Origin of the sequence: Sphingomonas sp., from assembly GCF_042096255.1 — a bacterium.
Classification (GTDB): domain Bacteria; phylum Pseudomonadota; class Alphaproteobacteria; order Sphingomonadales; family Sphingomonadaceae; genus Sphingomonas.
Genome location: NZ_JBELLZ010000012.1, coordinates 1 through 56,924 on the forward strand (window position 1 = coordinate 1; position 56,924 = coordinate 56,924).

Annotated in this window: 41 protein-coding genes and 8 pseudogenes; 36 read left to right on the forward strand and 13 right to left on the reverse strand. The window is 65.9% G+C overall.

All coding sequences use genetic code 11. The annotated features are described in order from the left end of the window. The first annotated feature begins 48 nt into the window (after positions 1–48). From ACFDTH_RS03995 to ACFDTH_RS04015, 5 genes and pseudogenes are all read left to right on the forward strand, one after another. Positions 49–2,475, forward strand: a complete 2,427-nt coding sequence (locus tag ACFDTH_RS03995) for a TonB-dependent receptor domain-containing protein (RefSeq protein WP_375286215.1) — start codon at positions 49–51, stop codon at positions 2,473–2,475. 10 nt (positions 2,476–2,485) lie between these two features. Continuing rightward, entirely contained in the window at positions 2,486–3,694 is a 1,209-nt protein-coding gene (locus ACFDTH_RS04000; RefSeq protein WP_375286251.1) for a CaiB/BaiF CoA transferase family protein, read from the forward strand. Continuing rightward, positions 3,691–5,475 (forward strand): acyclic terpene utilization AtuA family protein, encoded by a 1,785-nt coding sequence (locus tag ACFDTH_RS04005; protein ID WP_375286216.1) that lies wholly within the window; start codon positions 3,691–3,693, stop codon positions 5,473–5,475. Before ACFDTH_RS04000 ends, ACFDTH_RS04005 begins: the two co-directional genes overlap by 4 nt. Before the next feature lie 147 nt (positions 5,476–5,622). Continuing rightward, positions 5,623–5,782, forward strand: a pseudogene (locus tag ACFDTH_RS04010) (transposase); the annotation flags it as partial. Between the two features lie 168 nt (positions 5,783–5,950). After that, a pseudogene (locus tag ACFDTH_RS04015) lies at positions 5,951–6,367 on the forward strand (IS3 family transposase); the annotation flags it as partial. 366 nt (positions 6,368–6,733) lie between these two features. On the opposite strand, the gene ACFDTH_RS04020 reads toward ACFDTH_RS04015, so the two are convergent. Together ACFDTH_RS04020 and ACFDTH_RS04025 are read right to left on the reverse strand one after the other, a co-directional pair. After that, entirely contained in the window at positions 6,734–7,042 is a 309-nt protein-coding gene (locus ACFDTH_RS04020; RefSeq protein ID WP_375286252.1) for an AMP-binding protein, read from the reverse strand. Between the two features lie 920 nt (positions 7,043–7,962). Next, positions 7,963–8,820 (reverse strand): MipA/OmpV family protein, encoded by an 858-nt coding sequence (locus tag ACFDTH_RS04025; RefSeq protein WP_375286217.1) that lies wholly within the window; start codon positions 8,818–8,820, stop codon positions 7,963–7,965. 110 nt (positions 8,821–8,930) lie between these two features. Here ACFDTH_RS04025 and ACFDTH_RS04030 point away from each other — a divergent pair, with 110 nt between their 5' ends. From ACFDTH_RS04030 to ACFDTH_RS04040, 3 genes are all read left to right on the forward strand, one after another. Then, a complete protein-coding gene (locus ACFDTH_RS04030) occupies positions 8,931–10,169 on the forward strand; it encodes an HlyD family secretion protein (RefSeq protein ID WP_375286218.1) in 1,239 nt (412 codons plus the stop codon). Beyond that, positions 10,169–12,862 carry an efflux transporter outer membrane subunit gene (locus tag ACFDTH_RS04035; protein ID WP_375286219.1) on the forward strand — a complete coding sequence of 898 codons (2,694 nt, stop codon included), beginning with the start codon at positions 10,169–10,171 and terminating at the stop codon, positions 12,860–12,862. Before ACFDTH_RS04030 ends, ACFDTH_RS04035 begins: the two co-directional genes overlap by 1 nt. A 108-nt stretch (positions 12,863–12,970) precedes the next feature. Further along, positions 12,971–13,303 carry a MarR family winged helix-turn-helix transcriptional regulator gene (locus tag ACFDTH_RS04040; RefSeq protein ID WP_375286220.1) on the forward strand — a complete coding sequence of 111 codons (333 nt, stop codon included), beginning with the start codon at positions 12,971–12,973 and terminating at the stop codon, positions 13,301–13,303. Positions 13,304–13,460: 157 nt separating this feature from the next. Here ACFDTH_RS04040 and ACFDTH_RS04045 read toward each other — a convergent pair whose 3' ends face one another. Further along, entirely contained in the window at positions 13,461–14,030 is a 570-nt protein-coding gene (locus tag ACFDTH_RS04045) for a DUF4142 domain-containing protein (protein ID WP_375286221.1), read from the reverse strand. A 350-nt stretch (positions 14,031–14,380) separates the two neighbouring features. Between ACFDTH_RS04045 and ACFDTH_RS04050 the strand changes: the two genes are divergently transcribed. From ACFDTH_RS04050 to ACFDTH_RS04125, 16 genes and pseudogenes are all read left to right on the forward strand, one after another. Continuing rightward, positions 14,381–15,754, forward strand: a complete 1,374-nt coding sequence (locus ACFDTH_RS04050; RefSeq protein ID WP_375286222.1) for a DUF4403 family protein — start codon at positions 14,381–14,383, stop codon at positions 15,752–15,754. A 21-nt stretch (positions 15,755–15,775) separates the two neighbouring features. After that, positions 15,776–15,925 carry a hypothetical protein gene (locus ACFDTH_RS04055; protein ID WP_375286223.1) on the forward strand — a complete coding sequence of 50 codons (150 nt, stop codon included), beginning with the start codon at positions 15,776–15,778 and terminating at the stop codon, positions 15,923–15,925. 29 nt (positions 15,926–15,954) lie between these two features. Next, positions 15,955–16,734, forward strand: coding sequence for an SDR family NAD(P)-dependent oxidoreductase (locus tag ACFDTH_RS04060; protein WP_375286253.1), 780 nt, complete (start codon positions 15,955–15,957; stop codon positions 16,732–16,734). A 756-nt stretch (positions 16,735–17,490) separates the two neighbouring features. Then, positions 17,491–17,637: a hypothetical protein gene (locus tag ACFDTH_RS04065; protein ID WP_375286224.1), complete on the forward strand. Its 147-nt coding sequence runs from the start codon at positions 17,491–17,493 to the stop codon at positions 17,635–17,637. A 75-nt stretch (positions 17,638–17,712) separates the two neighbouring features. After that, entirely contained in the window at positions 17,713–18,027 is a 315-nt protein-coding gene (locus ACFDTH_RS04070; protein WP_375286225.1) for a transposase, read from the forward strand. Then, positions 17,946–18,206: pseudogene (locus ACFDTH_RS04075) on the forward strand (transposase); the annotation flags it as partial. The gene ACFDTH_RS04070 and the pseudogene ACFDTH_RS04075, both read left to right, overlap by 82 nt. 710 nt (positions 18,207–18,916) lie before the next feature. Further along, positions 18,917–19,489, forward strand: coding sequence for an RNA polymerase sigma factor (locus ACFDTH_RS04080; RefSeq protein WP_375286226.1), 573 nt, complete (start codon positions 18,917–18,919; stop codon positions 19,487–19,489). Beyond that, positions 19,486–20,445: a FecR domain-containing protein gene (locus ACFDTH_RS04085; RefSeq protein WP_375286227.1), complete on the forward strand. Its 960-nt coding sequence runs from the start codon at positions 19,486–19,488 to the stop codon at positions 20,443–20,445. The genes ACFDTH_RS04080 and ACFDTH_RS04085 overlap by 4 nt, the downstream gene beginning before the upstream one ends. A 115-nt stretch (positions 20,446–20,560) precedes the next feature. Further along, positions 20,561–23,305 (forward strand): TonB-dependent receptor domain-containing protein, encoded by a 2,745-nt coding sequence (locus tag ACFDTH_RS04090; RefSeq protein WP_375286228.1) that lies wholly within the window; start codon positions 20,561–20,563, stop codon positions 23,303–23,305. Next, positions 23,305–24,639, forward strand: a complete 1,335-nt coding sequence (locus tag ACFDTH_RS04095; RefSeq protein WP_375286229.1) for a hypothetical protein — start codon at positions 23,305–23,307, stop codon at positions 24,637–24,639. The genes ACFDTH_RS04090 and ACFDTH_RS04095 overlap by 1 nt, the downstream gene beginning before the upstream one ends. After that, positions 24,639–25,928, forward strand: a complete 1,290-nt coding sequence (locus tag ACFDTH_RS04100) for a glycoside hydrolase family 1 protein (RefSeq protein WP_375286230.1) — start codon at positions 24,639–24,641, stop codon at positions 25,926–25,928. The genes ACFDTH_RS04095 and ACFDTH_RS04100 overlap by 1 nt, the downstream gene beginning before the upstream one ends. Continuing rightward, positions 25,925–27,133 (forward strand): family 1 glycosylhydrolase, encoded by a 1,209-nt coding sequence (locus tag ACFDTH_RS04105; RefSeq protein ID WP_375286231.1) that lies wholly within the window; start codon positions 25,925–25,927, stop codon positions 27,131–27,133. The genes ACFDTH_RS04100 and ACFDTH_RS04105 overlap by 4 nt, the downstream gene beginning before the upstream one ends. Further along, positions 27,130–28,065, forward strand: coding sequence for an alpha/beta hydrolase (locus tag ACFDTH_RS04110; protein WP_375286232.1), 936 nt, complete (start codon positions 27,130–27,132; stop codon positions 28,063–28,065). The genes ACFDTH_RS04105 and ACFDTH_RS04110 overlap by 4 nt, the downstream gene beginning before the upstream one ends. Beyond that, positions 28,062–29,099 carry an alpha/beta hydrolase gene (locus ACFDTH_RS04115; RefSeq protein WP_375286233.1) on the forward strand — a complete coding sequence of 346 codons (1,038 nt, stop codon included), beginning with the start codon at positions 28,062–28,064 and terminating at the stop codon, positions 29,097–29,099. Before ACFDTH_RS04110 ends, ACFDTH_RS04115 begins: the two co-directional genes overlap by 4 nt. 22 nt (positions 29,100–29,121) lie before the next feature. Then, positions 29,122–30,456, forward strand: a complete 1,335-nt coding sequence (locus tag ACFDTH_RS04120; protein WP_375286234.1) for an alpha/beta hydrolase family protein — start codon at positions 29,122–29,124, stop codon at positions 30,454–30,456. Between the two features lies 1 nt (position 30,457). Then, positions 30,458–32,506, forward strand: coding sequence for a beta-galactosidase (locus ACFDTH_RS04125; RefSeq protein ID WP_375286235.1), 2,049 nt, complete (start codon positions 30,458–30,460; stop codon positions 32,504–32,506). A gap of 386 nt (positions 32,507–32,892) precedes the next feature. Here ACFDTH_RS04125 and ACFDTH_RS04130 read toward each other — a convergent pair. After that, positions 32,893–33,719 (reverse strand): annotated as a pseudogene (locus ACFDTH_RS04130) (IS3 family transposase); the annotation flags it as partial. A 72-nt stretch (positions 33,720–33,791) separates the two neighbouring features. Between ACFDTH_RS04130 and ACFDTH_RS04135 the strand changes: the two are divergent. Next, positions 33,792–34,820 carry an IS110 family transposase gene (locus ACFDTH_RS04135; RefSeq protein WP_375286236.1) on the forward strand — a complete coding sequence of 343 codons (1,029 nt, stop codon included), beginning with the start codon at positions 33,792–33,794 and terminating at the stop codon, positions 34,818–34,820. 272 nt (positions 34,821–35,092) lie between these two features. Here ACFDTH_RS04135 and ACFDTH_RS04140 read toward each other — a convergent pair. Beyond that, a pseudogene (locus tag ACFDTH_RS04140) lies at positions 35,093–35,218 on the reverse strand (transposase); the annotation flags it as partial. Positions 35,219–35,396: 178 nt separating this feature from the next. Between ACFDTH_RS04140 and ACFDTH_RS04145 the strand changes: the two are divergent. Beyond that, positions 35,397–36,063, forward strand: a pseudogene (locus ACFDTH_RS04145) (IS21 family transposase); the annotation flags it as partial. A gap of 130 nt (positions 36,064–36,193) precedes the next feature. On the opposite strand, the gene trbC reads toward ACFDTH_RS04145, so the two are convergent. Continuing rightward, positions 36,194–36,850, reverse strand: a complete 657-nt coding sequence (gene trbC / locus ACFDTH_RS04150) for a type-F conjugative transfer system pilin assembly protein TrbC (protein WP_375286237.1) — start codon at positions 36,848–36,850, stop codon at positions 36,194–36,196. A gap of 10 nt (positions 36,851–36,860) precedes the next feature. Continuing rightward, on the reverse strand, positions 36,861–37,406 hold the full coding sequence (locus tag ACFDTH_RS04155; RefSeq protein WP_375286255.1) for a hypothetical protein: 546 nt from the start codon (positions 37,404–37,406) through the stop codon (positions 36,861–36,863). A 53-nt stretch (positions 37,407–37,459) separates the two neighbouring features. Here ACFDTH_RS04155 and ACFDTH_RS04160 point away from each other — a divergent pair. Then, positions 37,460–38,371: pseudogene (locus ACFDTH_RS04160) on the forward strand (hypothetical protein); the annotation flags it as partial. Positions 38,372–38,443: 72 nt separating this feature from the next. On the opposite strand, the pseudogene ACFDTH_RS04165 reads toward ACFDTH_RS04160, so the two are convergent. The 3 genes and pseudogenes from ACFDTH_RS04165 to ACFDTH_RS04175 form a co-directional block, all read right to left on the reverse strand. Continuing rightward, a pseudogene (locus tag ACFDTH_RS04165) lies at positions 38,444–38,941 on the reverse strand (GSU2403 family nucleotidyltransferase fold protein); the annotation flags it as partial. A 289-nt stretch (positions 38,942–39,230) separates the two neighbouring features. After that, a complete protein-coding gene (locus ACFDTH_RS04170; protein WP_375286238.1) occupies positions 39,231–40,343 on the reverse strand; it encodes a tyrosine-type recombinase/integrase in 1,113 nt (370 codons plus the stop codon). A 7-nt stretch (positions 40,344–40,350) separates the two neighbouring features. Then, a complete protein-coding gene (locus tag ACFDTH_RS04175) occupies positions 40,351–42,192 on the reverse strand; it encodes a Swt1 family HEPN domain-containing protein (RefSeq protein WP_375286239.1) in 1,842 nt (613 codons plus the stop codon). A 20-nt stretch (positions 42,193–42,212) separates the two neighbouring features. Here ACFDTH_RS04175 and ACFDTH_RS04180 point away from each other — a divergent pair, with 20 nt between their 5' ends. Continuing rightward, positions 42,213–43,205, forward strand: a complete 993-nt coding sequence (locus tag ACFDTH_RS04180) for a hypothetical protein (protein WP_375286240.1) — start codon at positions 42,213–42,215, stop codon at positions 43,203–43,205. Here ACFDTH_RS04180 and ACFDTH_RS04185 read toward each other — a convergent pair. From ACFDTH_RS04185 to ACFDTH_RS04195, 3 genes are all read right to left on the reverse strand, one after another. Then, positions 43,190–44,203 (reverse strand): ParB/RepB/Spo0J family partition protein, encoded by a 1,014-nt coding sequence (locus ACFDTH_RS04185; protein ID WP_375286241.1) that lies wholly within the window; start codon positions 44,201–44,203, stop codon positions 43,190–43,192. The two genes, ACFDTH_RS04180 and ACFDTH_RS04185, sit on opposite strands and share 16 nt — an antisense overlap. Positions 44,204–44,282: 79 nt before the next feature. Continuing rightward, positions 44,283–45,485: an AAA family ATPase gene (locus tag ACFDTH_RS04190; protein ID WP_375286242.1), complete on the reverse strand. Its 1,203-nt coding sequence runs from the start codon at positions 45,483–45,485 to the stop codon at positions 44,283–44,285. 164 nt (positions 45,486–45,649) lie between these two features. Continuing rightward, the gene (locus ACFDTH_RS04195) at positions 45,650–46,732 is read right to left on the reverse strand and encodes a replication initiation protein (RefSeq protein WP_375286254.1); all 1,083 of its coding nucleotides are present in this window, start codon (positions 46,730–46,732) and stop codon (positions 45,650–45,652) included. 651 nt (positions 46,733–47,383) lie between these two features. Here ACFDTH_RS04195 and ACFDTH_RS04200 point away from each other — a divergent pair. The 8 genes from ACFDTH_RS04200 (at position 47,384) to ACFDTH_RS04235 (ending at position 56,398) form a co-directional block, all read left to right on the forward strand. Beyond that, positions 47,384–48,250 (forward strand): toprim domain-containing protein, encoded by an 867-nt coding sequence (locus tag ACFDTH_RS04200; protein ID WP_375286243.1) that lies wholly within the window; start codon positions 47,384–47,386, stop codon positions 48,248–48,250. Positions 48,251–48,285: 35 nt separating this feature from the next. Next, positions 48,286–52,572: a strawberry notch-like NTP hydrolase domain-containing protein gene (locus tag ACFDTH_RS04205; RefSeq protein WP_375286244.1), complete on the forward strand. Its 4,287-nt coding sequence runs from the start codon at positions 48,286–48,288 to the stop codon at positions 52,570–52,572. A 518-nt stretch (positions 52,573–53,090) separates the two neighbouring features. Next, positions 53,091–53,846, forward strand: coding sequence for a DUF2726 domain-containing protein (locus ACFDTH_RS04210; RefSeq protein ID WP_375286245.1), 756 nt, complete (start codon positions 53,091–53,093; stop codon positions 53,844–53,846). A 97-nt stretch (positions 53,847–53,943) separates the two neighbouring features. Beyond that, a complete protein-coding gene (locus tag ACFDTH_RS04215) occupies positions 53,944–54,510 on the forward strand; it encodes a TniQ family protein (RefSeq protein WP_375286246.1) in 567 nt (188 codons plus the stop codon). Positions 54,511–54,528: 18 nt separating this feature from the next. Further along, positions 54,529–55,143, forward strand: coding sequence for a hypothetical protein (locus tag ACFDTH_RS04220; RefSeq protein WP_375286247.1), 615 nt, complete (start codon positions 54,529–54,531; stop codon positions 55,141–55,143). 102 nt (positions 55,144–55,245) lie between these two features. Continuing rightward, on the forward strand, positions 55,246–55,644 hold the full coding sequence (locus ACFDTH_RS04225) for a hypothetical protein (protein ID WP_375286248.1): 399 nt from the start codon (positions 55,246–55,248) through the stop codon (positions 55,642–55,644). 2 nt (positions 55,645–55,646) lie between these two features. After that, positions 55,647–56,180 (forward strand): RES family NAD+ phosphorylase, encoded by a 534-nt coding sequence (locus ACFDTH_RS04230; RefSeq protein WP_375286249.1) that lies wholly within the window; start codon positions 55,647–55,649, stop codon positions 56,178–56,180. Between the two features lie 17 nt (positions 56,181–56,197). Then, positions 56,198–56,398: a hypothetical protein gene (locus tag ACFDTH_RS04235; RefSeq protein WP_375286250.1), complete on the forward strand. Its 201-nt coding sequence runs from the start codon at positions 56,198–56,200 to the stop codon at positions 56,396–56,398. The last annotated feature ends 526 nt before the right edge of the window (positions 56,399–56,924 follow it).

Consider the following 56,924-nt stretch of genomic DNA (forward strand, 5'->3'; position numbering starts at 1 on the left):
GGATGCGGTGCCCGCCGCCATGCTCGCGCTGCTCGCCGATCAGATCGGGTGCGTACCCTGCTGGATGGCCGACGCGTCGTGGCCGCGAGTGCCGCGGGCTCACCCGACGTGAACCTGTTCCCACAAGACCTGATCTCGCGAGTCGAGGTCGTCACCGGCGGCGCCTCCGCCGCCTACGGCTCGGACGCAGTGGCCGGCGTCGTCAACTTCATCCTGGACAAGGATTTCACTGGATTGAGGGCACGGGTGCAGGCCGGCGTGTCCGATTTGGGCGATGGTCCTTCCCAGCAGGCCGCGCTCACCTTCGGTTCCTCCTTGTTCAACGACTCGGCCCATCTGCTGCTAAGCGCCGAATATCGCCGCACAGGAGAAATTCACGCGCCCGGGCAGCGCCCTTGGGCCGACGCCGCCTACGCCATCATCGTCAATCCAACGGGTTCACCCGCGCGCCTTATCGCACCCAGCGTGGCCTCAAACGCGTCGTTCGGTGGGTTGATCGTCGGAGGCCCGCTCAACAATACGCAGTTCCTGCCCGGCGGCGTCAGTACGCCGTTCCGGCTCGGGACCGCGGTCACCGCGACGACCATGATCGGCGGCGATGGTGCACCGACGCAGTTCGGCTTCACGGCCGGGCTGGAGAGCTACAACATTTTCGGACGCCTGACCGGCGAACTGGCGAGCGGCCTGAGCGTCTTCGCAGAAGGGTCGGCGGCGCGGTCCACCTCAAGCTACGATCTGGCCCGCCCTTCGCAGACGGCGGGGACGGCGTACACGATCTTCAACGACAACGCGTTCCTGCCCAACGACATTCGTACACGACTGGCGGCCGCGGGCGCCACGTCGTTCCGGCTCGCCCGTGTCAATCGCGACTTCGGCTATGCGCGCGTGGACGGACGGAGCGACACATGGCGGGTGACCGCCGGTTTCGAATGGAAGATCAACGGCAATTGGGAAGCGGAGGGCTATTACGCTCACGGCTCCAACGATTATCGAGTAGAGACCTACAACAACACCATCTACCGGCGGCTGTTCGCGGCCGCTGATGCCGTCGTGAACCCTGCCAACAATCAGATCGTCTGCCGCTCTACGCTGCAAGGGTTCGATCCGGGGTGTGTGCCCATCAACCTGTTCGGCGAAGGCTCTCCCTCGCAGGCGGCACTCTCCTGGATCAACGGTTCGGCGGTTCAGCTGCTCAAGCTGAAGCAGGACGTCGCTTCGCTGACGCTGCGCGGCGGGCTCTTCGATGTGCCTTCTGGCCGCGTGCAGCTGGCCGCCGGTGTCGAGTATCGCCGCGAGAGTGCGAACCAGACATCCGACGAACTGTCGCAGACGGTGATCTCGAACGTCGGCATCCGCGGCCTGCCCGCGTCCTTCGTCGGCCAACGCGGCTCCTTCTACCTCTCGAACCCTCAGCCTCTGCAGGGCAGCTATGACGTCAAAGAAGGCTTCATTGAGCTGGAAGCGCCGTTGCTGAAGGACTCGCCGATCGCGCATTCGCTGACGGTCAACGGCGCGATCCGGGCGATCGACTACAGTACGGTCGGGACGCTCACCGCCTGGAAGGTCGGAGGATCGTACGAGCCGTTCGAATCTCTCCGGTTCCGCGCGACGCGCTCACGCGACATCCGCGCGGCGAACGTGTCCGAGCTGTTCACCGGACCGGTGAGCATCCAGGGCACCGTGCTGTACAACAATGCGAGCACGGCCTTTATCGGCCGTCGCAGTGGCAATCCCAATTTGCAGCCCGAGCGCGCGGACACCATCACCGCAGGTGCGGTCTTCCGACCGACCTTCCTTCGCGGTTTTAACCTATCGGTCGACTATTATGACATCAAGCTGAGCGGCGCGATCGCGCAGCTCACGCCCCAGCAGACGATCGACCAGTGCAACAGCGGCTTCACCCCCGCTTGTGCGCAGATCACCAATCCAGGGCAACTCACGCTCCAGATCCCGACCCTCAACCTGTCGTCGATTAAGACCCGGGGTGTCGATCTAGAAGCGCTCTACGGCTTCGACCTAGGCGGCGGCAACGTTCGGCTGCGCACGATTCTTACCTATCTCGACAAGTACGAGACCACCTTGCCCGGCACCGCGCCGATCGACCGGGCGGGCGACATCGGCACCCAAGGCACGCCGCGGTGGAGCGGGACCTTGTCGATCAACTATGTCGCCCAGCCGTTCGACCTGTTTGTCCAGCAACGCTATATCGGTAGCGGCAAGATCGACACCACCGCGGCGCCCGGCACCTTCGCGAGCAACCATGTCGATCCGGTCTGGTATACTGACGTCACCGCGCGCTTCAATATTCCGGGAGCGAACGGAAACGCGCAGTTCTTCGCGACCGTGAACAACCTCTTCGATCGCGATCCGCCGATCGTCCCGACGATCCCCTACGGCGGCTACCGGAGCACGAACTTCGCGCTCTACGATGTCATCGGGCGGTACTTCACGGCTGGGTTTCAGGCGAAGTTCTGACGTGAACCTGATGAACAAGGCGGCATTCAGCGGCATCCGCGTCCTCGATATGGGTCAGATCTACAACGGCCCTTATTGCGGTCTCCTCCTGGCGCTGCTCGGTGCCGACGTGATCAAGGTCGAACCGCCAGGGGGCGAGCGGCTGCGTTACCGGTCGACCGATCGGATCGAAACGCATGAGTTCATGATGCTGAACTCGAACAAGCGCAGCATCGTCGTCGATCTGAAATCCGAAGCGGGGCGGAGCCTGTTCCGCGATCTCGTCTGCGAAGTCGACGTCGTGATCGAGAATTTCGCCCCGGGGGCGATGGAGCGCATGGGTCTGCCGCCCGCGAGCCTGCTCGATCTCAATGCGCGGCTGATCTACGCCTCGGGCAAGGGCTACGGCAACTCGGGGCCATATGCGCACATGTCGGCGATGGACATCACCGTCCAGGCGATGGCGGGCGTGATCGCCTCGACCGGTTTCCCGGACGGCCCCCCGACGAAGACCGGGCCGGCGTTTGCGGACATAATGGGCGGCGTCCACCTCTTCGGCGGGGTCGCTGCCGCGCTGTACCAGCGCGAGAAGACGGGTCGCGGGCAGATCGTTGAAGTGTCGATGCACGACACCATCTATCCCGCCCTGGCGTCACCGCTGGGCGCGATCTTCAATAATCCATCGAGTACGATTCCCGAGCGCACGGGCAACCGGCACAGCGGGCTCGCCGTCGCGCCGTATAATGTCTACCGCGCTAGCGACGGCCATATCGCCATCATGTCGGTCAGCGAACGTCATGCGAGCGGTGTCCTCATGGCAGTCGGGGGCGAGTCTCTCGCGAACGATCCCCGCTTCGCCGATCGGGCGAGTCGGATTGCGAACATCGATGCGCTAGATGCTGCCGTGGAGGAATGGACGGCCACGCTGGACCGATGGACGCTCGTGGAGCGGCTGGCGGAGCACGGCGTGCCCTCGGCTCCCGTGCTGACGGTGCGAGAGGTCGCCGACGACCGCCATCTTCGCGAGCGGGGCATGGTCCGCGACGTCGAGCATCCGGTTCGCGGCACGATTCCCGTCCCCGGTTCGGCCATTCGGCTCGAGGACTCGCCGGTGGACGCCATTTGCGCAGCGCCCCGCCTCGGGGCCGATGCCGCAGCCGTTCTGCAAGACCTGCTGCGAGCCGACGACGACCGCATCGCCGCGCTAATCGCGAGCGGCGCCTTGGGAGCACGCACATGACGACACCCACACCGTCACGCCGCCCCGTCAGGATCGCGAACTGTTCGGGCTTCTACGGCGATCGCCTCAGCGCCATGGCGGAAGTCCTGCGCGGGGGGGAGGTCGACGTGATCACCGGCGACTATCTCGCCGAGGTCACGATGCTGGTCCTGGCCAAGAACCGCCTCAAGGATCCCTCCTCGGGCTATGCCAAGACCTTCCTGACGCAGATCGATCCGCTGCTCGAGGAGATCGCCGCCCAGGGCGTTAAGGTTGTCGTCAACGCAGGTGGGCTCAACCCGGCAGGTCTCGCCTCGGCAGTGCGCGATCTCTGTGCCAAACGGCAGGTCACCCTGAATGTCGCGCATGTCGAAGGCGATGATCTTCTCGGTCGTCTGGATGATCTTCAAGCCGCCGGGCATCGGCTAGAGCATCTTGACACGGGCAAACCGCTTTCCGAGTGGGGCCACTCGCCGCTGACCGCCAATGCCTATCTCGGCGCCTGGGGAATTGTGGCAGCGCTTAGGGCAGGTGCCGACATCGTCATCTGTCCCCGCGTTACTGATGCGTCGGTCATCGTAGGTCCAGCGATCTGGTGGCATGACTGGATGGCCAGTGACTGGGACAGGCTCGCCGGGGCCGTGGTCGCGGGGCACATCATCGAATGCGGAACGCAGGCGACAGGCGGCAATTACTCGGGTTTCGCGAAGATTCCCGACATGATCCGCCCCGGCTTCCCTCTCGCCGAGATCGACGCCGCCGGGTCATGCGTGATCACCAAGCATGCGGGCACGGGTGGCGCGGTGACGACCGGGACCGTGACCGCACAGCTGCTCTACGAGATACAGGGATTGGATTACCTCAATCCGGACGTCACGGTTCAGCTCGACACGATCCGGCTCGAAGAATGCGGTGCGGACCGCGTGCTTGTGACGGGAACCCGAGGCGCGCCGCCGCCTGCCACGACCAAGGTCGCGCTGACGGCGCTTGGCGGGTTCGAGAACAGCATGATTTTCGTGCTGACCGGGCTCGATCGGGAGAAGAAAGGCAAGCTTATCGAGGACGGCTTTCGCGCGCTCCTTCAAGGCGCGGCCATCGATGAGCTCCGCTTCGATCACATCGGGGGAGGCGGCGACGCCACAGGCGATCAACTGGGCGTTACATCCTTCCTGCGGGTCTCGGTCAAAGGCGAGGAGAGGGCTGTAGGGCGCGCCTTCTTCGACGCATCCGTGGAGCTGGGACTGGCTAGCTATCCCGGGCTATTTTCCGTGCGGACGGGGTCGCGGTCCGCGAACGCCTATGGGGTCTACTGGCCCGGTCTGCTCCCGCAGAACGCCTTGACCCATGAAGCGGTCCTGGCGAACGGTAGCCGAATTCCTGCCCTACTCCCCTCCGTGACCTCGTTGCCGCGGGAAGCTCTCGCCGAAAGGCCGGTCGAAGCAGAGCTCGGGGCCTCCCGGCCAGCGCCTCTTGGCGAGCTGTTCGATGCTCGTTCTGGCGACAAGGGCGGGAACGGCAACGTCGGCATCTGGGCTCGCGACGATGCGGGATACCGCTGGCTCAAGGCCAAGTTGACGCCCGATGTCATTCGCGATCTACTTCCCGAAACTCGGGACCTGCTCGTAGAGCGCCATGATCTTCCCAACCTTCGCGCGTTGAACTTCGTCATTCACGGATTTCTCGATGGCGGTGCCACGGAAACCTTGCGATTTGACCCCCAAGCTAAGGCGCTCGGTGAGTACATCAGGTCAAAAGTAGTGGATCTACCAATAGCATTGCTCTCGAGCAATTCAAGCGGCTAGCAGTTAGAATGTCAGGTAGCGGAAGCTAGAAGCCGTGGACAAAGGTTGACGGCTGATTCGTTGCTTGATTCAAGGCTGGCTTTTGAAGGCCGGCTTGGGCGAGCGGATGGGGGTTCCGACGACGAGTGGGCGCTGATCCGGCCGTTGTTGCCGGCCGAGGGTGGGCCCGGTTGCCGCCCGGCGCAGGACAATCGGCGGTACTGCGAAGGCATGATGTGGGTGGCGCGCACAGGTGCCCAATGGCGGCACCTGCCCGACGATTATGGGAAGTGGAACAGCGTGTTTCGCCGCTACCGCCGCTGGGCGGTGACGCGCGTGTTCGACCCGCTACTCGAAGCGCTGTCGGAGTTGATCGAACGGGACCGCTCCGCCGACATGATCGACAGCACAGTCGTCCGGGTGACGTCCTCCCTGTTTTTCATCCAGTTTGAGCGAGAGTTTCCGCCTGTAGAGCCTTTGGGCGAGGAGCTTGGACATGAAGAAGACGAGGCATGCGGAGGAGCAGATCGCGTTCGCGCTGAAGCAGGCGGAGGCGGGTATGTCGGTGGCGGAGGTGATCCGCCGAAGGGGGATCCCGGAGCAGACATTCTACCGCTGAAAGAAGGTGTACGAGGCGCCGCTGATGCTCCGCATCCGTGATCTGGCGGCGACGCGGACGCGGTATGGCTACTCTAGGATCTACATCCTGCTGCGCAGGGAAGGCTGGGCCGTGAACCATAAGAGGGTCTAACGGCTTTACCGGGATGATGGACTGAGCCTTCGGCTCAAGAAACCCCGCCGCAACGTCAGCGCTGCCAACCGCGACCGGCAACCTGTGGCTTCGGCGGCCAACGAGATGTGTTCGATGGGCTTCGTCTCCGACGCGCTGTTCGATGGCCGGCGGTTGCGGGCTGACCGTCGGGCGGGTTGCCCTCCGCCGTGGCGATGCTGAGCATCATCAATGCCTGTGACAGAAAACCGAACGTTCCCTGCACCACCGCGCGATGATCCTAAGCGCACCCTTGGACTGCCCGGTTGATCCGGACGTAAACAGAATGGTGGCGTGGTCGTCAGCGCCGATTGTCGGCGATGGCGTGTCGTGTTGACTGCTCGTTGTTACCCCGGCCAGCGCCTCGCCGATCGGGCGGGTATCGTCCACGCTGACGATGGGGCGAAAAGGCGGGATACAGCGCGCAGCCGGGCTACTCGCGGGGCATCGGCGAAGACCAGGGTGCATCCAAACCTCGTTTATTGCCGCCGCGAACTCCTCGGATTACCATCAGCCGTTGAGCAGCGTCGTAACGTCGCCTGCCACTACAATGCCCATGTAAGGCACGATCCATGCCGGCGAATTGCGCATGGCGATGCCGACGCGGTCACCCTTGATGATACCCTCAACCATAAGCGCGAGTGCTACAGTTTTGGACGCGGCATGCGTTCCGGTGAAAGTGAGCCGTTCATCGCCGGCGACCAGAAATGTCGAGCCGCCATGCCGGTCACAGAATATGCGAATGAGGTGGCCACCTAAATAACCCGACAGGCTCTCGCTCTTGATAAGAGTGAGGCATATGACTGACGGTACGACCAGGCGTTACGATGATGGCGAGGTTCTTTCCGGTGTGCAGCGCCGGAGGCGGTGGGCACCGGAGGAGAAGGTCCGGATCGTCGAGGAGACGTATCTGCCGGGTGTCGTTGCCCCCTAAAAGGCCTGACGGGGACAACAACAGCGGAGTAGTCGGGAAGCGTGGGCGGCGCTCCGGCGACGATCGGCAGCAGGCGACCGAAGCGCTCGGCGCTGCCCAGCGTCAGCATACCCCCGTGGCTAGCCAGAGCGACGCTATCGTGGCGTTACTGCTGCTCGAACGAGGAAAAAATGTGCGCCGGAGAGGGCGCACGATCTCGGCCAAACCAATCATCATTGAGTGCCACCCCAAGTAGCCGAGTGGCGGACGCGCAACACTGAAATGAAAAAACGTTTATTGAGCCGAATGTCCCGGTGTTTTATGCCTGCGGCTCGCTATAGCTTACCAATGGCACGATTTCCGGGGAGCAGGTCACCAGCGAGCGCACTATAAAGCGGCACCTTCGCGATGGACGCACGAGGCTTCGCCAGCTCTCCGCCGAGTTCCGTTACGACCTTGCAAAGAGATGCTGAGCGATGGCACGCTCAACATCACCGTCATCGTCGCGCCTGACCTGTCTCTGATCGACTACGCCGCCGACGGTGAGATCCCCGACTCGTTAATACCGAGGATCAGGTCAGACGCATTTGCCCGGCTTGCGCCGCCTTGCTGGAGGCTGCGTTCTTCTGGGACACTCGTCCGACTACCCGGATTCCTTCTCGCCGCGTAGCCAACGCTTTAACCAAATCCGCTCACCCACAGCTACAAGGTTCGGGACTTTGCAATCGCTGGTCGCCCGGTCAACCAGCAGGGAGCAAGCCGGGTGGCATTCCCACCTCCCCAGCTTCGCATCCCACATTATCCCAAACCACGCGCCGATAACGGCCTAGAAGGTGTAAGTAAGTCCGACCGCCGCGGCGAGCTGATCGGCGTCGCCCACACCGCTGACAACAGGGCTGCGCTTGTACTTGCCCAGCATGCGGCCATAAAGCACGCCGGCGCCGAGACCGAAGCCGCGGCGAAGGTCGCCGCTCAGGCTCTGTAAAACGAATGCTGACAGGTTATACCGCTTCCAACCGCTGTCGTTGATCGCATAGGTCCGCAAGCCGCTGGCGAGTGACCCCGCTGGCGTGACCGCAAAATATGTGCTTCCATAGCCCTTCCCCACATAATCCGCCGATGCTCCGATGGATATGAGCGTACGGGTAGACAATGGCGTCGCGTAGTTGATCTGCGGCGTCACGACGTAGCTGTCGTGCACATTGGACAGGTCGTGAACATAGGCAACCCGGGCAGTAAGCGTGTCATAGTCGCTGGTGATGACCCCCGTTCGGCTGATCCCGACATAGCCGCCCGCTTCCCACGCGGTGTCGATCTCACCCAAAGCGCGCACCTGGAGATTGTCGACCTTGTTGGTCCGGTCGAGCCGCGCCGCTCCGATCACTCCGAGTTCGAAATTGGTACCGGGTCCCGAACGGCTCGGGACCAGATTGACATACAACTGAGTGCCGCGCGTGAAGAAATCATGGTTGGCGACCTTGCCGGTAAGAACGGCCCCAGGCGTTATATTGTTCTTGTCGGCTCCTTCGTAGTCAGGCAGCGTGGCTGCGCCAACGCCGATCGTCAGACGGGATCGGTCTGGAGGGGGCGCATCGCTCGATTGGGCACCTGCAGCCGATGCGGCAACCAGACCTAGCGACGCGGTGGCTAGTCCGCACAGGCCCCTTAAATCTGCCAGTCTCATCTGAAAAGTCGGCCTCCCAGCCTCTGGTTGGTTCTTCGAGAGAACACGGTAGAAACATTTCTGCTCAACGAGTATGATACGGAACGGTTTACATATCACAAGGTTGCAGAGTGGCTGACACCCAGACCGAGTCCGGCGAGCACGAGTCCGAAAAGCGCGATCTAGACGAGCAAGGTTCGCCCGACCGGCCTGCAGCCGATCGGCAGGCGGCCGAGAAGAAGGACGACAAGCCCGGGCTTCTCGAGCGCTATCCGATCATCCGCTATGTCCTGATTGCCGCGCTTGTCGCCGGGATTATCGTGGCGATCTTCTGGTACATGAACCACCGCGAGCGCGGTCAGTACCTCCAGTCGACCAACAACGCCTATGTGCGTGCGGATTTCGTGACCGTCTCGCCGAAGGTCGGCGGCTATGTCGAGCGCGTCCTCGTGGCCGATAACCAGCCCGTCCGCCGTGGTCAGTTGCTGGCGGTGCTCGATCCTCGTGACTACCGCGCGAATGTAGAGCAGGCGCAGGCGCAGATCGCTGCGGCCGCGGCCAACATCACAACCGCTCGCCGCACCCTCGACGAGCAGCAGGCTGGGGTCGCGCAGGCGGCCGCCCAGGTGGCTAGCGCCGAGGCTGCGGCTGCGGCGGCGGAGAACGAGGTCGGGCGTTACGAGCCGCTTGCGCGCACAGGCGCGGAGTCGCGCGAGCGGCTGGCCAACCTCGTCCTTCAGCGGGACCGCGCCGCGGCGGAGCTGCGCGCTCAGCGCGCGGCCTACCTCGCCGCGCGACGCGGCGTCGCGACGCAGGCGGCGCGCATCGGCCAGGCGGAAGCTCAACGCGGCACGGCGGAGGCGCAGCTTGCCCGCGCATCGACGGATCTCGGCGCGGTCGAGCTCCGCAGCAGCATCGACGGCGTGGTCGCAGACAAGGCGGTCAGGACGGGCCAGTTTGTTCAACCGGCGACCCGGCTCATGTCGGTCGTGCCGACGGACCAGCTCTATATCGAGGCGAATTTCAAGGAGACACAGGTCGCGCTGATGCGGGTGGGCCAGCCGGTATCCATCAAGGTGGACGCGCTCGACAGCGCCGAGCTGCGCGGAAGCGTAGAGAGCTTCTCACCGGGCACTGGCGCGCAATTTTCCCTTATCCCGCCCGAGAACGCAACCGGCAACTTCACCAAGATCGTCCAGCGAGTGCCCGTGCGCATCAGCATCGAGGCGGGTCCGGAAGCGCGCCGGGTGCTGCGGCCAGGCCTGTCGGTCGAGGTCACGGTGGACACGACCGGCGCCAAGGGCAGCCGGGAGCGAATCGAGCAGGAAACCGAGCGTCTGACGCGCGGCGAGACGCAGGGCAGGCGCTGATGGCTGCCGAACGCGCCGGCCTGCGCGACTGGCTCGCCGTTGCGGCGGGCACGATTGGGTCCTTCATGGCGCTGCTCGACATCTCGATCGTGAATGCCGCGCTCCCCACCATTCAGGGCGAAATCGGCGCAAGCGGAACCGAGGGAACCTGGGTCGCGACTGCCTACCTCGTGGCGGAGATCGTCATGATTCCGCTGAGCCCCTTTCTTGTGCGGCTGTTCGGACTGCGTAACTTCCTCCTGGGTGCAGCGGTCAGCTTCACCGGCTTCTCCGTCGTTTGCGGCCTCTCGACGACGCTGCCGATGATGATCGCCGGACGCGTCGGGCAAGGCTTCACCGGCGGCGCACTGATTCCGACCGCGATGACGATCATCGCGACACGGCTGCCGCCGTCGCAGCAGCCGATCGGCACCGCGGCCTTCGGTGGCACCGCCATCCTCGGCCCTGTGCTCGGGCCAATTATCGGGGGCTGGCTCACCGACAATTACAGTTGGCATTACGCCTTCTTCCTCAACGTGCCCGTCTGTGCCGGGCTCGTCCTCCTGCTTCTGCTCGGGCTCAAGCACGAGCGTCTGCGGCTCGACCAGCTGCGTCATGCCGACTGGTTCGGGATTGCGGGGCTCGCGATCGGTCTGGGCGCGCTCACCGTGATGCTCGAGGAAGGTCAGCGGGAGATGTGGTTCGAATCCGCCATGATCGTGAAGCTCGCGCTGGCAACCGTGTTCGGCTTCGCCCTCATTTCTATCGGGCAGGTGCGTTCCTCGCACCCCGTCCTGAAGCTGTCGCTGATCTTCAGCCGCTCATTCGGCAGTGTCTTCGTTTTAAGCCTCGTCATCGGCGTTGTGCTCTACGGAGTCACCTTCTTGATCCCGCAGTTTCTCTCCGCGATGGCCGACTACAGTGCCCTGCAATCGGGCAAGGTTGTCTTCGTTTCGGGCATTCCCGCCCTCATGCTGATGCCCTTCCTGCCGCTCGCGTTCAAATATCTCGACGTCCGGTTGGCCGTAGTCATCGGCATGACGCTGATCGGGATCAGCTGCGCCATGGACTGGCACCTCACCGCGCAGTCGGCCGGTGGAGAGCTGACGGACTCGCAGTTGGTTCGCGGTGCCGGCCAGATACCGCCAGCTCGCCGGTCAACTGCTCGAGCAATCCACGGTGATGGCCTACAACGACCTGTTTTTCGCACTCGGGATCGCGATCGCGATCACGACGCCATTGGCGCTCTTTCTTCGCCCGATCTCCTCCAGCACGCAGATGGCGATGCACTGATGAAGAAGCGACTTACCTGGACTCTTCTCCCCGCACTGCTCTCCGGATGCGTTGTCGGCCCGAACTACGGAGGCCCTCCGAGCGTCGCAAGCGGTGAGCGGGCGGGATCAGGGTTTCGCCGCGCCGACCCGGCAGTGACCTTGCCTCAAGCCCCGATCGCACGTTGGTGGGAGAGCATGGCCGACCCTCAGCTTACGGCACTGATCGATCGCGCGCTTGCCGCTAATCCGGACGTCGCCATTGCGGAGGCGCGGATACGAAAGGCGCGGGCGAGCTTACGCGAACAGCGCGCCAACCAGCTGCCGACGGTGTCCGCGTCGGGTACGGCGATCGTCGCCGATCTCCCGGCGGGCTCGCTCGCCTTGCCGCCCGAGGGCGAACAATCCGACCGCATCAGGGCCGAATTCTACAACGCAGGCCTCGATGCGTCGTGGGAGATCGATCTGTTCGGCGGCCGCCGACGCGCCGCGGAGGGCGCGCAGGCTCAGGCGCAGGCAGCCGAGGCCAACCGCGCGGATGCGCAGGTGCGCCTGGCCGCTGAGGTGGCCCAGAACTACGTGACCCTGCGCGAACTTCAGCAGCGCCTTGTTCTGGCTCGCCGCTCCGCACAGCTCCAGCAACAGTCGCTGACCCTCCTGCAACAGCGTGAACAGCGCGGCGCAGCCTCGCGCGACGAGGTGGTTCGGCTGAGGACGGAGCTCACCCGAACGGAAGCCGGGCTGCTTCCGCTCGAGGGTCAGATCGCCACGACATTGGATCAACTGGCTCTACTCACCGGCGACGAGCCTGGCGTGCATGATGCAGCGCTCTCCGCTCCCGCACCAATACCTTCGATACCGGCGACAGTCGCGATTGGCGACCCTGCCGCGATGTTGCGACGGCGCCCGGACATCCGCGCGGCCGAGCGACAGCTGGCGGCCTCGAATGCCCAGATCGGCCTCAACGTCGCCCGGCAGTTCCCCTCGGTCAGCATCATGGGGATCATCGGCCTCGGAGGCCCTGACATCGGCGACGTGGTCGATCCTGATAACGTGTCGAGCCTGCTGCTGCCGCGCATCAACTGGAGTTTCCTTGACTTTGGCCGGAATCGTGCCCGCGTCGATCAGGCAAGGGCCGATCGCCACGAAGCCGAGGTACAGTATCGCAAGATCGTCCTCTCTGCCCTGGCGGACGCAGAGACGAGCCTGACCCGCTTCGGCAATCAGCGCAGGAACCTGTTCTCGAGCATCGAGAGCCGCAATGGGGCGAGACAGTCGGCCGCGTACGCGGCGCAGCGGTTCAGACAGGGGGCCGTCCCCTTGACCACCTCCCTGGAGGCAGAACGCGCTGCGCTGGGGGCGGAACAGTCGGTACTGGAGGCCACCGGTGAGCTTGATCGTTCCTTCATCGCCTTGCAGAAATCGATCGGGTTGGGATGGTAGTGACGGTGAGCAAAGGGCGATTATTCAATGCACTAAGCAGCTCGCGTGAAGGCGCCGCTTCGTCCTCCGCCTGCTCAGTACCTGCGTGATGACGTGGTCAGAGGCGGAATGGACCTGCTGTTCTTCGCTCACCGGTCCCACCTTGCGCATGCGGATGCAGAGCTTGCAGCGCGCAAGTTGGGTCGCGCTCATCACCGCGTATTGTACTTCGTCGGTAGATACCCGGACCTGTCCGTGAGTGACCTGTTGAAGATTCTCGGAGTTACCAAGCAGTCTCTGGGGCGCGTGACGAAGGACTTGAGCGAGCGGGGATTGATCGATGCTCGGCCCGGAACGCGCGACAGGCGTCAACGCCTATTGACGCTCACAAGGGAGGGTCAAGATCTGGAGACAGGCCTTTTCGAGGACCTCCGACGGAACATGGCACGGGCATATCATTAGGCCGGCGAAGGGGCGGTGGCGGGCTATTGGATGTTGATGCAGCACCTGATGCATGATGATGCCCGTGACTAGTTCAGCAGGCTCCAGAGCGGAAGCTAGAACAAAGGTGCCGGACCAGGCCGACGGGAGTGAACGGCCTAGTCCGACGAAGGTCACCTCATCCGGCAAGCCCGGAGGGAGTGAGGGACTTGCCGGTGGTGAGCTCGTTTTCCAGTACCGGGACGGCAGTGCCGGCGACCTGCTTCAAAGCCGGATCGGTTCCGTCCTGTGCATAGCCCTTGTGGACAGCCCAGGCGGCCTGCTGCACCTGCGCAGACTGTGTCAGGTACAGGTTGTCGAAAGCGCTCTTCGGGGCCTTCTGCAACACCTTCAGCAACGCGGCACGGTCGGCAGATAGATTCGAAGACGGCGCCTTGATCGTACGCTGATCGTTCTTCAGCGCCGCCAGCAGTGCCTTGTGGCTGCTCTGCGCTTCCGCCATCACCCGCCGCGCATAGGCCTTCACGTCATCCCTCTGCGCACGTGTCACGGCGAGTTGCGCCGCCTTGATCTGGAACAGGTTCGCATCCGCCGCGGCGAGGACGTAATTGGGCCCGCTCTGGCTGGCAATCGGGGAGACGCCGACGTCGGCGCTCGTCATCGTCCCCGAAGTGGCCGGTGAAACGGCTTGGGCGAGCACCGGAACTGGCGCGAGAGAAAGCAGGGCAGCAAATATCGCAGTCTTCATCGAAACCCTCCGTTGGTGTTGACTGGCATTGGGCAAAATCAGCTCACGGAACGACAAGGAAACGAAACAGTTCCTTTTTCTGGATGTTGGTGGTCAGTGTTCCTGGGCGGGTCGCTGCCCGCGCAGACGGGAGAAGTGCATGGCGCCTGTTATGAAGAAGGCTGTTGGCAGGGGCTGTTCCGATGCGGAATGAACTCCTGGCTGCTGCGCCAGTTCACACTTGCCGGCCGGGTGCGCCGGCGAGCGTCTGCAGGGTCACGGCTCGGATTGTCCTGATCGCTTCGGTCCTCATGTACGCCGCTTGTCTGGCGGGGTGCGATCGGACACCGCGTCGGGCACCACAGCGGGCGATGGATGCGATCAGCGTGCCACCGCAAACATCGGTGATCGACGTGCCGATCGCCGCGGATCTCGACGAACTCGCCGCCACCCTCGAGCAGGCGGTCCCACGTCGTCTCTGGGCGATCGACAAACCGGGCCAGACCTGCGTGCCGCCGCGGAAGGTGAAAATCCTTTTCGCAAAGATAAACACTCCGACGGTGCGGTGCCGCATCACCGGCACCGTCGTCCGCGGCTCCTTGACGCTCGGTGGTTCAGGGAAGGCCATCGTTGTCACGATGCCGCTCCATGCTACGATCAGCGCGCGAGACGTGGGAGGCGTGGTCAGCCGGGAAACGGCCGAGGCAGACGCACGCGTCAGGGCGGTAGTGCAACTCGACGTTGCCCGCGACTGGTCTCCGCGCGGAAAGGTGTCGATTTCCTATGACTGGACCGATGAGCCGCACGTCGATTTCCTCGGCCAGCGGATCGAATTCACCAGCAAGGCCGATGCCAAGCTCGCCAGCGTCGTCGCGCGCCTGGAGCGCACGCTTCCGCAAGAGCTCGCCAAGCTGAGGGTGCGTGAGCAGATCGCCCATGTCTGGAGGACGGCGTTCACCTCTATCGAACTCAACAAGGCGAACCCGCCGGTGTGGATGCGGATCACGCCCCAGCGGCTGAGCGTTGGAGGCTACACGATTTCGGCAAGACGGCTGAACCTGTCGCTTAGGCTCACGGCGACAACGGAAACCTTTGTCGGCGATCGACCGCCTGATCCGCAACGCCAGCCGCTCCCCGACCTCGCCCGCAAGCAGCCCGGACCGAGCGGGATCCTGTTCGCCGTCCCCGTGATCGCGGACTATCGTCAGCTGGAGCCGGTCCTAGCCAAGGCGTTGGTGAAGCGGTCCAAGCGCCCCTTCCACTTGCCCGGGATCGGGGCCGTCCGGGCCCAGTTCCACCAGGTGACCATCTACGGCACGACTGGCGGCAAGATTGCGGTGGGGCTTCGCTTCAGCGCGACAGGCCAAGTTGGGAAGCCCTCCAAGGGAACGGTCTGGCTGACCGCCACGCCGCGTAACGCCGTCAATGACCGGCATGTCTCGTTCGAGGACCTCGCGGTAGTCGGAGCAACCGACTCCGTCAGGGCCAGCCTGCTCCTGAAGCTCGTCAATGCGCCTGGCATCTCCGGAACCGTCTCGAGCGCGCTGACCCAGAACTTCGAGAAGGACTTCGACAAGCTGCTCGCCAAGATCACCCGTGCGATCGACACAAAGCGGATTGACGACCTGATCGTGCGCGCTCACATTACGGACGTTCGCACGGGGCGCCTGAAGGCGACTGGGCAAGGCGTCTACCTGCCGGTCTGGGGAAGCGGTACCGCGACGATCACACTTGCCGGGAGATAGGATGGTATGACATCGCTGCGGATGCACTTGCTGACATCCCCGATGGTCCTAGGCGACGGCGTGGTGATCGCCCGCCAGGAACGGCGCAATGAACGCGGAAAATTACTCCCGCCGAGCGCGGCTGCGGGAACCCGGTACGCCGCGCCGCAATTGCAGGCGCTCGGCCGCTGAGCGCCGGGCAACTTGACGGCCGGGTCGCGATCGTCACCGGCGGCGGGCGCGGGCTGGGCCGCGCCATGGTGCTCGGCCTTGCGGCGGCGGGAGCGCGCGTGATCGCGACCGCCGCCCGCGAAACGGCGGAGATCGAAGCGCTGGCGGCCGAGAGCCCGGACGGACGCATCATTCCGATGATCGCCGATGTCCGACGCGAGGAAGACTGCGCTCGCGTCGTGGCGACGGCGCACCACCGGTTCGGTCGGCTCGACATGCTCGTAAACAACGCCGGTCGGGGCATGAAGTATGTCAGCCAGCGCTTTCTGAAGGAGCCCACGCGGTTCTGGGAGACCGACCCGGAGGTCTGGCGCATGGTCATCGACACCAACGTCAACGGCCCGTTCCTGATGGCGTGGGCGGCGGTGCCGGGAATGATCGCCGCCGGCCGCGGGCGGATCGTCAACATCAGCATGAACTACGCCACGATGCGGCGGCGCGGCTTCTCGCCCTACGGACCGTCCAAGGCGGCGCTGGAATCGGAGACGATCATCTGGGCACAGGATCTGGAGGGCACCGGCGTCACGGTGAACGCCCTGCTGCCCGGCGGCGCAACGGCGACCGGCATGATCCCGGACGGCTTGCCCCAGGAGGAGCGCACCGGGCTGCTCGATCCAGCGATCGTCGTCCCACCACTTCTCTGGCTCGCCTCCGACGCCTCCGACGGGGTCACGGGCCGGCGGCTCGACGCCTCCCGCTGGAGGCAGGACATCTCGGAAGCCCAGGCCGCCGCCGCTGCAATGGACCATGCCGGCTGGACCGCGGCCTGACGATTGCTGATCAGCCCCGCGACGAGCGGCACACCGCAGGCCTGACGATGAGCGACCAGATCGTACGGTGATGGATCGGAGCAGCCGAGTGTCAATCGGCGGAACCACCGAAGGCAGGCGATCGCTTCTCGAAAAGCTGCGCCGCTTGGCGCGACCAGAACAGGTGATTACGCCTCCCCTCGCGCGGCCGCAGCTTCTCGCGGCCGAGCTGTAGGCAGAAGCGCTAGGTGCAATTGCAAAGCTACTGTCCGTCGGAGTCGCGCGATGACGAGAACGCGCTTCTAGCCTTGTGCAGCGCCGTGACACGCTTGACCTGGGCAGTGCAGCACGGCGTGAGTTCGGCCGTCTTCGCGACGCTCATGCGCGCCTCGCGCAGATCCACCATACGGCGGTGCTGCGCATGGTCCGCCTTGCGGCTGGTGTACCGCCCTTTCCGCTTCGCGATGTCAATGCCCCGACGCTGCCGCTCGCGCCTGTCCTCGTAGTCGTCGCGCGCAGCTTACGGCGCCACCCGCAACAGCGTCTCCTGCACCGCCTCGAGCACGATGCGCGCCACGCCCGCGCTGCCGGCCACCAGTAGGGCAAGTCAATGATGCCCGGCACGGCTAGCCTCGGCGCCCTTACCCCTCATCGCCGCGACCAAGCACTCGGTTCCGCCAGCGGTAGGCGGCTGATCCGGTCGATCTTCTCCGCCACGACCACCCTCGCCCGACTGATTTCTCTGCGGCGATCACCAGCGCGCTCGGATGGGAGGTGATGGAGATCAGTGTCGCGGTCGTCTTGAGTCTCGTTCATCCCGACCAGCACGACGAGTTCGAGGAGCCGGTCGATCGGCAGAGATCGTTGCGTGCCGTCGCCAGGCTCGTGTTCGCCTCATTAATGGCCGGACGACAGCCCATTTGACGTCGCCCCTGTTTTTTCATCCATATTGAGCGAGAGTTTTCCAGCCCTTTGAAGCCTGCGGGCAAGGAGCTGGGCATGAAGAAGACGAGGCACACCGAGGAGCAGATCGCGTTTGCGCTAAAGCAGGCGGAGACGGGCACGGCGGTGTCGGCGGTGATCCGCCGGATGGGGGGGATCTCGGAGCAGACGTTCTACCGCTGGAAGAAGGTGTACAGCGGCCTCGGCGTAGGCGAATTGCGGCGCCTGAAGCTGCTCGAGGAGGAAAACCGCAATCTCACGCAGCTGGTCGCGGATTTGAGCCTCGACCGCTGGACTTCAGCCGGCCGCGTAAGCCGACGGACAATTCCTTCGTGGAGTCGTTCAACGGGCGGCTGCGGGACGAGTGCCTGAACACGCACTGGTTCCTGTCCCTGGACGACGCGCGGGGCAAGATCGAGGCGTGGCGGCGAGACTACAATGAGAGCCGTCCTCACACATCGCTTGGCTGGCTGACACCGGTCGAATATACTGCTGCCGCTGCCAAGATCGTGGCCGAATGGATGCCGGAAACTCACCCTCGACTTGGATGAGAAACCGGGGGAGCCTCACTTAACCAACGCCCGTTCTCATCTGGGATGGTTGATTGAGAAAGCGCCAGTTCTCCCTATTGCCACTTTTGCTGGTAAATAATGTCGGGATCCTTGTGATGAATCCCCCAACCGGCGAACAATTCCATGGAACGATGACGGGGTTGTGAACGGTGGCGGGCGGGGGGATTAAAGATAGCGAGCGGTTCGCGGGGTTGATCCAAGATCATACTGGTATCGTCCGGAATGTCGCGGGCAGTTATGCCCGCGATCCTCATAATAGCGCCGGTCTGATGCAGGGAATCTTGGTCAGTCTATGGGCGTAATGGCTACGCTACCATGAGGCGCGGCCTTTCCCGACATGGATGTACCGCGTGGCGCTCAACGTCGCGCTGTCGCATGCGCCGCGCGGCTGGACCGCAGTCGCTTGCTGGGCGCGATACGATCCGGCAGGCATTGATCGCATGGGTTTTCCGCTGCTGTGACAGAAAGACCGGGTCCGGTTCTGCAAGGCCAAAGCTTCATCGGCGCCGGTCCCTCGCCGCGCAGGTGTCGGGCCACCTTGGTGTCGCCGCGGGAATGACGTCGCTGTCGCTCGCCTATTTCACCGCGGTCGTTGTGATCCTAGCGATGCGTCGTCGGGCCTTCTGGGCAATGGCTCGCAACGCGCGCTGGTGTTACGAATTCTGCTGCGTCGTTCGTCCAAGCCGGTGATGACCGATGACGTCGCGACAAAGAGATGGTTCGTGCAAGAGATTCTTCCCTTAGAGCGCGACCTCGTGCGCTTCATCGCGCGTCATTGCCGCGATCAGGCGGATGTGCTCGATCTGCGACAGGAGGTGTATGAACGCGCCTTGACCGGGTCACCGGTCGATCGCCTGCGATCGACGCGCAGCTATGTGTTCACGATCGCGCGCAACGTGTTGATCGACCGGGCGCGCCGCGCCAAGATCGTCTCGTTTGAACAGGTTGCCGACATCGAAATGATCGAATGGGATGTCGATGTTTCTGCGCAGGATCGCCACCTGACGGCCCGCGACGAACTGCGTCGGGCGATGCAGGGGCTGGAACAACTGCCGCCGCGCTGCCGCGAGGTGGTTCGTCTGCGCAAGGTTGAGGGGCTGAGTATTCGCGAAACCGCCAACCAGCTCAGCGTCAGCCACCCTACGGTGGAGCGTCAGCTGACGCTGGGGCTGCGCGCGCTGGCGAATTTCATGCTGGGCGGCGACGTGCGGATCAACCGTCCGCCGGCCCGTCCGGTCGCGGTGAGAAAGGCCGATCGATGAGCGTCGAACGCGACATCGAGCAGCAGGCGGCACAATGGCTCGTCGTGCGCGAACAGCCCGGCTGGAGCGCCGCCGAGGCCGCTGCGTTGCAAACATGGCTGGACGACAGCGTGGCGCACAAAGCCGCGTTCTGGCGGCTGGAGGCAGGCTGGCACGCCGCCGACCGCCTCGCCGCGATGCGCAGTGGCAGAGCCGTCGTGTTCGACAGACGCTGGACGCGCGCATCGGTCTGGGCGCTCGCGGCATCGCTCGTGATCGTCTGCCTCTCGGCCCTGGCGCTGTGGCAGTTGCGGGCGAACCGTGACGCCGCGTCCGCGATCCGCATCGCCACGGCGGTCGGGGCGCAACGCCAGGTCACGCTGGCGGACGGCAGCGCCGTCACTGTCAACACCGCCAGTGTGATGCGGGCGTCGCTTGCGGGCGGACAGCGCCGAGCGTGGCTCGACCGCGGCGAGGCGTATTTCCAGATCGCGCACGACCCGAGCCACCCGTTCGTCGTCTTCGCCGGCAGGCGCAAGGTCACTGTCCTCGGCACTAAATTCTCGGTCCACAGGGATGGCGAAACGGTCATCGTCGCCGTCGCGGAGGGCCGCGTGCGCGTCGAGGACTCCGATCCGGCGAAGCCCGAGCGTGCCGCGATCATCACCGCCGGCGAAGTGGCGATCACGCGCGGCCAGTCGATGCTGCTCGCCGACCGTTCCGAGCAGCGGGTGCAGGACGCACTGGCATGGCGGCGCGGCGTTCTGACCTTCGACCAAGTGACGCTGGAACAGGCGGTGCACGAATTCAACCGCTACAACAGGCGCCAGATCCGTCTCGGCGATGCGCAGGCGGGCCGGCTGCGCATCGGCGGATCGTTTGAGGCGACCAATATCGACGCCTTCACGCGACTGTTGCGCGATGCGTTCGGCCTGCGGATCACGAACGACGCGGACGGGGTGACGATTAAATCCTGACGACACGTTACGGCTTTCGACGAGCCGTTCGTCTGACGCGGTGACGGCACGAAGAGGCCGGCCGATGAGCCGATACAGGGGGGATATGCGTACATCTTATACGCTCGCGATTTTGATGGCGAACACGGCGATGGCGATCGCGCTGCCGGCAGCGGCGCAGCCCGAACAGCGCAACGCCGCATATCTGCACAGCTATGACGTCGCCGCCGGCAGCATGAAGGCGGCGCTCGACGCCTGGGCGCGCCAGTCGAAACAGCAGATCTTGTACCGCACCGATGATGTCCGCGAATTGCGCTCGCTCGGCGTGCGGGGCAGGCTGCCCGACATCGACGCGCTCGATCGCATTCTGGCGGGCTCCGGCCTGAAGATGCACCGGGATGCGTCGGGTGCGGTGGCGATCACCCGCCCCGTGGCCTTCACCAGCACCACCGTACAGGACGTCTCCGTCGCGACCGATACGCCAACGCAGGACCCCGCCGCCCAGAATAGCGACGGCATCGAGGACATTGTCGTCACCGCGCGCCGCACCGAAGAGCGCGCGCAGAAGGTTCCCGTCTCGCTGACCGCGTTCACGCAGAACACGATCCGTGAAAAGGGTATCAACACCGCGACCGACCTGCAGAATTTCACGCCGTCGCTGACCGTGCTCGGCAACGTCGCGCGCAACCAGGAAACGTACACGATCCGCGGCATGGGCGGCGGCGGCGGTGCGGGCACCGGCAGCGGCCCCGGCGTGGTCGGCTATTTCGCCGAGGTGCCGTCGTCGGCCAGTGGTCCCGGCAGTTTCTTCGACCTTGCCTCGCTTCAGGTGCTCAAAGGGCCGCAGGGAACGCTGTTCGGGCGCAACACGACCGGCGGCGCCGTGCTGCTGGAACCGGCGCGACCCAAGTTGAACACGGTCGAGGGCTATATCGAAGCGACGCTGGGCAATCTGCGCCGCCGCAGCGCGCAGGCCGCGCTGAACATTCCGGTCGTCGACGACGTGCTCGCGGTCCGCGTCGCCGGACAGTTCGACAAGCGCGACGGCTATGTCCGAGACGTGCTGACCGGGCGTGACTATCTCAACCGCAACAACTATTCGGTGCGCCTCGGCGTCCAATTCAATCCGACGGCGACGATCAGCAGCTATACCGCGGTCAACTATATCGACGTCGACGAACATGGCGGCGGCAGCATCCTGCTCGCGGTGCGGCCGGGCAGCCCCTATGCGTCGCTGCTCCAGCCCTATCTGGCGCAGCAGCAGGCGCGCGGGCCGCGACTGACTTCATCGGGCGTCGACACGTTCGAGAAGGCGAAGAACCTGCTCGTGCTCAACAACACGACGTGGAACCCGGCGCCCGAACTGACCATCAAGAACGTCTTCAGCTACGGCCGGACACGATCGACCAGCGCCACCGATCGCGATTCCACCCCGCTGCCGATCGCGGACCTGCTCGGGGCGTTTCCCGGCAAATACAACAATAACCTGCGGACGATCACGGAGGAACTGCAGGTCCGCTACGACAACGGCCGTTTCGCCGTACAGGGCGGCGGCTTCTACCTCGACGAGAAGAGCCCGCAGCCGCTCACCTTCCTGACCGTCAACCCCTTGCAGGCCGGGGGCATCCTGGGCGGTGGCCCGATCATCCTGCCGACGGTGGTGCAGACGCTGCTCGGCGTGAACGGGCCGCTGCTGCCCGCGCTCAACATCCAGCCCGACGCGTCAGTGCGCGGGCGCAGCAAGGCCCTGTATGGACAGGCGCAGTACAAGATCATCCCGACGCTGACCGCGACGGCCGGGTTCCGCTGGACCTGGGATACGTTCGGCGGCGACATCCAGAGCTATCAGGACGGGCAAAGCTATCAGGTGCTCAGCCGGCTTGCCGCGCTGGGCCTGATCCCGGCGGCGACCGCGGCCCAGTCGATCGCGCTCAACTCCAACCTGTGCGTCTATGATGCGTTTCTGGCCGTGGCGGCGGGCGGGTTCCCGACGCTGAAATATCCGAACTGCACCAAGCCCACCTTCAGCGGCAAAAGCGACGGGCCGACCTGGCAGCTGGGGCTGGACTGGCAGGCCGATCCGCAGACTCTGGTCTATGCTGTGTCCCGGCGCGGCTACAAATCGGGTGCAAACAACCCGATCGTGACGCTGTTCCTGGGCAGCGACTATCCGCTCGCGCCAGTGAAGCCGGAGCGTGTGACCGATGCGGAGGTCGGACTGAAGCGCGACTGGGATATCGGCGGCGTCAAGGCGCGCACCAACGTCGCCGCCTTCTACACCTGGTTCAACGACGTGCAGGTGATCCAGCGTGCGGCGATCGCGGGTGCCGACATTCTGGCGAACGCCAAGAAGGCGCGCGTCGTCGGCCTCGAATTCGAGGGGCTCATCATTCCGTTAAAGCCGCTGACCATCAGCGGCACCTATTCGTACAACGATGCGAAGTTCCTCGATTACGTGACGATCCCGATCCCCGCGATCCCGTCGGCGCTGACCGCGGCGCAACCGTCGCGCAACCTGTCGAGCACGCCGTTCACCTTCGTCGCGCGGCACAAGTTCAGCCTCGACGGACGGCTGGCGCTGCCCATCCCGGCGGCGGAGGGCGACATGGCGGTCCGCGCGACCTATTCGTGGCAGTCGCGCCAGCGCGTCGCGCCGGACGCACAGCCGTTCGATACGATTGCGCCTTACGGGTTGCTCAACCTGCGGCTGGAATGGAACCAGATGCGCGGTGCGCCGCTCGACCTCGCGATCTACGGCACCAACGTCCTGAACAAGGCGTACCGGATCACCGCCAACACCGGCTACAACAATTCGGGCTTCAGCAATTCGATCTATGGCGAGCCGGCGCAATACGGTCTGTCGCTGCGGTATCGGTTCTGATGCGGCGGCGCGCGTCCGCGACGCTCGTCGCGCTGCTGCTCGCCGGTTGCGGCTCGGGTCCGGAACGCCGCGCGGTCACGCCCGCGCAGCAGCAGCTGGTCGACCGGATGACCGCGGCGGGTGCCGCGGACATCGATGCCAACGGCCGTGCCGATGGCGGAATGAGCGTCGCGGGCACGCTGGCCGGGCGCCCATTCGGCATCGCGGTGCCGGCGCGGTGGAACGGCCAGGCGGTGCTGTTCGCCAACGGCTATTCGATCCCCGGCAGCCCGGTGTCGGTGCCCGCCGATCCGGTCGCCAAGGATCCGTCCGGCGGCTTTCTGACCGCCGCCTACAAACAGGGGTTCGCGGTCGGCCAGAGCGCGTTCGACAAGCCGGCGATGGCGGTGAAGAGCGGCGTCGCCAACACGTTGCGCCTCCGCGGCTGGTTCGAACGGCTCGGCACGCGCCGTTTCTATCTGGGGGGCGCGTCGATGGGCGGCAACATCGTGATGGCGCTGATCGAGCAGCACCCGCGCGCCTTCGCCGGGGCGATGAGCGCCTGCGGTGTCACCGGCGACTGGAACAGCGAGGTCGGCAGCCTCGTCGACCTGCGCGCCGCCTATAATTTCTACACGCGCGGCACGAAATACGAACTGCCCGGCAACCACGATATCACCGCCAATGGCGTGTCGCCGACGCCGCCGACCGGCCTCGGCTTCGCGCGGGCACCGTGGCTGTTCTGGCAGCTGAAGCGCATGAGTGGGGTGATGGCCGATCTGTTCAAGGCCGCGCGCGCCAACCCGAGCGGTCCGGAGGCGCGGATAGTGGCGCGGATCGCATCGGTGGCGAAGGCCGACGCCGATCCCGCCAGCTTCATCTTCCCGATCATGACCGCGATGGTCAGCATGGAGGATATGCGCGCCAGTTTCGGCGGTGTCGTCTACGGAAACGTCGGCAAGGTCTATGACAGCCCGTCGCTGACGCCGGGCGAGAAGGCCGAACTCAATGCGGGTATCCAGCGGGTCGCATCGGATGCGCCGGCGCGCGCCTTTGCGGTGCAATGGCACCAGTCGACCGGCCGCTTCACCACGCCGCTGGTTGCGGTCCACAACCGCCACGACGGCCTCGTCTTCGCCGAGCAGGCGTTGTTGCTGAAACAGCGGGTGCAGGTCGCCGGCAACCAGGCGCATCTGTTCCAGCTGTGGGCGCCGTCGCTGCAGAAGGATATCCCGGGTACCGGCCTGAAAGGGTGGGCGCATTGCGGCTTCAACCCGCGCCAGGCGGCGGTGCTGTGGAACACGCTGCACGACTGGGTCGAGAGCGGCCGCAAGCCGGCCATGGGAGTCTATTGATGATCGACCGGCGACAGGCGCTGGCCCTTGGCGCCGCGGCCATGGCCGCGCCCGCATCTGCGCGAACCTCGCGCGATCCTTTCCTGTGGGGCGCCGCGACCGCGGGCCATCAGGTCGAGGGCAACAACGTCAACGCCGATATCTGGCTGCTCGAACAGGTGAAGCCGACGCTGTTCGCCGAACCGTCGGGCGATGCCTGCGACAGCCTGCATCGCTGGGATCAGGACGTGGCAATCGTGAAGGCGCTGGGCCTTAACGCCTATCGCTTCTCGGTCGAATGGAGCCGGATCGAACCGGCCGAGGGGCAGTTCAGCCAGGCGTACCTCGATCATTATGCGCGGATCGTCGATCGCTGCCGTGCGAGCGGGCTCGCCCCCGTCGTCACCTTCAGCCATTTCACCACGCCGCGCTGGTTCGCCGCGCACGGCGGGTGGGAGGCGCCCGATGCGCCGACTTTGTTCGCGCGCTATTGCGACCGGGTGGCGCGCGCGATGGCACCCGGAATCAGCCATGCGCTGACCTTCAACGAGCCCAATCTGTCGATCAACGGGCCATGGTCGCGCTTCCGCCCCAATGCGAAATCGAACGCAGCGACGCAGGCGATGCTCGCCGCGGCGGCGCGGCAGAGCGGGTCGGACCGCTTCTCGCTGCTCAATGCGGGCGATTCGACGCCGATGATCCCCGGCGTGCTGCGCGCGCACCGGCTGGGCCGCGCCGCGATCAAGGCGGTGCGCGGCGACCTGCCGGTGGGGATGAGCCTCGCCATCTCCGACGACGTGTCGGTCGGCGGCGACGCGATGCTCGCCGCCAAGCGTCGCGCCTATTACGAACCGTTTTTCGAGGCGGGGCGCGACGACGATTTCCTCGGCGTGCAGACCTATGAACGCACCTATATCGGCCCCAGCGGGCCGGTCGACACGCCCGCATCGACCCCGCGCTGCGCCGACGGCAAGCCGTACGAACCCGAAGCGATCGGCGGATCGATCCGCTACACGCACAAGGCGACGGGAAAGCCGATCCTCGTGACTGAGAACGGCATCGACACGACCGACGACGCCGAACGTGCGCGATTCATCTCCGCTGCGATCGCCGCGGTGGAGGCGGCCCGGCGCGACGGCATCCCGGTGCTGGGGTATATCCACTGGTCGCTGCTCGACAATTTCGAGTGGCTGAGCGGCTACAAGCCCCGTTACGGTCTGGTCGCGGTCGACCGCACCACGTTCAAGCGGACCGTCAAGCCGAGCGCGCATGTGCTCGGGGGGATCGCGCAGGCCGGCGGTACGCGTTGAGCGAACCGGCGTTCCTGTGGGGCGCGGCGACCGCCGGGCATCAGGTGGAGGGCAACAACACCAATGCGGATATCTGGCTATTGGAGCAGGTGCCGGACACCACGTTCGCGGCGCCGTCGGGCGATGCCTGCGACAGCCTGAACCGCTGGCCCGAGGATATCGCGCTCGTCGCCGGACTCGGGCTGAACGCCTATCGCTTCTCGGTCGAATGGTCGCGGATCGAGCCGGCGGAGGGACAGTTCAGCCTGGCCTGGCTCGACCATTACGCACGGATCGCCGCGGCCTGTCGCGCGCGCGGGATCGCACCGGTCCTGACGCTCAGCCACTTCACGTCGCCGCGCTGGTTCGCGGCGGCCGGCGGCTGGGGCAATGACGCGGCCCCGGCGTGGTTCGCGCGCTTCGCTGGTCGGGTGGCGCAGCGGATGGGACGGCTGGTCGGCCATGTCGTCACGTTCAACGAACCCAATCTGCCGCTGATGGGCCGGTGGATCGCGACACCGATCGCCGATCCGGCCCGGCGGTCGCTGGACGCCATGATGGCGACGGCAGCGTGGGCATGCGGATCGGACCGTTTCGCCGTCTGGGTGTATTCGCGCGGCGACGATCTGCCGCGCCTGCTTGCAGGACATCGCGCCGCACGCGTCGCGTGGAAGGCGGTGGCACCGACCGCCCTGGTCGGCATGAGCCTCGCCATTCCCGAAATCGTCGGCGATCCGCGGGCCGTCGCGGCCTACCGGCGCCATGCCGAGGACCCGTTCCTCGCCGCCGCGCGCGACGACGATTTCGTCGGGGTGCAGAATTACGGGCGGCTGGTGCTCGACGCGAAGGGGGTGGTGCCGCCGTCCCCTGCGGTCGAGCGGACGCAGTCGAGGGATGAATATCATCCGCAATCGTTGGGGCCGGCGGTTGCTCATATCGCCGCCGCGACCGGGCGTCCGGTGCTGGTGACCGAAAACGGCATCGCCGCCGCCGACGATACCCAGCGCGCGCGGTTCATTCCCGCCGCGATCGCGGCGCTGGATGCGGTGCGCGGGCAGGGCGTGCCGGTGCTCGGCTATTGCCACTGGTCGCTGCTCGACAATTTCGAATGGCGCCGCGGCTATACGCAGCAATTCGGTCTGCACGCGGTCGACCGGCGGACGTTTCGGCGCACCGCCAAACCCAGCGCGCGCGTCTATGCGCAGATCGTGGCGGCCCGGCGGTGATCGCCGCGCTGCTTCTCGCGTTGCAACTGGTGTCGGCGCCTTGGCCCGACACGCTGTCGCCGGCCGCCCGCGCGGGCCTTGCCGCCGACGCGGCGCGGCCGCCGGCCGGACCATCGATGGCGGCGCGACGGGATCGCGCGGAGCAGATCCAGCGGGATATCGGCGCGCGGCAGCTGACCCGTTATGGCGTGACGATGGCGGATCGAACGATCGCCGGCGTGCCGGTGCGGCTCTTCACCCCACGTGGCGGCGCACGGAGAAGCGCTATTCTCCTAAACCTGCACGGCGGCGGGTTCGTCGTCGATTCGGGATCGATCACGGAAAATGTGCCGATCGCGGCGCTGACCGGTCATGTCGTGGTCGCCGTCCGCTACCGCCTCGCCCCCGAGCATCCTTTTCCCGCCGCGCTCGACGACGCGGCGGCGGTCTATCGCGCGTTGCGGGGCGAGGCGCCGGGGCGCCGGATCGCTCTGTACGGCACGTCGGCGGGGGCGATCCTCGCCGCCGAACTCGTCGCGCGGTTGCGGGCCGAGCACGTCGCGCCACCGGTGGCGCTCGGGTTCTTCTCCGGCACCGGCGATCTGACCGCGGGCGGGGACAGCGCCGCGCTGTTCCTGAACGCCGGTGCGATGCGGGCGGTCGCCACGCTCTATGCCGGCGCGCACGATCCGGCCGATCCCGCCTTGTCGCCGGCACGCGGAACCCTCGACGGCTGGCCGCCGACGCTGTGCGTCAGCAGCACGCGCGATTTCCTGCTCAGCGCCACCGCCGATGTCTGCCGCCGGCTCGATGCGGCCGGCACCGACGCACGCCTGATCGTCCACGACGGTCTGCCGCATGCTTTCTGGAGCTATATCGAGGCACCCGAAAGCGATGCCGCGTTCGCAACCATGGCGCGGTTCCTGCGCCGCCATCTGGAGACGATCCCATGACGCGTTGGCTGATCCCGCTCGCCCTGCTCGCCGCACCGGCGGTCGCGCAGGGGCCGGTCAAGCAGGTGCCGGGCTTCACGCTGCCGCCCTCCAACCAGTTGAGCGACGCCGCGCGGCGGGTGCTGGCGCGGATGGATGCGGCGACCGCCCCTGATTCGGTCAAGGGCGACGTCGCGAAACAGCGCGCCTTCTATGGCCAATGGAACGACGATCGCCTGGCCGAGATGCGCCGGCATTTTCGTACCAGCGTCCGTCACGCCACTATGGGTGGCGTCGGGGTCGACAGCGTCGAGCCCGAGGGCGGCGTTGCGCCCGCCAATGCGGCACGCGTGCTCATCAACGTTCACGGCGGGGCGTTCATGTGGGGTGCTGGCAGCGGTGCGCTGGTCGAGGCGATCCCGGTCGCCGCGACGATGCGCGTCCGCGTCGTGACGGTCGATTATCGCCTCGCGCCCGAGCATCGCTATCCCGCCGCGTCCGAGGACGTCACCGCGGTCTACCGCGAGCTGCTCAAGCAATACCGGCCGGAGAATATCGGGATCTACGGCTGTTCGGCCGGCGGTATCATCACCGCGCAGTCGGTGGCGTGGATTGCCAGCAAGGGTCTGCCCCGCCCGGGCGCGATCGGCACCTTCTGCGGCACCGGTGCAGCCTATAGCGGCGACAGCCCCTATGTCGCCACCGCGCTGGCCGGCAACGCGCCGCCAGCGATACCGTCGCTGGCCGCCACCTTGCCGGTGAGCTACATGGACGGCGTGCCGGCGACCGATCCGCTCGCCTATCCGCTGTCGGCCGATGCGCAGGTGAAAGCGATGCCGCCGACGCTGCTGCTGGCCGGCGGGCGCGATTTCGCGGTCAGCGCGCTGACGCTGGCGCATCGCCGGCTCGCCGCCGCCGGGGTGGCGAGCGAATTGCAGCTGTTCGACGGCTTGCCCCACGCCTTTTTTATGTGGCCCGACATGCCCGAATCCGACGAAGCGTTCGCGACGATCGCGCGCTTCTTCGACGCGCATCTCGGTCGTCGCCCCCGCTGATCGATTCTTCAAGGAGATGCCCATGTCGCTTCGTTCCGCCGTCCTGCCGATCGCCATCGCGATCGTCGCGCCCGCCGCGGCGCAGACCGCCCCGCTGACACCCGCGCAGACCGCGCTGGTCGCCAAGGCCCGCGCCAGCGGCGCGACCGATCTAACCACCCGTCCGGCGCCCGGGGGCGGCATCACATTGGTCGGCAAGCTGGAGGGCGACCAGTTCGCCATCGCCGTTCCCGCCGGATGGAAGGGCGACGGCCTGGTCTACGCGCATGGCTATTCGACGCCCGGCACCCCAGTCGCGGTGTCGGAGGACCCGGTCGGCGCCAACACCGGCGGCGGGCTGATGCGCTTTGCTTACGAGGATGGCGTCGCGGTCGGCCACAGCGCCTATGACAAGGACGGCCTGGGCGTCGAGACGGGGACACTCAACACCAAGCGGCTGCGCGACTTCCTCGTGAAGCTGGGCGCCCGCCGCGTCTATGCTACGGGCGATTCGATGGGGGGCGGCATCGTCGTCACCCTGCTCGAAACCGATCCCGGCGCCTTTGCCGGCGGCCTTGCCCGCTGCGGGGTCGTCGCCAGCTGGAAGACGCTCCTCGGCCAGCTGTACGACATGCGCGCCGCCTACAACGTCCTCACCGCCGGCACGCCCTATGCCCTGCCCGGCGAGAAGGACATCCGCCGCTCCGCGCTCTCGACGACCCCGCCGGCCGGCAGCGCGATGGACGCCAAGACCTATGGCTGGACGCAGCTGACCCGGATCGCGACCCCAGTGCTGGCGCTGTTCGACGCAGGGAAGAAGAACCCCGGCGGGCGCGAGGCACGCATCCTGCGTCAGGTGGCGGCGATCGGCGGGTTCGACGTCGATCCCGGATCGATCGCCTTTCCGCTGGTCACCGTCGCGCTGGGCGCGGACGATATGGCGGCGACCGCCGGCGGCCTGCCCTACGGCAATATCGGCAAGGTCTACGCCACCGACACGATGACCCCGGCGGAGGCCGCGGCATTCAATCGTGACGTGCAGCGCGTCACCGCCTCTCCCGCAGCGCTCGATTATATGACGCGCTGGCACGAGGCCAGCGGCCGGATCGCCGATCCGCTGCTGACGATGCACAACAGCATCGATTCGCTCGTTCCCTACGCGCAGGAAACCCTGCTGTCCGCCGCGGTCAAAAAGGCGGGACGAGCGAACCTGCTCGCGGTGTATGTGGTGCCGCCGCTGCGCGCCCCCCTACCCGTCGGCGGCGTCGAGGCCTACACGCATTGCGGCTTCACCCCGGCGCAGAGTAAGGCGGCGTGGACCGCGCTGCATACATGGGTCGATACGAAGCAGCGTCCCGCGGCCGACGCGGTCAAATAGCATGCGCGCCTGGCTTGCGGTTGCGCTCTGCGCCCTCGCCGCAGCCTCGGCAGGCGCCCGCGAACCGGCGCCGTTCGCCGCGGCCGTGCCCGCGATGGGATCGTCATGGTATCCCGAGCAGTGGCCCGAGGCGCGGTGGGATGCCGACTTAGCGCTGATGGAGCGCGCGCACCTCAACGTGGTGCGGGTCGGCGAATTCGCATGGGCACGGATGGAGCCCCGCGATGGCGCGTTCGACTTCGGCTGGCTCGACCGCGCCATCGATGCAGCAGCGCGGCATCGCATCCGCGTCGTGATCGGCACACCGACCGCGGCGCCGCCGATCTGGCTGACCGAGGCGCATCCTGACGTCCTGCGTGTCGACGCCCATGGCAGCGTCGCCGGCCACGGCGCGCGACGCCAGTTTTCCTACGCCAGCGCAACCTACCGCCGCTACGCAAGCCGGATCGCGGGCGAACTGGCGAAGCGATTTGGCCATAACCCCAACGTCGTCGGATGGCAGATCGACAACGAGATCGGGGTGCCGTCCTACGACCGCGAGGCAAACGCGCGCTGGGCGGCGTGGCTCGCCACTCGCTATGACACGATCGATGCGCTCAACCGCCGCTGGACGACGCAATATTGGAGCCAGGTCTATACCCGGTTCGATCAGGTGCCGCTCACGCTCGCCGCGGAGCAGAACCCCGCGCTGGTGCTCGATGCGCGGCGCTTCGCCAGCGCCGAATGGGCGGACTATATCGGCGATCAGGCGGCGGCTATCAGGGCGCATGCCGACCCCCGCCAGTTCGTCACCACCAATTCGACGCAGTGGAACGACAATTTCGACCAATATGCCGTCCACCACGACCTCAATATCGCCGCATGGGACGAATATGTGCCGGACGGCCACCCCGACTGGCCGGCCAATGCGCTGCATCATGCCGTGGTGCGCGGTTACAGGCAGCGCAATTTCTGGATCATGGAAACCCAGCCCGGACGCGTCGATTGGGGCCGCGTCAACCGGTCGCTCGATCCGGGGCAGACGCGCGAGCTGGCGTGGCAGGCGGTCGCGCACGGCGCCGATGCGATCCTCTATTGGCAATGGCGCAGCGCACTGAATGGGCAGGAGCAATATCACGGCACGCTGATCGGCCCCGATGGCACGCCCATGCCGATCTACGACGAGATCGCGCGGACGGCCGACGAGATGCGGCGAGCCGCACCGTATCTCGCCGGCACCACGCCGGCACCGGCCGAGGTCGCGCTAATCTACTCACAGGACAGCCGCTGGTCGATCGAGCAGGAGCGCCACACCCGCGACTATGATCCGGTCGCGGTGATGAAGGACTGGTATCGCCCGTTCCACGCGGCCGGTATCCGCGTCGACGTCGTCGCGCCGAACGCCGACCTGTCGCGCTATCGGCTGGTGCTCGCGCCACAGCTGACGGTGCTGGATGCTGCCATCGCGCATCGCCTGGAGGCGTATGTGAAGGCGGGTGGTCATCTGCTGTTGGGGCCGCGATCCGGCATGAAGGATGGCGACAATGCGCTGGCCGCGCGCCAGCCCGGCGACCTAACCGGACTTCTTGGTGCCCGGGTCGAATACTACTACCCGATCGACGCCCCGGTGACGCTGTCCGGGAATGGGTTCTCGGCGACGGCGCACGTCTGGGCTGAGACGCTGGACACCATTTCCGGCGCGACCATTATAGCACGCTACCGCCCGAACAGCGGCTGGCTGTCCGACAAACCGGCCTTCGTCATGAAGTCCGCTGGGCGTGGCTGGATCGCCTATCTGGGCGCACTGCTCGACTCCAAAGGGCAAGCTGCCGTCACGACTTGGGCGCGGGCGCAGGCGACCTTGGCCGGACCGGTCGTGCCAGCCCAGGCAAACCTGGAGATCGTGGAACGGCGGCGTGGCACGTCGCGCTACCTCATCGCGATCAACCACAGAGACACCGATCTGCAACCGGCGTTTCCCGCCGGATTTACGAAGGTGGTGGCAGGCATGTCCGGAAAGACGCTTCCCGCGCACGGCGTGCTCGTCCTGACCTTTAACGATGCACGTTGAACTAAGAGGGAAAGGGACAATCGGCAGGATTTTGGCATCTATCCCATTTTTTCCACCGGTTTTCAGTGCCCGCTTTTTGATTGACTCATCCCGCTGGCACCAGAAGCCGACCGAAGTTGAGCTGCTACCTGTTCGTGGACCACTTGTCTTGGCCGTCATCCCGAGCACGCAGAGCATGAAGTCGAACCGTTTCCGCGTAACCGCCCTCCGGCAAGGAGCCGATGTGGGCTATCCCGTTCGCAGCATGCCGTGAAGCGAGGACTAGCTGGCCCAGGCGTCGGTAGTGGTCACCGACATTCAGGTGCAGCGACGGCAGAAAACCTTGACGGTCGCCCGGTTTCCCATCCCGGCGTGATGCGAGCTTCCGGCCTGCATCCGCCGGGATTAATCCCGGCGGATGCAGCATATTCGGCTGGCGTCAGCCAGCCAAGAGCCGTGTGAGGACGGCTCTCGTTAAAGTCCCGCCGCCAGGCCTCGATCTTGGTCCGGGCATCGGCCAGCGATAGGAACCAGTGGCTGTTCAGGCACTCGTCTCGCAGACCGCCGTTGAAGCTCTCGACGAACGCGTTGTCGGTCGGCTTGCCCGGCCGCGAGAAGTCGAGCGTGACGCCGTTCTCGTACGCCCACCGGTCGAGCGCCTTCGAGATGACTCGGGGCCATTGTCGACCCGTTTGGTCCTGGGCGCACCGCGTGCCAGCACGATGCGCGTCATCGCCTCGACTACCTGCTCACTCTTGATGCCTTGGTCGACGTTGATCGTCAACGCCTCCCTCGTGAACGCATCGACCACCGTCAGCGCCCGTAACCGCCGCCCGTCGAACAACGCGTCCGAGACGAAGTCCATCGACCACATCTCGTCGGGCGCCGACGCCGCGGGCTGGCGTTCGCGGTTCGCAGCGCTGACATTACGGCGAGGACGTCTGAGCCGGAGGCTCAGCCCATCCTCCCGGTAGAGCTGGTAGACGCGCTTGTGGTTCACGAGCCACCCCTCCCTGCGCAGCAGGATGTAGATCCGGAAGTAGCCGTAGCGCATCCGCGCCGCCGCCAGATCGTGGATGCGCAGCCTTAGCGGCGCTTGGTCCGGCTTGTGCGACACGTAGCGCACCGATGAGCGGTCGACGCCAAGCGCGAGGCAGCTACGCCGCTCGCTGACGCCGTGGGACGCCTGGACGTGCGCGACGAGCTCGCGCCGCGGCCCAGGCGTCAGAGCTTGTGGGATGGTCCGCCCCCTTACGGAGCGACGCGGTCGGGAGCATCCTGACTGCCTTCATTGAGGAGGACCGTCATGACAGAAGCAGCGGTGATCGGCATCGATATCGGCAAGACCTCGTTCCACCTGGTTGCGGTCGACGTGGCCGGAGCGATCCAGTGGAAGAAGAAGTTCAGCCGCACCCAGCTGATGCGGCACATGGGCACGATGCCGCAATGCCTCGTCGGCATGGAGGCCTGCTGCGGCGCGCATCATCTGGCGCGCGAGCTGACGGCACTTGGACACGACGTTCGCCTTATGGCGCCACAGTTCGTCAAGCCGTTCGTCAAGTCCAACAAGAATGACTATCTCGATGCCGAGGCGATCGCCGAGGCAGTGCAACGGCCGACGATGCGCTTCGTGCCGGCAAAGTCGGTCGAGCAGCTCGATCTTCAGGCGTTGCATCGGGTGCGCGAGCGGCTGGTCGGCCGGCGGACGGCGGTCATCAACCAGATTCGCGCGTTCCTCCTGGAGCGCGGAGTGGTGTTCCGCACCGGCCGGCAGCACATGGCGCGCGAGATGCCGATGCTGTTCACCGACGAGCGATCCACACTCTCGCCGCGGATGCGCATGATCCTGCAGCAGCTATGGGGTGAGTGGCGCGGACTCGACACCGACATCGCCGCGGTGACCAAGGAGATCGAAACGATCGCGGCTGCTGATGCCGGCTGCCGACGCCTTCTCGCCATCCCCGGTGTCGGCCCATTGGTTGCCACGGCGCTGGTCGCCGCTGTCGCCGATGGCACCGGCTTCAAGCGCGGTCGCGATCTCGCGGCGTGGCTCGGCCTCGTTCCACGCCAGCACTCCACCGGGGGCAAGCCGACGCTGCTCGGCATGTCGAAGCGTGGCAACAGCTCCTTGCGCCGGCTTTTCATCCACGGCGCCAGATCAGCGAGCATGCACATGAAACGTGATCGCGGCCTCGGCCCCTGGCTCGATCAGCTCGAGACGCGAACCCACAAGAACGTCGCCGTCGTCGCACTGGCGAACAAAATCGTACGCATCAGTTGGGCGGTACTGGTCCGGCAGGAAGAGTATCAGCCGCCAATGCCGATCGCCGCCTGAGCCGGGCACCCGCACAAAGAGGTCTGCAGCGAGAGGAGTGATGGCAAACAGTCGATGGTGACACGATCGAAGCCTGGCCAAAAATGCAGCCGTCAAAGGCTGGACCAGCTTGAAAGGCCGATCGTGACGCGTATCCCATCATGGCCAGGGATCGAGATGTCCCACACACAGGCCGGATACATTTACGCAGACTGTGCCGCCGACCACATCTCACGCTTGCCAGACGGGGGCGGACCATACATTTTTGCGAGCACGTCCTGCAGGATATGCTAGTCCAGGCTCAGGTCCGCAACGAGTTGCTTCAGCTTGCGGTTCTCGTCCTCGAGCTGCTTCACCCGCCGAAGCTCGCCTACGCCAAGCCCGCCATACACCTTCTTCCAGCGGTAGAAGGTCTGCTGCGGATTCCGGGATCATCGCGCTCAGCATTCCGGAATGATGGCGATCACGGTTCCGACATCATCGCGATCGGCGTTCCGACGTGATGGCGATCAGATGCGGGTTGTTTTCGCGGTGTGATCCGGTCGTCGCTGGCTGCTTCTTTTGAAGGAGCGGCCGATGCCGACGGAGCGAATACCGATGCGCAAGATGCGCGAGATTTTGAGACTGACGTACGACGCCGGGCTTCCATCGCGGGAGGTGGGACGCCAGGTGGGTGTAGGCAGCACCGGCGTGCGTGTGATGCTTCAGCGTTTCCGGGCATCGAAGCTGGAATGGCCGTTGCCGGAAGGGCTGACGGACACTGCGCTCGAAGCGGAACTCTACGGCCGCGGCGACGCGAGGCGGGCAGCGCGATCGACCCGAACCTGACTGGGCGGCCGTGAACCGGGAGCTGAAGCGCAAGCACGTCACGCTTCAGGTGCTGTGGGACGAATATATCGAGCTCCAGCCCGGCGGTTACCGGTATTCCCGATACTGCGACCTCTACCGCGCTTGGGAAGGACGTTTGCCGGTTACGATGCGGCAGACCCATCTCGGCGGGGACCGGATATTTGTCGACTACGCCGGAGACACGGTGCCGGTGGTGGTCGACCGGCTGACGGGCGAGATCCGCGAGGCCCATCTGTTCGTCGCCGTGATGGGCGCCTCGAGCCTTTCGTTCGCATGGCCAACCTGGACCGAGACGCTACCGGACTGGACGGACTCGCATGTCCGCGCCTTCGAATTCTTCGGCGGCGCGGCCCGGCTCCTCATTCCTGACAACGCCAAGGTCGCCGTCATCAAGGCGTGCCTTTACGACCCGCAGTGAACCGCGCCGGGTTTGTCGGAGGCTCCAACTCCTGAGAAGGTGGAGCCTGTATGAGCAAGACAACGAACAAGTATGCGCCGGAAGTCCGCGAGCGGGCGGTGCGGATGGTGGTCGATCACGAGGGCGATTAGTCGACGGTGACGTTGCCCTCGATACGATCGTAGGGAGGCACCTTGGTCTGGCAGTGGAAGCCAGCGCACAGGTCGAATGTCGACGACACCGCCACATAGGTCGGCACGGCCTGCACGTTGAAGGCGCGGAACAGCCGGGGGTCGATGCCGATGTTCGGCATGTCGTCCTTCTGGACCACCTGGCCGAGGCGGTTGACGAACTCCTTGGCCGAGTTGTTGGGGAAGCCACGGAAGACGACCACGCCCCCTGCCCTCGCTGTGTCGGCGATCAGCTGCTTGAGCGACGCCGGCGGCATGGAGAGGCTCGCAAAGACCATGAACTGCGGAGCGTCACCGCCCGGCGTGTTGGCGTTCGATGCCGCGCCCTGCACCAGCTCGTCGAAGTCGATTTTGCCGTCAGGTCCTTTCGGAAGGTCGATCGCCGCGACCCGCTGCATGTTGTCCATGCCCGACTTGCGGACGACGGTCGCCTGCTCGCGAAACTCGTCGCCACGGTCCTTCACCTGGTCCACGAAGGCCTGCGCTTCCGCCTGCAGGTCCGCCGCCCGCTTCTTCACCGCCTGGACGTCGAGCCCGTCCACGGTCTGCGCGAGGATCGCGGACACGCCCGCGGTGGCGAGAAGCGCGGCGAGTCCCAATGTCAGAAAGCGCATGCTTCTCTCCTCACAACACGCAGCAGTTGCGCTTGCGCCAGACGAGGTAGCCCATGTCCTCGCCACCGGCCGGGAAGGGGACGGAGATCGCCGACATCTGCGCGACGTTCACCGCCGCACCGAACGCCGCTACTTCGGGCTGAGCGACCCCGCCGGACGCGAATGGAACCTCCTCTGCGCGTGCCCCTGTTCCTCCCCCTGCTACTGCCGGCTGCAAGCTGAAACTGTTGGCCATCTGGTACGCGACCCACTGACGACTGAGATCGTGAACGCGGAACGCCGCCGGGAGCGGCGGCGCCTCGGCCGGGGTCGCAGGAGCGGCATCGGCCGGCACCGGTTCGCTTGGCCCAGCCGTTGCCTCTCTCGCTACCGGGACCGTCGTGCTCGTCATGGTGATGAGCTGAACTGTGCGGACGGATCGAGCTCGTTGCGCCCTTGCCGCCACAGTGGTCGCCGCCATCGAAATCAGTGCCGCTCCGGCAAGAAAAAGCGCTCGCATCTGGTCCTCCCGAACCCGTTTCTTGGAAAGTGAGATCGACAGATTCGAGGTTGTCAATCCCCCCGGCCTCGGTGAGATTGAGGGTAAAACAAGCCTTTGGACCGTAGGAAATGTGGCTCATCGACCGCGATACGAACGGCGTCGGAGGACGCCGCATACCGCTCCCCTCTCCTCTTCGGGAGGCTTTGGTGCGCTGGTATATCGGTGAGGGCTCCCGCGGTGATGAGGAAGCCGGCATCACGCTCGTCCAGAACGCGCGCATCGGGGCGAAATGGATTGCCTGCGACTGCCTGGCGGCCGATGAAGCGCCGCCGATCCTGACGCCGGCGTTCCTGTCCGAGGCGGAAACCTACTATCTTCGACGGCTCACCAGCATCAAGCGGCCCGAGCATCGCAAAGACTGCGCCTTTTTCCGGGACCAGGTGACTCACCGCATCACCGAAGTCCGGTCGCGAGAGACCCCCGCCGATCCCCCGGCCGGTTTCTTCGAGGTGCTACGTCCCGCCCCGGAGAAGCTCGCTCAAAGACCAGAGGAGGATGCGAGCGACGATCGCACGCGCCATGCGTCGGTGCCCCGTCTGGCGCGGCTCCTGTGGCGCCTGATCGACGCTGCCGGGACCAATCGTGTCCCGCCCGAACAGCACGAGACCGAGCCCGCCTCCATCAAGCGCGAGTTCGAGGCTCTCGGCCGAGCGGCCGCCAAGATCGAGATCGCCCCCGGCATCCAGCTTAGCCGCACGTTCTGGACACATGCCAACGCGCTGCACAGCCGACGCGCCTACGCCATGCTGCGCCAGCTCGCGATGAGGTGGCCGAGCGGGCACGCGCCCCAGGGTTTCCTGGCGCTGTTCTCGCCGCAGGTCCGTGGCCACGTCGTCGACGTCCCCGGCGCCGAGCCGATCCACGTCGCCAACCGCGTCCAGTCGCCGTCGGTGCGCGGCAACCTTATCAAGGGACCGTTCCTCGTCCTGATCGTCGCCGGCGAGTATCCTGAGGCTCATGGCTATGCACCGCTCCGCGCCTAGAGGAACAGGACGCGGCCGGTCGGTGCGAGCCATCGTACTCGCCCGCGATGGCGCGACGAGCACCTCGACCTCGTACGCCTTGGCGTTGCGAGCCTGGAACGTGCGTTCCGTATTGACCGTGAAGGTCGGATCGACGGCCTTCAACATGTTCCAGAGGAGTTGTTCGCCTTCGTGGCTTTCCTCGTCGGTCCAAGCAAGATCGAAATCCTGCGTCTCGTCCGGCAGGTCACGTATAAAGCCCCCCGCCTCGACGGCGTACGCTGGCATCGTGTTGGTACCGACGACGAGAAAGGACCGACCGAGCAGTTGCCGCCGGTCGGCCTCACGAAGGATCGGCCCAGCTTCGTTCGCTATGGCCGGCACGCGAAGCGCCCGCGCCAAGCGCGCGGTCTCTTCAAGTGCCGCCCTGCCGATCGCTACGCGGGATTGGGCCTGGGCTTTCGTGGCTTGATAGTCCGACAGGATTCGGGCTTGTTCGTCCGACCAAGGGCCGAGGCTGCGTCCGTTTCCCTTGCGATCGCGCAACTCGTAGAGGTATGAACGGCCGCCGATCTCCTTGCGCGCCATACCGTATGGAAGCGCGGCGACGGCGCGTTCGGACTCGATCCAACCCTCGTAGCGCTGGCGCAGGTTGATTAGGACACGCGCCTGCTCATCGGTGAACGGAGTTAGCACTTGGATCGTATCCTGCAAAAGTTATCGAATTGGGATATGCAGGATAAGCCATCGTCAGGCAAATACCAGCCACGTCCTGCCGCTATGTTATCCTGCAGATTGGCATGAAAAAGGCCTTTGCAGGATAGGAGCGTTGACTGCCGTCAGTGGCAAACCCTCTTCTGGCCGAGAAACGCAGCCTTCATGACGCGAACCGTTTCGCCAGCCGCGCGCTCGTCCCGCTTTTCGCTGCGAGCTTAGCGCCATAGCGCATCACCGTCTTCGGATCCCGCCAGCGATAGGCCTGCATGATCGCGGCCAGGCTCTCACCGGCGGCGAGGCTGTCCTGCGCCACCCCGACCCGGATCGAGTGGCTCGACACCGCCTGAAGGCAGCGCGACAGTTCGGCCTCGGACATCTCGCCGAGCAGGCCCCTGTCGAAAGCGGCGGCGATCAGCCGCCGGTAGATCAGCGACACGCTGTTCGGGTGAAGGCCGGCCCGCCCCACTGAGTGCACCGTTCCGTCAAAGTGCAGAAGAACGCGCCGGAACAGCGCGCCCGCGTCCAATCCGGCCTTCTCGCGCCAATCGGCGACCGCCCGCATCGTTGGCGGCGAGAGATAGGCGACCTGCCCCTCACCTTCGCGATCGGTCTTGCTCTTCGGGATGAACAAGGTTCCCGCGCCATCGCGGTCGGGGTTGTCCACATGCGCCACCTCGATGGCGACCAGCTCGGACCGGCGGCACCCGCTATCATAGGCGACGCGCAGCAGGGCGCGGTCACGCAGGCCCAAGAGATCGCGTCGGCATGCCGCAAGGAGATTGCTGAGCGCGAGCCCGAACGCTGGCTCGTCCAGGTCGGTAACATCACCCTTGAACCGAATCGCGCGCGCCTGTCGCTGCCGCACGCCGCGCGCTTGGCGTGCGCCTTTCAATTCCAGTCGCACCAGCGGCGCGCGCGTCGGGTCGTCGAGCCCCGCCATGCGGTACGCCCAGCCGATGTTGACCAGATAGCGCTCGATCGTCGCGGCCGCGCGGTACCCCTCGCCGTGGCCGGGTTCGACGCCCGCCAGCATGCGGATGTAACGCGCGACATCGCTCGGCGTCGGCGCGCCGGCCGGCACGGCCTGGCGGCGGCACCAGGCGTTCCACAGCGCGAGGTCCGAGAGGAATGCGCGCACGGTATTGGCCGACCAGGCACGCGTCGCGGCGGCGACGAGTTCGGGATCGATGGGCCCATGCGCCCGCGCGAGTGCCGTCACCTCGCCCACGACATCGCCGTCGGCGGACGACCGTGACGCGGCGCGAAGGAGCAAGGATCGCTCACCCGCCAAGACGCACTCCAAGCCATTTGGCGAGATGCGCACCCTCGGCCCGCAGGACGATCAGGTCCTCCACCGTGACCGCCCGGAAATGCGCGCCCGGGTTGCGGATCACGGCAATCCGCCGAAGCGTCTCGCGGATCGCGCCCTGGTCCTTGAACACCGGCTCGAACACTGCGCCCCATCGGTCGGGATGCTCGATGATGCGGCGGTAATGATCGATGTCGGCATAGGCGATGAGTTCATCGGGCGCCCTCCCCTCGTCGATGTCCCTCTGGCGGCCGGCTGACCAGGCCCGCCTGATCTCGCTCGGCAATCGGTCGAACCAGTCAGCGCCATAATGTGCCTGGAGCCTGGCCGCGATGAACCGGCGCAGTGCCTGCTCAAGCCGCTTGATCAGCATGCGGATCGCGTTTTCAAGCGCGTCCGCGTCAACCGTCACCGCAGCATCGGCGCCGCTGAACGGCGCGAACATGGAGGCCACCACCGCGGTGGGCAGCACGGTCAGGACGGGATCGAAGCCAAGATCGAGCTGGTAGCCGGTTCGCGCGATCGGGTCGGCAAGCGTCGCTGGCTCCGGGTCAGGCGCATCGCGATAATCGCCAAGCCGCGCGCGGAGCCCCTCCACCACCTCAGTGTCAGCTGGTGCGACATGGTCGACGAGGCGATCGAGTACGGTCAGCCGCGCCATCGCCGCGATCGACGCGTCGGGGAGGTCCGTTCGGACCCAGGGCGTGGTGAGCGCCTCGAACCTTGCCCGCGCCTCGGCCGCCCAATCCGGATAGGGCCGTAGAGCCTCCATGCTTCGGCTCGCGGCGATCACCGCCTCGATCTCCGAGCCGCGCGGCGCCCGCATCGCCGGGAACAGGTCGCCATAACCGGCGCGCAGGGCATAACCGATCGTGCCGGTCGCGCCCTCGGCATTGAGCCGGCGCTGCGTCTCGAGCAGCATCTCGCCCGTGCGCAGACGCATGGCGCCGACCTGATCGATAAGCCCCGTCGCGATCGGCGCGAGCGATCCGACGCCGGCAATGGCGCCGAGCAACCGGTCGCGATTTCGGCCAAGGCCGAGCGCGGCATAACTGTCCTCAAGCGCCGCCATTGCGGCGCGGCCGGTCGCGTATTGCGAACCCCAGTCGAGCTGTCCGATCCTACCTTGTGCTGCCGCGACGGCGGACGCCAGCGAGTGATCGGCGACGGTGCGCCCGAGCACCAAGTCCGACATCTTGCGCTCGGCTTCAACGATTTCGCGCGCTGTGCGGTCGATTAAGGAGCCTCGCGCCTCTTCGACCATGGCCTTGTCGGCCAGCGTGCCGGTGACCGCCGTAGCCGCGGCTTGGCTCGCGAGCGTTCCGCCCAGCGCCTCGCGCATCGCCTGCTCGGCAGCGCCACCGCGGAAGATACCCGCCGCCTCAATCGCCGCCCTCATTGGATCTGCCTCGATCATCGCGCGCTTCAAGAAGCGGGCGGTGGTCTCAGAGAGGTCACCGCGCGCGAAGCCACCGATCCGATCGGCCTTCGCGGCTGCGACCGCGCTCGCAATCTCCGTGTCGGCGGTCGAGGACGCGCGCGGCGGAAGATCCACCTTTAAGTCGGCGAGATCGAAGCCGCGCTTAGAAGCCTTGTGGGATCCGTCCGCCCGATCTTCGTCGTCTGCCGCCACGCGCGCGCCTCTGCTTGTCTGCCCTTCGGTCGTACTATCATCGACCGGATGAGAGCACCAGCAGTGTTGATAACGTTCCATTATCGACACTACGAAGCACGCCGCGGTAGACTGAGGCTTTTCCTTGGGGCTACATCTGCCCTGTGCCGAACCCCCTAGCCGACCTTTCCGCGCCGCCATGGACGGACAGACTGGCGGGATTGCTCGAACGCGCGAGCCTCGCAATCGGTCGCCTCGACGCCCGACTTTCCTCCTCGCCGGTGCGCGCAGCATGGCGCGAGCGCGCGGCGTGGACCGGCTTCGCCGACGCGCGCCGAGCGCAAGGCACGGAGCTCGACGAAATCGACGTTTTCGCGCTCGATTGCGGAGCATCGCTGCCACAGCGCCGGCCGATTGCCTTTGCCAACGAGGAGCTGACGGCGCTACGCGCGTGGCAGGCCGACCTCGCCAAGCCGCAGGCCCCGCATTGGCGCGAGCTGATCCCCGTCACGCTCGACCTTCCTCCCGATTGGGGTGACCGCCCTGCCCTGCTCCGCGCGCTGGAGCTTACGGCGCAGCACGCGCGCGCCGATCGCGGCGCCGGGCCGTGGCTCGGGATGCCTGCCCTGCTGAAGGCGCTCGGCGTTACCCGCACCCCCCTCCCCTGCCTCGTCGCCGCCGATAAGGCGCTGCGGCTCGCGCCGCGCGATCGCGACGCCATCGTGCCGCGCTATCTGAAGGCGCTGGCAGCGGCAGCGGAGGCGGGCCTCGAGCGGCTCGACGGGGTCGAGGCCGAGCGACTGAGGGCCGCGAGCGTCATTGCGCGCGCTCTCCGTCCGGGCACGCTGGTCGGGCTGATGGCCCTGTCGCAGCGACAGCCCCTGATTACGCCGCTCGGGATTGCGCGCACGCTCGGCATCACCGTGTCGGGTGCCGGCAAGCTGCTCGCACGCGCCGCCCGCGAAGGTCTGGTCGTGGAGATCAGCGGGAGGCAGGCATGGCGCGCCTATATCCCGCCCGACCTGGCGGTTGCTTACGGGTTCAGGCGGCGACCAGCGGGCCGGCCGACCCTCGCTGCTAGCCTGGCGCCGCTGGACGCGACGCTGGCCCGCTTCGATGCTGAGATGGCGGCGTTTGCGGAGCGCTTTCCAGAGCTCGCAGACGCCGGCGCGACTGACGAACCTGCCGCTGACGACGTTCAGGCCCAGAGGTGATCGAGAACCTTGGCTAAAGCGGCTTCGACCTCGTCGCGCGATGCGCCGGATTTGGGGTGCAATGTCAGAGTGACGCCCCCCCTCCCCTTCTTGTCGACGCGGAGCAGTGGCTTCCCCGCCGCGGTCTCGAAGCTTGGGAGCTCGCTTCCTGACCTCTTGGGGGATCCTGACTTCTTGGGGGGGTCGGCCGCCAGCCCTAGGAGACGGACTACCTCGAGGACCGGCAGCGAGTCGCCCTCGGCCTGGGACTCAGCCAGCCGTTTCGCTTCGCGGAAGGCCCGCGCCCGGCGGTCCTCAGGCTTGAGCAGCGCCTTCAGCGCAATTGCATTGCGGACACCGAGGTCCTGCGGGTTCGTGAACGCCGCCATGATCTCGCCCGGGAGCCGCGCCAGATCGAGGTAGCGCGTGAGCCAGCTTTCGGTGACCTTGAGCCGATCCGCCATCGTCTTCTGGCGGCCGTCATAATAGGCTTCCAGCGCGCGCAGATAATCCTTGGCGCGCTCGAGATCGGTCAGATCGTCACGCGCACGGTTCTCGATGTCCGCCAGCCGGAACGCCTCCTCGTCGCCGATCTCCCGGACATCTACGAGGAACTTGAAGTCAGGATAATTGTGCGACCGGAGCCAGCTGATCGACCAGTGGCGCCGCGCGCCGCAAATCACCTCAAAGTCGTAGTCCGGATCGCCGGCCACGCGCCGTACGATCGCCGGCATCTCCTGGCGGCCCTGCGCCTTGATGCTCTCGATTAGATCGGCGCAGCGGTCCTCGTTGAGCAGGCCGTATTCGCGGTTGTGCCCTGCCCACATCCGACAGCGCGCAGGATCGACGAGTTCGTGCGTGCGGGTGACGACCGCGCCTGACGCGAGGTCGGCAAGCCGGTTCGACCGACCCGTCAGCACGTTGGCGGCAATGGTCGAACGGCGCGCCGGCGCGGCGTTCCCCGTCAAATCGATTCCAGCCGCCAAATCGGCGGCGAAGCCACTGTTCTTACCGCTCATGCGAGCCTCCCCTTCGACGGCGTTGCACGCGTGCAATTTCCGGTTTCAGCGCGAATTGCACGCGTGCAATTCCGGCCGTTCATGCCAGTGCCTCCTGCCGCAGCCGCTTCTGATGGCTGGGCCACATCGAGCGGATATCGACCTCGATTTCGGCATTCACGCCATCGAGATAGGCCAGGCAGCGATTGCGAACCGCGGAGCTCGTCGCCGGACCATCGAGTTCGTAGACGGTCATCAGCCGCGCGGTCGCGTTGTCGATCTCGGCCGAATCCTTGAGGGGCGTGCGCACCATTGCGTGACCGAACAAGGTCCGCATCAGGTTCAGCAACTCCTTCTGCATCGATTTGCCCTCGTCGACTTTCGACGCGACGAAACGCAGGAACCGCAGTTCAGGCGCGAGCCCGCGCTCGGCCAGCTGCTCGACCGTCTCGTCGAGCATCGACAGGAACGCAGCCGTGGATGAGAAGTCCATCACCGTGGGCGGCACCGGCACGACGAGCGAATTGGCGGCGCGGAGCACCGACAGCGAGATTGCGCCGAGCGCCGGCGGCGGGTCCATGACGATCACGTCGAAGCGATCGGCAATGCTCCCGATTCCTTCCCGCAAACGATCGAGAAGCGCGCCGCTGCCACGGGCCATGCGCGCGGCCAATTCGTACTCAGACTGAAAAAGGCGAAGGTTCGCGGGGATGAGCTCGAGCCCATCGAAATGCGTCTTGCGGAGCGCGTAATCCAGTGACGATCGCTCGCCTTCCCGCAGGAATGGATAGAGTGTGTCGTCTTCCCCGAGGTCGAGGTCGGGCACATAACCGAACAATGTTGTAGCCGAAGCCTGGCTGTCGCAGTCGATGAGCGCCACTCGGTATCCCCGAATGGCGAGATACTGGGCGAGATGCACCGCAAGCGTGGACTTGCCGACGCCGCCCTTGAAGTTCTGGACGGCCACGACACAGCACGGGTCGTCCTGGCTTCGGTAAGGCCGCGTACTGAACACGCCTCGCATGTCGTTCAACTGCGCCAGCGTATAGCGTTCCCGGCGGTTGTTGTCGGTGCGCGCCGGCTCCGGAAGGCGACCGTCTTTCTCCGCATCGCGGATCGCCGCCGGCGTTCGACCTACAAGCTCCGCAGCCTTGCCGATCGTGAAGGTCGGTTCGCGGCGGTCGTCGGCACGGGCGCTGCGTGCCGAATCTCGCAGCCGTTCGAGGACCGAAGAGGTTCGGCTCGCGAGCGTGGCGACGGACACGAGACGATCCGCCTCCTCGAGATCGAGACTGTTAGACACCGGCGCACCTTTCGAAACTAAATCGACGCTACACGAACTTGCGCATTTCCGTCAAATCAGGGCTCAATTGCGAAAGTGAGCCGTACTTTTTGCTGCTGAATGAGCTTTTTTGGGGTCCAACCTGACTCGGTGGGGGCAACCAAATTGCACGCGTGCAATTCTCGTCAAGAGGCCCGGCCTCGCCGCGTCACCCAGCTCTCGCAAAACCCTTTCCACGCGGCCGCAAGCTTGACCCCCCGCAGCTTCTCCAACCGTGCGCCCATATGACCACGGAACGCGTCGGCGATCAGGTCAATGTCCCACCCGCCGCCATATTGCCGGCCGATCGCGAACAAGTCCTCGTGCCCGAACCGGATCGAGCCGCTCGGGAACGTAGGGTCCTCGCTTTTCAGTTTTGCTGCTGCCTTGGAAACCGTGGGTAGAGCCCCCTGCCCGACAGTGATCGATTCGACCGTACCGTCGCGGCGCGCGGCTCGTCCGCTCGAATGGCGATCGAGCTCTCCGACGGTCTCGATAACCTCGGGCGGCCCCTTCGGCTCGAACTTGAACTCAAGCTCGGTCACCGTCCTGCCCTGTCGGATTTCCCGCCATTCCACCCGGAAATGCGCTAGCTGGTCGATCTCGGCCTTGGCCTTGTCGAGCACCTTGCGCCTCAGCTGTGCAAAATCGGTATAGACTTCTGGGGGAATGCCGAGTGCGGCTCGCAATGCCGCCATATCCCCCTTCCAGGTTGCTTGCCGGCGGTGAAGCCGCAAGGCGCCGAGTTCGTACAGACGGAGCGCGTAGTTGGATCGGAAGCCGAGCACCGCCTGGCGGTTCAACACCGCGTACGTCTCCGAAGCCTGGATCATCTTGCGCGCGTCAGGCGTGAACTCCCACTCGATCCAGCCCGCTTCGCCGCCCTCCTCTTCCGTCTCCTCGCGCGATCGGGAGATGAGCGAGAAACGCAATGTCGCCTTCTTGCCGCGCCATGATCGATCATCGACGGCGAAGAGCGTACGGTGTAACTCCTCGAGCATGTCGGAGATGCGTTCGTTGCCCTTGTGACCGCGACGAATATCCGCCTTACGCATGCGGTGGGGCTTGTCTTCCCAAGCATCCCCACCCGCGGTCAAGATCATCAGTGCCAACAGACGCGACGCAGTCAAGCTTAGTGACTCGCCCTTGACGAACTTCACCTCGATGATGTTGCCAGGCTTGGCGAACTCTTCGCCGCCCTTCGCCCGTAGCGCCGCCGCAACACGCATCGCGCGACCAGGTGCACCCTCGTCTGCACCCTCTTCGACTTCTCGAACTATTTGGCCAGTATCGGATTCCATGCCACGTTTACGATCGGATTCGGTGTCGGACCGGAAATTGCTGCCTGACCTGACCTCCTTCGTCAAGTCAGGTCAGGATGCGGTGTGGTCGGCACCCCCAAGCGGTCAGGTTCAATCGGGCACGACAAACAATCTTTTCCGAGCTTTGCTGCCGAGTCGTGCGGGTGCAGTTTGCAAAGCCCATTGTCGCCCATTCCGAGCGTTCGAACCGCCGGGTCGGCCAATATCGCGCGTTGCTGATGGCACGGATCAGCACGCCCCCAATCGGTCAGGAATGCCCCGGGAGGTCAGGTTGCCGCCCCCGCGCGGACAGGAAGCAGCCCCCGCCAGGTCAGGCAAACTCCCCCATATGGTCAGGCTCATTGTCGCAAGCTGTTCAAGTCGCTGCGCTTTTCAGGCGTGAATCAGAATCTCTTGAATCACGAATCCTTCCGCTGCGAGCAGCGGCGTTTTCATAGAGTTGTTTTGTGAAGGAGCAGCTAGCGATTCGCGCTCTCCCGACGCGCTCGGCGAATACCGGCGGCAAGGCAGTCGACAGAAAAGGGGAGGGGGGCTGGGCCGGCGAGCAGGAGGTGACCCATGCCGCTTACAGCTAACCGTCCAACACAGGAACTCGTCGACATCGTGGGTGCGCTCGGTGGAACGTGGCACGGTTATGTTGCCTCGTGCCGGTGTCCCGCGCACTGCGACAAGACGCCGAGCCTATCGCTCCGACAGGGCGATCGGGGCATCCTCGTGACATGCTTCGCCGGCTGTGACGCCGAGGACGTGCTGCGCGAGCTGAGGCGCGTCACCGTAACGCGAAGGTTCGAGCCGCCGAAGGCGGACCTTCGCCGCGGCACCGGAAACGTCGAACGGCTCTGGGATCAGGCGGGGCCAGTGGAGGGTACGCTTGCCGAGCGCTACCTGGTCAGTCGCCATATCAACCTGGGTCCGGCCGATCTCCGCTTCCACCCGCGATGCCCGCTCGGCCCCAAGCCGCACACCGTCTTCCGGCCGGCGCTGCTGGTCGGCGTCCGCGAAGGCCGACGGCTTGTCGCCCTCCAGCGGATCTTCATCGACCACGCTACCGGGCGCTACGACAGCAAGGTAATGCTCGGCCAGCCGGGGCAGGGGGCCTGGCAGGGACGCCCGCTGACCGGCGACACCATGGCGATCGCCGAGGGCTTCGAAACCGCGGCGGCTTTCACCACCATCCATGGTGTGCCCTGCTGGGCGAGCCTTGGCGCACGGCGCCTCGATCAGCTCCGCCTGCCCCCCGGCGTGTCGACGCTCCTGATCGCCGAGGACAACGATCCCGAGGGCACAGGTGCGGCCGACCGCGCCGAGGCGCATTATGCCCGTCCCGACCTGACCATCCGGCGTGCGCCACCTCCCGGGCCCATCAAGGACTGGGCGATCGTTCTCGATCGCGAACGGGAAAGGGGAGAGGGGTCGAGTGGGTGATGCTGCCGATTGGGCGGCCGACCCAGGAGACCCCCATGACCGACCTTTTCTCGACGGCATCGAACGCCGATCGATGCGCCGCGCTCCTGCTGCAGGATCGGTTCCGGTCGGGTGAGACGATCACCCGCGCCCTTCTCAACGGAGCGATGACGGAGGCCTATGGCGGCAGCGACGCGCAGGGCCGCTGGACCCAGCGCGAGAGCTTCGAGGTGCTGGAGCACGCCCTCGCACTCCACCTGCGGACGCGGCCCTATGAACTCCAGGCCTTCGCCGACGTCATCGCTCCGATCCGGCTGATGGCGAGCCTGCCGACCCAGACGGTGAGGAGCGAGGAACAGCTCGAATGGCAGCAGTTCTCCACGCCGGCCGACATCGCCGCGCTCGCCGTCCTCCTCGCCAATGCACAGCCCGGCGACGTCGTGCTGGAACCCAGCGCCGGCAACGGGCTCCTCGTGGCCCAGCTACGCCAGGACGTCACCCTACAGCTGAACGAGCTCGACCCCGCCCGACGCGCCCGGCTCGCGCACAGTTTCCCCGGTGCCCAGATTTCGGGGCACGACGGCGCGGCGATCACCTCGCTGATGGCGACATCCGAACGCCCAACACTGGTGCTGATGAACCCGCCTTTCTCCCGATCGCTCGGCCGCGGGGCCGACGATCTCGCGGCCGTGCGCCATCTGCAGGCGGCGTTGCGCCGACTCCGGACGGGGGGTCGCCTCGTGGCGATCATGCCCGACTGGTTCGGCCCGAGCGCTCGCCTCCGCGATCTCTACGAGGCGACGCTGCGCGACGTGGCGGTGCGAACCTCCCTCCGCCTCGAGAAGTGCTACGCCAAGCACGGCACGTCGATCGCCGTGCGCCTCTACGTCATCGACAAGGCGCCCGTGACCAGTGTGCCATCCACGATCCAGAGATCCTCCGTCGCGGAGTTCCTGGACGTCCTCACGATCGTCGACCGGCTGAAGCCGAAGATGGACGTCCCGGCGCCGCCTGTCCGCAAGACCGGGACCACGACCTTGTTCCGGGCCGTGAAGAGCACCCGCCCGGCCGAGCCCCGCGCGTTCCACGCCCCGACCCGCAACGAGGTCCAGCCCGTCGAGTTCACGCCGCTGGACACCCCCGCGCCGATCCTCGAGCAGACCGGCGTCTATCTTCCGTACCGTCCGAGCCGCCTCGTGTTCACGACCGCTGGCGAGCATCCGACCGCGCTGGTCGAGTCCGTCGCGATGGGATCGATCCCGGCGCCGGTCCCCCACCACGTCCCGCGCTTGCCCGAGCGCACCGTCGCCGATCGGCTCCTGTCCGCCTCGCAGCTCGAAACCGTAATCTACGCCGGTGACGCGTGGACCCAGATGCTGCCGGGCAGGTTCCGCCCCAGCAAGGAAGGCGTCGGACTGGAGCTCGCTGACGACGGCCGCGAGTACCGCAAGGGCTTCTTCCTCGGCGACGGCACGGGCGCGGGCAAGGGGCGCCAGATCGCCGCCTGCATCCTCGACAACTGGCTCCAGGGCCGGCGCCGGCACGTCTGGATCACCAAGAACGAGCCCCTGCTGGAGGACGCGCGGCGCGACTGGACCGCGTTGGGCGGCATGTCGGCCGACATCCAGCCCCTCACGAACTGGAAGATCGACGACGTGGTCAAGCTCGACCAGGGGGTCATCTTCGTGACCTATCCGGCGCTCCGCTCGGCGCGGAGCGAGCACACCCGCCTGAAGCAGCTCATCGACTGGGCGCGCGAGGACTTCGACGGCGTGATTGCCTTCGACGAGGCGCACGAGATGGGCGGCGTAGCCGGCGGGGAGGGCGCGCTCGGCGCCAAGAAGGGCTCCCAGCAGGGAATCTGCGGGGTGCTCCTCCAGAACCACCTGCCGAGCGCCCGCGTGCTCTACGCATCGGCGACCGGAGCCAGCGACGTGAACAACCTCGCCTACGCCGTGCGGCTCGGGCTCTGGGGACCGGAGACTGCCTTTGCCGACCGCGAGCAGTTCATCAGCGGCATCCGCAAGGGCGGGATCGCGGCGATGGAGCTGGTCGCGCGCGACCTCAAGGCGACCGGCCTCTACATGGCGCGCGCGCTCAGCTTCGCCGGGGTCGAGTACGACATCCTGAAGCACGCGCTCACCCCCGACCAGATCAAGATCTACGACACCTATGCCGACGCCTGGGGGATCATCCACCGCAACATGGAGCAGGCGCTCGAGCTCACCGGCGTCGTCGACGCGCTCGAGAACGCGACGCTGAACAGCGGGGCGAAGGCGTCGGCACGCTCGCGGTTCGAGTCGACCAAGCAGCGCTTCTTCGGCCAGGTCCTCCTCAGCCTGAAGCTGCCCACCGTCATCGCCGCGGTCGAGGAGCACCTCGCCGATGACAAGTCGGTCGTGCTCCAGCTCGTCACCACCGCGGAATCGATCCTCAACCGGCGTCTCGGCGAGCTCAGCCCCGACGAGCGGGCAGACCTGGAGATCGACCTCTCACCGCGGGAATACGTCATCAACTACCTGCAGCGGGCCTTCCCGACCCGGCAGATGAAGGTCTTCACCGACGACACCGGCACCGCGCGCTCGATGCCGATGGTCGATGACGATGGCAACGCGGTCTACAACCCGGAGGCCGAAGCGGCGCGCGAGCGCCTGATCGAGCACCTCTGCGCGCTTCCCCCGATCATGTCGGCGCTGGACGCCATGCTGGAGCATTTCGGGCACGACAACGTCGCCGAGATCACGGGCCGCACCAAGCGTCTCGTCAGCCGCGGCGATGGCGGCCAGAAGCTCGAATCGCGCTCGACGCGGACCAGCCAGGTCGAGGCGTCGGCGTTCATGGAAGGGCGCAAGCGCGTCCTCGTCTTCTCGGACGCGGGTGGCACCGGCCGATCCTACCACGCCTCGCTCGATGCCAAGAACCAGCAGCAGCGCGTCCACCTCCTGCTCGAGCCGGGCTGGCGTGCCGACCGGGCCATCCAGGGGCTCGGGCGAACCCACCGCACGCATCAGGCCTGCTCGCCGCTGTTCCGGCCCGTCACGACCGACTGCAAGGGCGAGCTGCGCTTCACCAGCACCATCGCGCGCCGCCTCGACAGCCTCGGCGCGCTGACCCGCGGCCAGCGGCAGACCGGCGGGCAGAACCTGTTCGACCCTGCCGACAATCTCGAAAGCGAGTACGCCTGCGCCGCGCTCATCAGCTGGTTCCACCTGCTCCACGCGGGTAAGCTGACCAGCATCACGCTCGGCGAGTTCCAGGATCGCACCGGCCTCGAACTTTGCGACCAGGATGGCGTGCTGAAGGAGGAGCTGCCCCCGATCCAGCGCTGGTTGAACCGCCTCCTCGCGCTGCCGATCGACCTGCAGAACCGCATCTTCGACGAGTTCCTGGCGCTCGTGGAGACGCGCATCGCCGCTGCGCGGGATGCCGGCACGCTCGATGTCGGCGTGGAGACGATCATGGTCGACCGGGCGACGGTCCGCGACGACACGCTGCTCCGCACCGACCCGGTGAGCGGAGCCACGTCCCACCTCCTGACGATCGAGATCGAGCGACGCCGCAACCCCGTGACGCTCGAGCGGATCCTCCGCATCGTCGAGGCGGATGCCACGGCGATCCCGATGAAGAACGCCAAGTCGGGGAAGGTCGCCGTCCAGACCCGTGCCCGTGCCGGAATGAGCGAGGATGGCGCACCGATACCCCGAGTCGAACTGCTCCGCCCTACCCGAAAGGAATATTTCCGGGAGGAGGACCTGTTCGAATCCGCGTGGGAGCAGATCAGCCATGCGGAGCTGGTGGACCTGTGGACTGCGGAGGTTGCGGAGGAGCTCGACACGGTCGACACCGAGACGATCCGGCTCGCGACCGGGCTCCTCCTGCCGATCTGGTCCTCTCTCCCCTCCGACCACCTCGTCGTGAACCGTATCGTGGACGGTGAGGGCAATTCCTGGCTCGGACGCCTCGTCTTCGACTCCCACGTCGTCTCGCTCTTCACCAAGCTCGGGATCGACAAGGCGGACAACATGCCGCCCGCCGACATCGCCGGGTCCGTCCTGGGCGGGAGTTCGACCGCCTCGACGAGGAGCGCAACACGCTCAACAGTCGCTCGAGCATCCTCGAGCCCCATCGCGCCGCCTGAGACTGCGCTTCCGCTTCACCCACGATCGCACGGCTCGCTCGCGTCGCGGCAGGCCGGCGCCTGCCACTCGCCATGCCTCGCCGCCGATCCCTTCCGCCTCTCCAGTCGGAGCCTGTCATGCCGATCCGAACGGTCCACCAGTCGCTCTCCTTCGACACCATCGTCACCGATCATCCGCACCGGCTCGCCGCCGAAGCACACATGATCAAGGTGCTGCGCGAACATGGCGACTGGCCGCAGGACGCCGCCGTCGACGCAGCTCGTTCGGGCAATCCCGCCCTCGTGCGCGACGACGGCGATAGCGAGACCATCGAGATCCGCGACGACAGGCCGGCGGCAGGGCATCACGACCGACAAGGCGATCACCGTCATGTCGAGCCAAGAGCGCAATCTCTCCAACCAGCGACTGTTCAACGTGGGCGTCACCCGCGTCCGCGACGAGCTGACCATGGTGGTCGACGACAAGGAGATGGGACTTCGACGAGGTTGGCAAGTTCGGCAGCGCCAAGGCGGCCGAGGACTTCGCCAAGCGCAACAACGTGGACGTGCGGGACGTCCGCACCCGCGACACCGGCGACGGCGTGGAGCTGGAGGTCCGGCGTTCCAACCTCGACCGCCGCGAGCTGAAGGACAGCGGCGAGGGCCGGCGCGACGGGTGGTGACAGGCGGGCCAGCGCGGTCCCCGTCCACCGGCCGCGCCGTCCTTTTCAGGGGGGAGATACGATGAACCATCTCGCCGGATCGCCCGTCGCGATCCTCATCTTCATGGTTTGCGCGGTCGCGCTGCTCAGCCTGCTGAAAAACACGCTCGGGCTCGGCGGGCCGCCCGCCCCGTTCGCGAAGCGCTTCCTCACCGACCGCGAGCTGGCGATGCTCGCCGCGATCGAGCGCATCCTGCCGGCGCACCGGATCCACGCCCAGGTGGCGATGGGCGCGCTCCTGCAGGTTCCCCGCCGTCTCGGCCGCAGGCCCTCCTACGCCGACCGCAACAGCTTCTCGCAGAAGATCGTCGACTTCGTGGTTCAGGATCGCAACAGCGGTGCGATCGTCGCCCTGATCAAGGTCGACGACTACTCACACAATGCCGCCCGTGACGCGAAGCGCGACGCGATGACGGCGCGCGCGGGCTACACCACCATCCGCATCCCCGGTCGGACCAAGCCGACGTTGGCGAATGTGCGGCAGTCGCTCGCTCCACTGCTTCAGGGCCGCGCTCCTGACCGACGCCGCGCTCGCCGACCGGTTCGATGCGGTCGAGCTCGTCCACTGGCGGGACGACGAGCAGTTCCGATTGCTCATGGTGACGCTGGCCGCGATCCTTCCGCTCAGGCGACCATCCCCGCTTGCCCACGACATGTTCCGGGGCAGGGTGCTCGATCTTACCGACGGGAACACGGGCCGGATCTTCCGGCTCGTCGAGACTCTCGCCATCGCGGCGATCAGGAACGGCACGGAGACGATCAGGCCGGAGGACCTTGACGCGGACGAGCTGGTGCTGCCCACCGTCAGCATGAAGGCGATCGCGACCAGGAAGGGAAAGCGGGGCGCCGGCACCATGCGGGCGGTGTGAGCGCCCGTGGCCGTGATCACGCGGCCCCTGCCGGTGGCGCCGCGGCCCAAACCGGGCGAACTCATATCCTCGTGGCTCGGGCGGACTGCAGCGCGCTATGACATGGATGACGCGGCATTCCGTGCGCTCCTCCTGGGGGAAGACGGCCGGGGGCGGGAGCGGCTCGATCTCCATCTGACCACGGACGAGGTGGCCAGGATCGCCGATGCCTTCCGGCTGCCGCCCGAGCGCGTTGCGACGCTCGGCCTTACACAAGCATGGCCGCGCGTTGCGGTCGATTGGCTCCCGGGTGTCGGGCGAAAAATGCGCGCTCGCGGCAACCTCGATCTGTCCTGGTGCCGCAAGTGCCTGGAGGAGGGTCACAGCTCCGGCGGCACCTATCTCGATCGGGAGGCGGCACTGCCGCTCTGCCTGTGCCATCGTCACCAGCACTGGCGCGTCGACTGCTGTCAGCACTGCAGTCCGGACAATCCGCCCAGGTTCGTCTGGGACAAGGGCGCAGTCGAGCTGGCCTGCGGCGACTGTCGCCGACTGCTGCGGACGCCTGGCCGCCCGATCTGGGCGGATTGCTGAGGGAACGACGATCGGCACATGGGTCGCAAGTTCGAGATCATGCTCCCGTTCGAGCGGTGCCTGCGCTCGGCGTTGCTCGGACATCCGGTGCGTATTGAAGGGGTGGGCAGGGTCGAACCCGCCGAGTTCCTGGCCCTGGTCGACGATCTCACGCGGGCGCTGCTGGTACCCAATCGGTCGAGCACCAGCCTGATAAACCAATACGGGTGTGACTCTCTTCGGATCGAAGCGGACCACAGGCCGAAGGACTGGCGGGAGTGGCCATACCCGGAGTTGGGACCGATGATGCGCGCTTGGGTTCTGTCCGCCATCATCGCGATCGTGTCCGGCGAGACGATCGGCCTGCTGTTCTCGGGCCGCTACTGGACCAGGCACTCCGGTGGCGGCGACGCCCGGTCGCTCGAGTGGCTGTTCGAGCAGGCCGCCACATGGGTCAAAGCCATGCTGATCCGGGGTAGCGCACGCTGGCCCGCACCCTTGCGCGAGCGGATGCGGACGCTTCACGCAGGATCCGGCCTGGACGTCGACGACATCCTGATCCGGTTCGAGACATGGCGGGCGGAAGAAGATCGCGTCCGGTTCGGGACGCAGCGCGCGGACTGGGAGCAGTTGATCGATTGGTCATGGTTGTAAGGCATCACCCGCTTCGGCGGCTGACATCCAGGCCTGCGGCGCTGGAGTTGACAACAGCCGCTATGTGCGTATATTGTGCATCTATCCAGCGGAGACGTAAGTATGGCGACCGCCTTCCTTGTAGATGAGCAGCGCGCTACACGGCTGGCCTCGAGCTTCGTTGCGAGCCTGCAGGAGCCCAAGACCCCCTATATCTCACCCAAGCGGGTCGCGCAGGCACTCGGCGTCCAGCTGTCGCGGCTGGCGGAGATCGCGGGCGTCCATCGCAACACGCTCGCCAACCCGGCGTCCGAGCGGCTTCAAGATCGGCTGCGCGACATGGTGCGCGTGATCATGGCGGCGTCCGAGCTGACCGGCGACTTGGAGCAGGCAATCTACTGGTTTCGGAACGAGCCGATCGTGACGCTCAAACGCCAGACGGCCGCGGAGCTTGTCGCGGCTGGACACACCGAGGCGGTGATGGCGCATCTGTCCGAGCTGGTCGACGGGGCGAACGGATAATCGTGCTGCGCATCGCGCTCGGTCCGAGCCACTACTATCGTTACCTCACTCCCAAATGGGCGTATCTGCCGCTGAGCGGGGCGGGGGCGGCGCTCAGAGGCGGGCGGTTCAACAGACCCGGGGTCGAGGCGCTATACCTCTCGGCGGAGCCGGACACCGCGCTCGCCGAGTACAGGCAAGGCTCCAGCCTACCAAACCCAGCGACGCTCGCGGCCTACCGGACCGCACTGGCGGATGTCGTCGACCTATCGGCCGGGTATGATCCTGCCCATTGGAGCACCGCCTGGGCGGATTGGAATTGCGACTGGCGCTGGATCGCGCGTGTCGAGCACAAGGTGCCGCCGTCATGGCAGTTGGGCGACGAGGCGATCAGCTCAGGCGCCACGGGCCTGCTGTTCCCGTCTACCCATCATTCGGGTGGAATCAACCTCGTCGTGTTCATCGCAAATCTAACGGCGGGAGATCGGCTTGCCGCGCATGACCCTGATGATATGCTGCCCAAGGATCAGCGGTCGTGGGAGCCGAGACCGTCGTGAGCGCAAGGAGTCGCACAATGGCCGGACGCGACGAGGAGCGCGAAGAAACGAAGTTCGCCTACGAGACGCTCATTCGCCTGGCCAACAGCTGCGAGCGCGAAGCGGGTCGCGGCAAGACCGTAACGCCGATCGGCTCGGACCTTAACGAGGACGATCTTCGCACCATCGCCGACATCCTGCGCAAATTTGCGGCGACGATCACGCAGGAGGCGGTGTGAGCGGAGACGGCCACGGTGGGCTTCAGGAGGCGTAAGCTCTTCGTTTCAAACGCAAAGCCGCTAGAGCGATAACATTGATTATGTTAAACTGATGTGTTGTGCGAGGGGAGAGTCGGGGATCGAACGATATCAGCAAGGCGAAAGAGCAGTGGGTGGTTGCGCTCCTGCTCTTTCGTCCGGATCGCAATGTTCATGGATACGGCTGGTAAGCACCAGATCGCGCGCCAGGTTACACCACGCGAACTGCACAGACCGAGCGCGCGCCGCCAGTCGTTCGGCTTATGGGGCATGTCGGCGTCAGGACGGCCGAGTTCGGGCCGGACTAGGAAGTGAGCGGCGTCGCTGAGTTCGCCGCCATCGCTGATTTGCAGGATTGGAAGCGAGCCCAAATCCGCGCACTCGCCCGAAGACGAAAGGATCAACAATGACGGTGAAACAACGAACGCTGGGCGGCGAGTTGCGCGTGTCGGCGCTGGGACTGGGATGCATGGGTATGTCCGAGTTCTACGGACAGGCCGACGACGCC

Bases quoted from the DNA above. Each gene is read 5' to 3' on its own strand.
- ACFDTH_RS04000 (WP_375286251.1), top strand. From the start codon at position 2,486: ATGAACAAGGCGGCATTCAGCGGCATCCGCGTCCTCGATATGGGTCAG.
- ACFDTH_RS04005 (WP_375286216.1), top strand. From the start codon at position 3,691: ATGACGACACCCACACCGTCACGCCGCCCCGTCAGGATCGCGAACTGT.
- ACFDTH_RS04025 (WP_375286217.1), bottom strand. From the start codon at position 8,820: ATGAGACTGGCAGATTTAAGGGGCCTGTGCGGACTAGCCACCGCGTCG.
- ACFDTH_RS04035 (WP_375286219.1), top strand. From the start codon at position 10,169: ATGGCTGCCGAACGCGCCGGCCTGCGCGACTGGCTCGCCGTTGCGGCG.
- ACFDTH_RS04040 (WP_375286220.1), top strand. From the start codon at position 12,971: ATGGACCTGCTGTTCTTCGCTCACCGGTCCCACCTTGCGCATGCGGAT.
- ACFDTH_RS04045 (WP_375286221.1), bottom strand. From the start codon at position 14,030: ATGAAGACTGCGATATTTGCTGCCCTGCTTTCTCTCGCGCCAGTTCCG.
- ACFDTH_RS04050 (WP_375286222.1), top strand. From the start codon at position 14,381: ATGGATGCGATCAGCGTGCCACCGCAAACATCGGTGATCGACGTGCCG.
- ACFDTH_RS04055 (WP_375286223.1), top strand. From the start codon at position 15,776: ATGCACTTGCTGACATCCCCGATGGTCCTAGGCGACGGCGTGGTGATC.
- ACFDTH_RS04065 (WP_375286224.1), top strand. From the start codon at position 17,491: ATGGAGATCAGTGTCGCGGTCGTCTTGAGTCTCGTTCATCCCGACCAG.
- ACFDTH_RS04070 (WP_375286225.1), top strand. From the start codon at position 17,713: ATGAAGAAGACGAGGCACACCGAGGAGCAGATCGCGTTTGCGCTAAAG.
- ACFDTH_RS04080 (WP_375286226.1), top strand. From the start codon at position 18,917: ATGACCGATGACGTCGCGACAAAGAGATGGTTCGTGCAAGAGATTCTT.
- ACFDTH_RS04085 (WP_375286227.1), top strand. From the start codon at position 19,486: ATGAGCGTCGAACGCGACATCGAGCAGCAGGCGGCACAATGGCTCGTC.
- ACFDTH_RS04090 (WP_375286228.1), top strand. From the start codon at position 20,561: ATGGCGAACACGGCGATGGCGATCGCGCTGCCGGCAGCGGCGCAGCCC.
- ACFDTH_RS04095 (WP_375286229.1), top strand. From the start codon at position 23,305: ATGCGGCGGCGCGCGTCCGCGACGCTCGTCGCGCTGCTGCTCGCCGGT.
- ACFDTH_RS04100 (WP_375286230.1), top strand. From the start codon at position 24,639: ATGATCGACCGGCGACAGGCGCTGGCCCTTGGCGCCGCGGCCATGGCC.
- ACFDTH_RS04115 (WP_375286233.1), top strand. From the start codon at position 28,062: ATGACGCGTTGGCTGATCCCGCTCGCCCTGCTCGCCGCACCGGCGGTC.
- ACFDTH_RS04120 (WP_375286234.1), top strand. From the start codon at position 29,122: ATGTCGCTTCGTTCCGCCGTCCTGCCGATCGCCATCGCGATCGTCGCG.
- ACFDTH_RS04125 (WP_375286235.1), top strand. From the start codon at position 30,458: ATGCGCGCCTGGCTTGCGGTTGCGCTCTGCGCCCTCGCCGCAGCCTCG.
- ACFDTH_RS04135 (WP_375286236.1), top strand. From the start codon at position 33,792: ATGACAGAAGCAGCGGTGATCGGCATCGATATCGGCAAGACCTCGTTC.
- trbC (WP_375286237.1), bottom strand. From the start codon at position 36,850: ATGCGCTTTCTGACATTGGGACTCGCCGCGCTTCTCGCCACCGCGGGC.
- ACFDTH_RS04175 (WP_375286239.1), bottom strand. From the start codon at position 42,192: ATGGCGGCGCGGAAAGGTCGGCTAGGGGGTTCGGCACAGGGCAGATGT.
- ACFDTH_RS04185 (WP_375286241.1), bottom strand. From the start codon at position 44,203: ATGAGCGGTAAGAACAGTGGCTTCGCCGCCGATTTGGCGGCTGGAATC.
- ACFDTH_RS04195 (WP_375286254.1), bottom strand. From the start codon at position 46,732: ATGCGTGTTGCGGCGGCGCTACGGGCGAAGGGCGGCGAAGAGTTCGCC.
- ACFDTH_RS04200 (WP_375286243.1), top strand. From the start codon at position 47,384: ATGCCGCTTACAGCTAACCGTCCAACACAGGAACTCGTCGACATCGTG.
- ACFDTH_RS04205 (WP_375286244.1), top strand. From the start codon at position 48,286: ATGACCGACCTTTTCTCGACGGCATCGAACGCCGATCGATGCGCCGCG.
- ACFDTH_RS04210 (WP_375286245.1), top strand. From the start codon at position 53,091: ATGAACCATCTCGCCGGATCGCCCGTCGCGATCCTCATCTTCATGGTT.
- ACFDTH_RS04220 (WP_375286247.1), top strand. From the start codon at position 54,529: ATGGGTCGCAAGTTCGAGATCATGCTCCCGTTCGAGCGGTGCCTGCGC.
- ACFDTH_RS04225 (WP_375286248.1), top strand. From the start codon at position 55,246: ATGGCGACCGCCTTCCTTGTAGATGAGCAGCGCGCTACACGGCTGGCC.
- ACFDTH_RS04235 (WP_375286250.1), top strand. From the start codon at position 56,198: ATGGCCGGACGCGACGAGGAGCGCGAAGAAACGAAGTTCGCCTACGAG.